This window comes from Bradyrhizobium nivariense (genome assembly GCF_029846695.2).
Taxonomy (GTDB): Bacteria; Pseudomonadota; Alphaproteobacteria; order Rhizobiales; family Xanthobacteraceae; genus Bradyrhizobium.
This window is the reverse complement of the sequence record NZ_JARWCR020000052.1, coordinates 1-54,149: the sequence shown is the minus strand read 5'-3', so window position 1 is coordinate 54,149 and position 54,149 is coordinate 1. Positions and strand designations below refer to the sequence as shown.

61 protein-coding genes and 3 pseudogenes (1 of these 64 running past the window's edge) are annotated in these 54,149 nt (G+C 63.5%); 43 read left to right on the top strand and 21 right to left on the bottom strand.

Going from position 1 to position 54,149, the window contains the following annotated elements; translation table 11 throughout:
* A protein-coding gene (locus tag QCM77_RS32115) for a LysR family transcriptional regulator (protein ID WP_279667939.1) crosses the window boundary here: on the bottom strand, positions 1-836 show its 5' portion. It extends 70 nt beyond the left edge of the window; 836 of the gene's 906 nt are visible here — the first part of the coding sequence; its start codon is at positions 834-836; its stop codon lies off the left edge, out of view.
* 110 nt (positions 837-946) lie between these two features.
* Here QCM77_RS32115 and QCM77_RS32110 point away from each other — a divergent pair, with 110 nt between their 5' ends.
* From QCM77_RS32110 to QCM77_RS32100, 3 genes are all read left to right on the top strand, one after another.
* Entirely contained in the window at positions 947-1,591 is a 645-nt protein-coding gene (locus QCM77_RS32110) for a DsbA family protein (protein WP_279667938.1), read from the top strand.
* Positions 1,592-1,663: 72 nt separating this feature from the next.
* A complete protein-coding gene (locus QCM77_RS32105; RefSeq protein WP_279667937.1) occupies positions 1,664-2,560 on the top strand; it encodes an MBL fold metallo-hydrolase in 897 nt (298 codons plus the stop codon).
* Between the two features lies 1 nt (position 2,561).
* Complete coding sequence (locus tag QCM77_RS32100; RefSeq protein WP_279667936.1) at positions 2,562-2,966, top strand: nuclear transport factor 2 family protein; 405 nt, start codon at positions 2,562-2,564, stop codon at positions 2,964-2,966.
* 78 nt (positions 2,967-3,044) lie between these two features.
* On the opposite strand, the gene QCM77_RS32095 is transcribed toward QCM77_RS32100, so the two are convergent.
* Entirely contained in the window at positions 3,045-3,200 is a 156-nt protein-coding gene (locus QCM77_RS32095) for a hypothetical protein (RefSeq protein WP_279667935.1), read from the bottom strand.
* 148 nt (positions 3,201-3,348) lie between these two features.
* Between QCM77_RS32095 and QCM77_RS32090 the strand changes: the two genes are divergently transcribed.
* Positions 3,349-4,230: an AraC family transcriptional regulator gene (locus tag QCM77_RS32090; RefSeq protein WP_279667934.1), complete on the top strand. Its 882-nt coding sequence runs from the start codon at positions 3,349-3,351 to the stop codon at positions 4,228-4,230.
* 166 nt (positions 4,231-4,396) lie between these two features.
* A pseudogene (locus QCM77_RS32085) lies at positions 4,397-5,165 on the top strand (SDR family oxidoreductase).
* Between the two features lie 187 nt (positions 5,166-5,352).
* Here QCM77_RS32085 and QCM77_RS32080 read toward each other — a convergent pair.
* On the bottom strand, positions 5,353-5,703 hold the full coding sequence (locus QCM77_RS32080) for a EutQ-related cupin domain-containing protein (protein WP_279667933.1): 351 nt from the start codon (positions 5,701-5,703) through the stop codon (positions 5,353-5,355).
* A gap of 239 nt (positions 5,704-5,942) precedes the next feature.
* Between QCM77_RS32080 and QCM77_RS32075 the strand changes: the two genes are divergently transcribed.
* Genes QCM77_RS32075 through QCM77_RS32065 form a run of 3 tightly spaced genes read left to right on the top strand, consistent with a single transcriptional unit; the run spans position 5,943 to position 7,987 of the window.
* Positions 5,943-7,202, top strand: coding sequence for a serine hydrolase domain-containing protein (locus QCM77_RS32075; RefSeq protein ID WP_279667932.1), 1,260 nt, complete (start codon positions 5,943-5,945; stop codon positions 7,200-7,202).
* Positions 7,203-7,256: 54 nt separating this feature from the next.
* Positions 7,257-7,544, top strand: coding sequence for a hypothetical protein (locus tag QCM77_RS32070; RefSeq protein WP_279667931.1), 288 nt, complete (start codon positions 7,257-7,259; stop codon positions 7,542-7,544).
* A complete protein-coding gene (locus QCM77_RS32065) occupies positions 7,541-7,987 on the top strand; it encodes a PIN domain-containing protein (protein ID WP_279667930.1) in 447 nt (148 codons plus the stop codon). Before QCM77_RS32070 ends, QCM77_RS32065 begins: the two co-directional genes overlap by 4 nt.
* Before the next feature lie 54 nt (positions 7,988-8,041).
* Here QCM77_RS32065 and QCM77_RS32060 read toward each other — a convergent pair whose 3' ends face one another.
* Positions 8,042-9,631: a carboxylesterase/lipase family protein gene (locus tag QCM77_RS32060; protein ID WP_279667929.1), complete on the bottom strand. Its 1,590-nt coding sequence runs from the start codon at positions 9,629-9,631 to the stop codon at positions 8,042-8,044.
* 178 nt (positions 9,632-9,809) lie between these two features.
* Between QCM77_RS32060 and QCM77_RS32055 the strand changes: the two genes are divergently transcribed.
* The 3 genes from QCM77_RS32055 to QCM77_RS32045 all read left to right on the top strand — a co-directional run bounded on the left by QCM77_RS32055 (position 9,810) and on the right by QCM77_RS32045 (position 11,794).
* Positions 9,810-10,643: an AraC family transcriptional regulator gene (locus QCM77_RS32055; protein ID WP_279667928.1), complete on the top strand. Its 834-nt coding sequence runs from the start codon at positions 9,810-9,812 to the stop codon at positions 10,641-10,643.
* 126 nt (positions 10,644-10,769) lie between these two features.
* Positions 10,770-11,432: an SRPBCC family protein gene (locus QCM77_RS32050; protein WP_279667927.1), complete on the top strand. Its 663-nt coding sequence runs from the start codon at positions 10,770-10,772 to the stop codon at positions 11,430-11,432.
* Positions 11,432-11,794, top strand: coding sequence for an ArsR/SmtB family transcription factor (locus QCM77_RS32045; RefSeq protein WP_279667926.1), 363 nt, complete (start codon positions 11,432-11,434; stop codon positions 11,792-11,794). Before QCM77_RS32050 ends, QCM77_RS32045 begins: the two co-directional genes overlap by 1 nt.
* Positions 11,795-11,895: 101 nt before the next feature.
* Here QCM77_RS32045 and QCM77_RS32040 read toward each other — a convergent pair whose 3' ends face one another.
* The gene (locus QCM77_RS32040) at positions 11,896-13,038 is read right to left on the bottom strand and encodes an FAD-dependent oxidoreductase (RefSeq protein WP_279667925.1); all 1,143 of its coding nucleotides are present in this window, start codon (positions 13,036-13,038) and stop codon (positions 11,896-11,898) included.
* Here QCM77_RS32040 and QCM77_RS32035 point away from each other — a divergent pair.
* The gene (locus tag QCM77_RS32035; protein WP_347882406.1) at positions 12,973-13,788 is read left to right on the top strand and encodes a TetR/AcrR family transcriptional regulator; all 816 of its coding nucleotides are present in this window, start codon (positions 12,973-12,975) and stop codon (positions 13,786-13,788) included. The two genes, QCM77_RS32040 and QCM77_RS32035, sit on opposite strands and share 66 nt — an antisense overlap.
* Positions 13,789-13,820: 32 nt before the next feature.
* On the opposite strand, the pseudogene QCM77_RS32030 reads toward QCM77_RS32035, so the two are convergent.
* Together QCM77_RS32030 and QCM77_RS32025 are read right to left on the bottom strand one after the other, a co-directional pair.
* Positions 13,821-13,904 (bottom strand): annotated as a pseudogene (locus tag QCM77_RS32030) (peptide deformylase); the annotation flags it as partial.
* A gap of 53 nt (positions 13,905-13,957) precedes the next feature.
* Entirely contained in the window at positions 13,958-14,839 is an 882-nt protein-coding gene (locus QCM77_RS32025) for a LysR family transcriptional regulator (protein ID WP_279667924.1), read from the bottom strand.
* A gap of 153 nt (positions 14,840-14,992) precedes the next feature.
* Here QCM77_RS32025 and QCM77_RS32020 point away from each other — a divergent pair, with 153 nt between their 5' ends.
* A complete protein-coding gene (locus tag QCM77_RS32020) occupies positions 14,993-15,646 on the top strand; it encodes a hydrolase (protein WP_279667923.1) in 654 nt (217 codons plus the stop codon).
* A gap of 167 nt (positions 15,647-15,813) precedes the next feature.
* On the opposite strand, the gene QCM77_RS32015 is transcribed toward QCM77_RS32020, so the two are convergent.
* Positions 15,814-16,323 carry a peptide deformylase gene (locus QCM77_RS32015; RefSeq protein WP_279667922.1) on the bottom strand — a complete coding sequence of 170 codons (510 nt, stop codon included), beginning with the start codon at positions 16,321-16,323 and terminating at the stop codon, positions 15,814-15,816.
* 77 nt (positions 16,324-16,400) lie between these two features.
* Between QCM77_RS32015 and QCM77_RS32010 the strand changes: the two genes are divergently transcribed.
* The 3 genes from QCM77_RS32010 (at position 16,401) to QCM77_RS32000 (ending at position 18,906) form a co-directional block, all read left to right on the top strand.
* Positions 16,401-16,985: a TetR/AcrR family transcriptional regulator gene (locus QCM77_RS32010; RefSeq protein ID WP_279667921.1), complete on the top strand. Its 585-nt coding sequence runs from the start codon at positions 16,401-16,403 to the stop codon at positions 16,983-16,985.
* 105 nt (positions 16,986-17,090) lie between these two features.
* A complete protein-coding gene (locus QCM77_RS32005; protein ID WP_279667920.1) occupies positions 17,091-17,681 on the top strand; it encodes a DUF308 domain-containing protein in 591 nt (196 codons plus the stop codon).
* A 208-nt stretch (positions 17,682-17,889) separates the two neighbouring features.
* Entirely contained in the window at positions 17,890-18,906 is a 1,017-nt protein-coding gene (locus tag QCM77_RS32000; RefSeq protein WP_279667919.1) for an alpha/beta hydrolase, read from the top strand.
* 328 nt (positions 18,907-19,234) lie between these two features.
* Here the strand turns inward: QCM77_RS32000 and QCM77_RS31995 are convergent, their stop codons facing one another.
* The gene (locus QCM77_RS31995) at positions 19,235-19,990 is read right to left on the bottom strand and encodes a Crp/Fnr family transcriptional regulator (RefSeq protein WP_279667918.1); all 756 of its coding nucleotides are present in this window, start codon (positions 19,988-19,990) and stop codon (positions 19,235-19,237) included.
* Positions 19,991-20,993: 1,003 nt separating this feature from the next.
* Here QCM77_RS31995 and QCM77_RS31990 point away from each other — a divergent pair.
* Positions 20,994-22,559, top strand: a complete 1,566-nt coding sequence (locus QCM77_RS31990; protein ID WP_279667917.1) for a PAS domain S-box protein — start codon at positions 20,994-20,996, stop codon at positions 22,557-22,559.
* Between the two features lie 304 nt (positions 22,560-22,863).
* Here QCM77_RS31990 and QCM77_RS31985 read toward each other — a convergent pair whose 3' ends face one another.
* Complete coding sequence (locus QCM77_RS31985; protein ID WP_279666263.1) at positions 22,864-23,322, bottom strand: cupin domain-containing protein; 459 nt, start codon at positions 23,320-23,322, stop codon at positions 22,864-22,866.
* A gap of 168 nt (positions 23,323-23,490) precedes the next feature.
* Here QCM77_RS31985 and QCM77_RS31980 point away from each other — a divergent pair, with 168 nt between their 5' ends.
* The 5 genes from QCM77_RS31980 to QCM77_RS31960 all read left to right on the top strand — a co-directional run bounded on the left by QCM77_RS31980 (position 23,491) and on the right by QCM77_RS31960 (position 29,539).
* The gene (locus tag QCM77_RS31980) at positions 23,491-23,862 is read left to right on the top strand and encodes a class I SAM-dependent methyltransferase (RefSeq protein WP_279666264.1); all 372 of its coding nucleotides are present in this window, start codon (positions 23,491-23,493) and stop codon (positions 23,860-23,862) included.
* Entirely contained in the window at positions 23,820-24,212 is a 393-nt protein-coding gene (locus QCM77_RS31975; RefSeq protein ID WP_279666265.1) for a class I SAM-dependent methyltransferase, read from the top strand. The genes QCM77_RS31980 and QCM77_RS31975 overlap by 43 nt, the downstream gene beginning before the upstream one ends.
* A 335-nt stretch (positions 24,213-24,547) precedes the next feature.
* On the top strand, positions 24,548-24,748 hold the full coding sequence (locus tag QCM77_RS31970; protein WP_279666266.1) for a hypothetical protein: 201 nt from the start codon (positions 24,548-24,550) through the stop codon (positions 24,746-24,748).
* Between the two features lie 131 nt (positions 24,749-24,879).
* Positions 24,880-28,215: a DEAD/DEAH box helicase gene (locus QCM77_RS31965; protein WP_279666267.1), complete on the top strand. Its 3,336-nt coding sequence runs from the start codon at positions 24,880-24,882 to the stop codon at positions 28,213-28,215.
* 109 nt (positions 28,216-28,324) lie between these two features.
* Complete coding sequence (locus QCM77_RS31960; protein WP_279666268.1) at positions 28,325-29,539, top strand: MFS transporter; 1,215 nt, start codon at positions 28,325-28,327, stop codon at positions 29,537-29,539.
* A 123-nt stretch (positions 29,540-29,662) separates the two neighbouring features.
* On the opposite strand, the gene QCM77_RS31955 is transcribed toward QCM77_RS31960, so the two are convergent.
* The 4 genes from QCM77_RS31955 to QCM77_RS31940 form a co-directional block, all read right to left on the bottom strand.
* Complete coding sequence (locus QCM77_RS31955; protein WP_279666269.1) at positions 29,663-30,049, bottom strand: ester cyclase; 387 nt, start codon at positions 30,047-30,049, stop codon at positions 29,663-29,665.
* Positions 30,050-30,106: 57 nt separating this feature from the next.
* A complete protein-coding gene (locus tag QCM77_RS31950) occupies positions 30,107-30,979 on the bottom strand; it encodes a bifunctional helix-turn-helix transcriptional regulator/GNAT family N-acetyltransferase (RefSeq protein WP_279666270.1) in 873 nt (290 codons plus the stop codon).
* Positions 30,980-31,031: 52 nt separating this feature from the next.
* Positions 31,032-31,445: a cupin domain-containing protein gene (locus tag QCM77_RS31945; RefSeq protein WP_279666271.1), complete on the bottom strand. Its 414-nt coding sequence runs from the start codon at positions 31,443-31,445 to the stop codon at positions 31,032-31,034.
* A gap of 78 nt (positions 31,446-31,523) precedes the next feature.
* The gene (locus QCM77_RS31940; protein WP_279666272.1) at positions 31,524-31,925 is read right to left on the bottom strand and encodes an Ohr family peroxiredoxin; all 402 of its coding nucleotides are present in this window, start codon (positions 31,923-31,925) and stop codon (positions 31,524-31,526) included.
* A 143-nt stretch (positions 31,926-32,068) separates the two neighbouring features.
* On the opposite strand from QCM77_RS31940, the gene QCM77_RS31935 reads away from it, so the two are divergent.
* Positions 32,069-32,536, top strand: a complete 468-nt coding sequence (locus QCM77_RS31935) for a MarR family winged helix-turn-helix transcriptional regulator (RefSeq protein WP_279666273.1) — start codon at positions 32,069-32,071, stop codon at positions 32,534-32,536.
* Between the two features lie 26 nt (positions 32,537-32,562).
* Here the strand turns inward: QCM77_RS31935 and QCM77_RS31930 are convergent, their stop codons facing one another.
* On the bottom strand, positions 32,563-32,916 hold the full coding sequence (locus QCM77_RS31930) for an MmcQ/YjbR family DNA-binding protein (protein ID WP_279666274.1): 354 nt from the start codon (positions 32,914-32,916) through the stop codon (positions 32,563-32,565).
* Positions 32,917-33,018: 102 nt separating this feature from the next.
* On the opposite strand from QCM77_RS31930, the gene QCM77_RS31925 reads away from it, so the two are divergent.
* From QCM77_RS31925 to QCM77_RS31885, 9 genes are all read left to right on the top strand, one after another.
* The gene (locus tag QCM77_RS31925; protein ID WP_279666275.1) at positions 33,019-33,441 is read left to right on the top strand and encodes a hypothetical protein; all 423 of its coding nucleotides are present in this window, start codon (positions 33,019-33,021) and stop codon (positions 33,439-33,441) included.
* A gap of 536 nt (positions 33,442-33,977) precedes the next feature.
* A complete protein-coding gene (locus QCM77_RS31920) occupies positions 33,978-35,642 on the top strand; it encodes an acetolactate synthase large subunit (protein ID WP_279666276.1) in 1,665 nt (554 codons plus the stop codon).
* A gap of 210 nt (positions 35,643-35,852) precedes the next feature.
* Positions 35,853-36,200, top strand: a complete 348-nt coding sequence (locus tag QCM77_RS31915; protein ID WP_279686179.1) for a Lin0512 family protein — start codon at positions 35,853-35,855, stop codon at positions 36,198-36,200.
* Positions 36,166-36,897, top strand: coding sequence for a GNAT family N-acetyltransferase (locus QCM77_RS31910; protein WP_462804358.1), 732 nt, complete (start codon positions 36,166-36,168; stop codon positions 36,895-36,897). The genes QCM77_RS31915 and QCM77_RS31910 overlap by 35 nt, the downstream gene beginning before the upstream one ends.
* Before the next feature lie 74 nt (positions 36,898-36,971).
* Positions 36,972-38,156, top strand: coding sequence for a serine hydrolase domain-containing protein (locus tag QCM77_RS31905; RefSeq protein WP_279686181.1), 1,185 nt, complete (start codon positions 36,972-36,974; stop codon positions 38,154-38,156).
* 95 nt (positions 38,157-38,251) lie between these two features.
* A complete protein-coding gene (locus QCM77_RS31900; RefSeq protein WP_279666280.1) occupies positions 38,252-38,461 on the top strand; it encodes a YgaP family membrane protein in 210 nt (69 codons plus the stop codon).
* Positions 38,458-38,979 carry an RNA polymerase sigma factor gene (locus QCM77_RS31895; RefSeq protein WP_279666281.1) on the top strand — a complete coding sequence of 174 codons (522 nt, stop codon included), beginning with the start codon at positions 38,458-38,460 and terminating at the stop codon, positions 38,977-38,979. Before QCM77_RS31900 ends, QCM77_RS31895 begins: the two co-directional genes overlap by 4 nt.
* A gap of 3 nt (positions 38,980-38,982) precedes the next feature.
* Positions 38,983-39,330 carry a carboxymuconolactone decarboxylase family protein gene (locus QCM77_RS31890; protein WP_279666282.1) on the top strand — a complete coding sequence of 116 codons (348 nt, stop codon included), beginning with the start codon at positions 38,983-38,985 and terminating at the stop codon, positions 39,328-39,330.
* Between the two features lie 31 nt (positions 39,331-39,361).
* Complete coding sequence (locus QCM77_RS31885; protein ID WP_279666283.1) at positions 39,362-40,024, top strand: DUF429 domain-containing protein; 663 nt, start codon at positions 39,362-39,364, stop codon at positions 40,022-40,024.
* Positions 40,025-40,038: 14 nt separating this feature from the next.
* Here the strand turns inward: QCM77_RS31885 and QCM77_RS31880 are convergent, their stop codons facing one another.
* Entirely contained in the window at positions 40,039-40,263 is a 225-nt protein-coding gene (locus QCM77_RS31880) for a hypothetical protein (protein WP_279666284.1), read from the bottom strand.
* Positions 40,264-40,380: 117 nt separating this feature from the next.
* On the opposite strand from QCM77_RS31880, the gene QCM77_RS31875 reads away from it, so the two are divergent.
* On the top strand, positions 40,381-41,085 hold the full coding sequence (locus tag QCM77_RS31875; protein ID WP_279666285.1) for a glutathione S-transferase family protein: 705 nt from the start codon (positions 40,381-40,383) through the stop codon (positions 41,083-41,085).
* 1 nt (position 41,086) lies between these two features.
* Here QCM77_RS31875 and QCM77_RS31870 read toward each other — a convergent pair whose 3' ends face one another.
* The 3 genes from QCM77_RS31870 to QCM77_RS31860 form a co-directional block, all read right to left on the bottom strand.
* A complete protein-coding gene (locus tag QCM77_RS31870) occupies positions 41,087-41,869 on the bottom strand; it encodes a sulfite exporter TauE/SafE family protein (protein WP_279666287.1) in 783 nt (260 codons plus the stop codon).
* Between the two features lie 3 nt (positions 41,870-41,872).
* Complete coding sequence (locus QCM77_RS31865; protein WP_279666289.1) at positions 41,873-42,505, bottom strand: TetR/AcrR family transcriptional regulator; 633 nt, start codon at positions 42,503-42,505, stop codon at positions 41,873-41,875.
* Positions 42,506-42,723: 218 nt separating this feature from the next.
* On the bottom strand, positions 42,724-43,095 hold the full coding sequence (locus QCM77_RS31860; protein ID WP_279666290.1) for a tRNA-binding protein: 372 nt from the start codon (positions 43,093-43,095) through the stop codon (positions 42,724-42,726).
* A 105-nt stretch (positions 43,096-43,200) separates the two neighbouring features.
* Between QCM77_RS31860 and QCM77_RS31855 the strand changes: the two genes are divergently transcribed.
* Entirely contained in the window at positions 43,201-43,605 is a 405-nt protein-coding gene (locus tag QCM77_RS31855) for an ArsC family reductase (protein ID WP_279686182.1), read from the top strand.
* Positions 43,606-43,608: 3 nt separating this feature from the next.
* Here the strand turns inward: QCM77_RS31855 and QCM77_RS31850 are convergent, their stop codons facing one another.
* A complete protein-coding gene (locus QCM77_RS31850; RefSeq protein ID WP_279666292.1) occupies positions 43,609-44,256 on the bottom strand; it encodes a hypothetical protein in 648 nt (215 codons plus the stop codon).
* Positions 44,257-44,595: 339 nt separating this feature from the next.
* Here QCM77_RS31850 and QCM77_RS31845 point away from each other — a divergent pair, with 339 nt between their 5' ends.
* The 7 genes and pseudogenes from QCM77_RS31845 to QCM77_RS31815 all read left to right on the top strand — a co-directional run bounded on the left by QCM77_RS31845 (position 44,596) and on the right by QCM77_RS31815 (position 51,132).
* The gene (locus QCM77_RS31845) at positions 44,596-45,351 is read left to right on the top strand and encodes an ABC transporter ATP-binding protein (protein ID WP_279666293.1); all 756 of its coding nucleotides are present in this window, start codon (positions 44,596-44,598) and stop codon (positions 45,349-45,351) included.
* Positions 45,344-46,090, top strand: coding sequence for an ABC transporter ATP-binding protein (locus tag QCM77_RS31840; RefSeq protein ID WP_279666294.1), 747 nt, complete (start codon positions 45,344-45,346; stop codon positions 46,088-46,090). The genes QCM77_RS31845 and QCM77_RS31840 overlap by 8 nt, the downstream gene beginning before the upstream one ends.
* A 90-nt stretch (positions 46,091-46,180) precedes the next feature.
* Positions 46,181-47,404, top strand: a complete 1,224-nt coding sequence (locus QCM77_RS31835; RefSeq protein WP_279666295.1) for an ABC transporter substrate-binding protein — start codon at positions 46,181-46,183, stop codon at positions 47,402-47,404.
* A 72-nt stretch (positions 47,405-47,476) separates the two neighbouring features.
* Entirely contained in the window at positions 47,477-48,346 is an 870-nt protein-coding gene (locus QCM77_RS31830) for a branched-chain amino acid ABC transporter permease (protein ID WP_279666296.1), read from the top strand.
* A gap of 1 nt (position 48,347) precedes the next feature.
* Complete coding sequence (locus tag QCM77_RS31825) at positions 48,348-49,316, top strand: branched-chain amino acid ABC transporter permease (RefSeq protein WP_279666297.1); 969 nt, start codon at positions 48,348-48,350, stop codon at positions 49,314-49,316.
* Between the two features lie 158 nt (positions 49,317-49,474).
* Positions 49,475-50,109: pseudogene (locus tag QCM77_RS31820) on the top strand (DUF47 domain-containing protein).
* Positions 50,110-50,124: 15 nt separating this feature from the next.
* Positions 50,125-51,132, top strand: a complete 1,008-nt coding sequence (locus QCM77_RS31815; RefSeq protein WP_279666299.1) for an inorganic phosphate transporter — start codon at positions 50,125-50,127, stop codon at positions 51,130-51,132.
* Here the strand turns inward: QCM77_RS31815 and sugE are convergent.
* Positions 51,125-51,439 (bottom strand): quaternary ammonium compound efflux SMR transporter SugE, encoded by a 315-nt coding sequence (gene sugE, locus QCM77_RS31810; protein ID WP_279666300.1) that lies wholly within the window; start codon positions 51,437-51,439, stop codon positions 51,125-51,127. The genes QCM77_RS31815 and sugE overlap by 8 nt on opposite strands.
* Positions 51,440-51,608: 169 nt before the next feature.
* On the opposite strand from sugE, the gene QCM77_RS31805 reads away from it, so the two are divergent.
* Positions 51,609-53,228: a peptide chain release factor 3 gene (locus QCM77_RS31805; protein ID WP_279666301.1), complete on the top strand. Its 1,620-nt coding sequence runs from the start codon at positions 51,609-51,611 to the stop codon at positions 53,226-53,228.
* Positions 53,229-53,424: 196 nt separating this feature from the next.
* The gene (locus QCM77_RS31800) at positions 53,425-54,003 is read left to right on the top strand and encodes a UCP034077 family protein (RefSeq protein WP_279666302.1); all 579 of its coding nucleotides are present in this window, start codon (positions 53,425-53,427) and stop codon (positions 54,001-54,003) included.
* Positions 54,004-54,149: the final 146 nt, after the last annotated feature.

Genomic DNA, 54,149 nt, shown 5'->3' with positions numbered 1-54,149 from the left:
GGCGGACGGAAGCGGGCCGCGGGGTAGACCGTGTGGATGCCGCCGGATGGCAGTTGCCATTGCGGCAGGATGTGAATGAGGCGCCCGGCCGCCAGATCGTCGGCCACCAGGAAATCCGGCAGCACCGAAAGGCCGCCGCCGGCGAGCACTGCCGCGAGCACTCCCGGCGTCGTGTCGATGGCGATGCTCGCCTCAAGGCGCACGGCGCGTCGATCGAGATCGCCCCGCGAGAACTGCCACAGCAGCGGGTCGCGCAGCGCCATGTTGGCGATGAACGGCAGCGCCACCAGATCGTCGGGATCGCGCGCGGCGGCGATCCGATCCGTGAATGCGGGAGCGCCGACCAGACATTGCCGGAACGCGCCGATCTTGCGCGCCTGCAGGCTGGAATCGACCAGCCAGCCGACACGGATCGCCATGTCGATCTGGCCTGAGGCGAGATCGACCGTCTCATCCCCGAGCGTCAACTCCACCCGGCAGTTGGGATAGCGTGCCGCGTACGCCGTGACGACGGCAACGACGACGGCGGTGCCGTAATCGTTGGGCGCCGTGATCCGCAAGGTGCCGGCCGGCTCGGCGGCTGCCTGGGCGAGTTCGTCGAAGGCATCCTCCGCTTCGCGCAGGATCATGACGCAGCGCGCATGAAACATGCGGCCCGCCTCGGTCGGATGAACCCGGCGCGTCGTGCGAACGAGAAGGCTGGTGCCGAGATCGCGCTCCAGCTGCGCCACCTGCTGGCTCACCACGGCCTTGGTGATGCCGAGCCGTTCCGCTGCCCGCGTGAAGGATCCGGTGTCCACCACGGCTGCGAAATAGGCCAGGCGGTTCAGGTTCATTGGCTCGGTCCGATCAGATCGATTGTCAGTTATTGACATACATTATGTTTATTTTGTTGATATTTCTCTATCAATTTGCGCGTGCCACATTGCGGTTCAGGGGGATCGCAATGTCCGCGCCCATTCACATCACCTACCTGTTCGATCCGCTCTGCGGCTGGTGCTACGGCGCCTCCAGGCTGCTCGAACAGCTCGTCGCCCGGCCGGATTTCGCTGTCGAACTTGCGCCGACAGGCCTGTTCGCCGGCGAGGGCGCCCGTCCGATGGACGACGGCTTTGCCGCTTATGCCTGGACCAACGACCAGCGGATTTCGCGCTTGAGCGGCCAGCCCTTCAGCGAAGCCTATCGCCGCGATGTGCTGGGCGATCGCACCCGCCTGTTCGATTCCGGCCCGGCAACACTGGCACTCACGGCAGTCGCGCTTATGGCGCCTGATCGGGAGTTCGCGGCTCTGAAAGCCTTTCAGGTCGCCCGCTATGTCGAAGGCCGCGACAGCACGGACATGTCCGTTCTGTCTGATGTGCTGCGCGCGATGAATTTGCCGGAGGTTGCCGCGCGCCTGGCGGCGCCCGACGCCGCATTGATCGTCGCTTATCGCGCGCGCCTCGAGGCTGCGCGTGCCGAGATGCGTCGGTTCGGCGTCAACGGCGTCCCGGCCCTGATCGTCGGGGCGGGCCACGATCGCCGCCTGATGCAGGCGAGCGCGCTGTTCGGCAGCGTGGAGGTCCTGGTCGAGGGACTGAAGGCGGCCTGAGCGCAGCGATCAACAGAGACCGGATCACCCAGCTTGAATTTCGCGATCGCAGACCAGCACCAGGAGACCAACATGCTGACAAGGAGAACCATCATGAAAACCACTCTCGCCGCGGGCGCCGCGGCAGTCTTCGCACCCGCAGGCCTCGGCCATGCCGCCGGCGGGCTCGCCTGGAAGCATTTTCCAGCCGGACAGAACGGCTTCTTCCGGGCTCCCGTTCTGGTGTCCGGGCCGAGCGAGGCCGTGCTGATCGATGGCGGCTTCACGCTACCCGATGGCCGGGCTGTCGCAGAAGCCATCAAGGCAACCGGCAAGAAGCTCACCACCATCTACATCACCCAGTCGGACCCGGATTATTATTTCAGCCTCCGCGCCATCAAGGCGGCGTTCCCGGAGGCCCGCGTGATCGCGGCGCCCGCAACTGTGGCGGCCATTAACGCCAGCGTCGAAAAGAAGCTTGCGGTCTGGGGGCCGCAGCTCAAGGAGAACGGCCCGCAGGTGCTTGCCGACGTGGTCATCCCCGAAGCGTTCGACAGCAAGACGCTCAGCGTGGACGGCGAGACCATCGAGATCGTCAGCGCGGAAGGGCTGGTCAACCGGCGCTATCTGTTCGTGCCGTCTCTGAACGCGGTGTTCGGCGGCGTGCTGATCTTCTCCGGCGTCCATGTCTGGACCGCCGACACGCCGACCAGGGAGCAGCGCGCCGCCTGGATCGCCAATCTCGAGAAGATCGCGGCGCGCAAGCCGGCGATCGTCGTGCCCGGCCATTTGTCGGTGGATGCAAAGACCGATCTGTCCGGTGCCGAACACTCCATCGCCTACCTCAAGGCGTTCGACGAAGAGCTGGCCAAGGCCAAGGACTCCGCGGCGCTCAAGGCGGCGATGGAGGCGCGCTTCCCCGGCCTCGGCATGGGCGTTGCGCTCGACATCGGCTCCAAGGTCGCCACCGGCGAGATGAAGTGGGGCTGAGATGGGGGGCAACCTCGATCTGATCCGCGCCACCTACGAGGGATCATCGTCGGAAGAGAACGGCCGCAACCTGTTGGCCGCTCTCGCCCCCGACGCCGCGTGGACCGAAGCGGAAGGGTTTCCGTACGCGGGCACCTATGTCGGACCCGACGCGATCATATCAGGCGTGTTCCGGCGTCTCGCCACCGAATGGACCGGCTACCGCGCCGATGTTCACACCTATCTCGAAGACGGCGATCGCGTCGCGGCCTTCGGTGTCTACTCCGGGACCTACAAGGCGACGGGCAAGGCCATGCGCGCCACGTTCGCGCATCTCTATCTGGTGAAGGACGGCAAGATCGCCAGCATGACGCAATATGTCGACACCGCGATGGTGCAAAAGGCGCTGCAGCCTGCTGGCCACTAACAGCCGGATGACGTCGTCGGAATGTCGAGAGAGGGGAGCCCACGACACGCGGGCTCCCCATTTTCGTTCTGACGCCTGCTAGATCTTGATGAAGTTGTGCGCGGCCAGCGCGCCGAAGGGCAAGCTTGCCAATCGTCCGCCGACGTCGAGCGATCCCAGGTCTACCGGGAAGAAGCCGGACCTCGGCCTTTGCGGCAGCGTCATCACCCGAATAGAACGGCCCGCGCCGGCCACCCGCCGCTTCCGTTGCCGCCGTCTGATCCTTGCGCAGGTGCCCATCACCCTTACAAATAGGATCGACGGGATCCATGCCAAACCGCAAGATCGGTCGGGCAAATCATGGCCGTCTGCGACTAGATGGAGCCGCCACGGAGGAGGGACGATGAAGGCGGCGCTGCAAAACTATCAGGCTCGGATGCGACGGGTGCTGGACCATATCGACCGGCATCTCGACAGCGATCTGGACCTGGAAACGGTGAGTGCTGTTGCTGCCTTCTCGAAGTTTCATTTCCACCGGCAGTTCACCGCGACCTTCGGGTTGTCAGTGCATCGCTATGTCCAGCTCGCCCGTATGAAGCGCGCTTGGCATCAGCTGGCCTACATGGACGCCCTTGGCGTCACGGAGATCGCGATGGATGCCGGTTACGATGCACCGGATGCCTTCGCCCGCGCCTTTCGGCAACGGTTCGGGCAAACGCCGTCGTCGTTCCGGAAGTCTCCCGACTGGGAGCCGTGGCTTGCGGCCTTCGGGCCTCTCGACAACGCCAGGAGCAAGCTCATGCAGAAGATTTTTACCAACGACGACGTGACGATCCGCGATGTGCCTCCGACGCCGGTGGCGATCATGGAGCATCGGGGCGACCCGGCGACGCTTCCCGCGACCATCCAGCGGTTCATCGCGTGGCGCAAGGCCGCTAACCTGCACCCCAGGACAAGTCCGACCTTCAGTGTCTGGCGTTCCGAGCGGCGTCCTGGCTCGCCTGCCGATTACAGCATGGATATTTGTGTCGGTACGGATCAGCCGATCGAGACGAACGGCGAAGAGATCAAGGCCGGCGAGATCCCTGGCGGACGCTGCGCGGTGCTACGCGTCGTCGGCAACACCGACAATCTCGAGCCCGCCGCGCTCTACCTTTATCGCGACTGGCTTCCGGCCAGCGGCGAGGAGGCACGCGACTTCCCGATCTATTGCCAGCGGCTGAGCTTCTTCCCGGAGGTGCCGGAGCATGAGACGGTCGCGGACGTTTTTCTGCCGCTGAAATAGCGCCGCTGATGGCCGCCTGTCCTTCCGATCGCAAGAAACCGGCAGGCTGCTGTTCCGCAATCAATGCCGCCGCGATCCGATCCCGCGTTTGACTCGGGAAACGGGTGGCGGCCGGCAGATGCCCGATGTCTTGTTCGGCTCCTTTTGACGTCAGGAGTGTCTCGCGGTGGAACTTGCAAACAAGACGATCATCATAACCGGCGCCAGCAGCGGTATCGGCGCTGCCGCGGCGTCGCTGTTCGCGTCCGAAGGCGCCGATGTGGTGCTCGGGGCTCGTCGCGCCCCCGAGCTGCAGACCGTTGTTGAAAGCATCAAAAGCGCCGGAGGGCGCGCGGCTTTTCTCGCGGGCGACGTTCGGGACACCGGCTATGCTGCCGGCCTTGTGGAGCACGCAGTCAAAACCTTCGGAAAGCTCGACGGCGCCTTCGACAATGCCGGCGTCGTCGGCGACATGACGCCGGTCCCCGAGATGAGCGTCGAAAATTGGACCGATGTGCTTGCGGTGAATCTCACCTCGGCGTTCCTCGGCGCAAAGGCGCAAATCCCGGCGCTGCGGAAGCAGGGCGGCGGTTCGATCGTCTTTACCTCGTCCTTCGTTGGCTTTCGTTGGCTTCAGCAACGGGGGTATGCCGGGGATGGCGGCGTACGCAGCCTCAAAGGCAGGCCTGATCGGCCTGGCTCGATCACTGGGCGCCGAGCATGCGGCCGAAGGCATTCGCGTCAACGCGCTTCTGCCTGGAGGGACCATCACCCCGGCGGCGGGCGAAGGAAATCCCGACGCACTGAATTTCATCGCCGGGCTCCACCCGATGAAGCGGATGGCCAGTCCCAGGGAGATCGCGCAAGCGACCGTATTTCTTCTGAGTGACCGGGCGTCGTTTATGACGGGCAGCCCCATGACGGTCGATGGCGGCATGTCGGTCCGCCTGACCTGACGACCAAGCCGCCTGGCTTGATCGACGGGGCCCTGCGCCGTCGATCAGACCAGGTCCTAAAGCATGATCCGGAAAAGTGCGAAGCGGTTTTCCGAAAAGATCATGCTCAAACAACAACCTAAAGCGCGATGATGATTCATCCTCGTCTCATCGCGCTTTAGCGGTGTGCCGTGCGCGAGAGCCTGCTTCACCCGCGCGCCTCCTGCCAATGCGGATAGGTGACATAGGCGGTGACGGCGCCTTGCTCGTGCGAGCGGATTGTGACCTGCTCGCCCTTGGGCATGTGGACGATATCGCCCGGACCGGCGGTGACGGTGCTCCCTTCGCTCGACACCGAAAGCTTCCCTTCGAGGACGATCATGACGTCGTCCACGGCGAGCTTCTCGTCGATGCTCTGGTTGGGCGCGTAGCGGCCGTAGCCGATGGTGATCGGCGCCCCGTGGCGCTGGTCGATCACATTGCCGGCGAACACCTCTCCATCCTGTCCGGGCGAGCGCTCGAACGTTGCGTCGGGAATGGCAAACTTGCGAACTTTCATGGGATTCCATCCGTCTTGCGGCCGGTTTGCTGCGTGGGGATGATAGACGCGCCAAGCAGGTGTTTTGTTCAGCGAGCCTTGCGGGCCGTTTGACGCAGATGGCGTCGAAGACGGGTCGAGCGCAGGAGACGGTCTGTGCCAAGCGCACGACGACGGTCACCTCGGCGCAAACACCGGATGTTCGCCACTGATCTCCATGATACGAAATCCCCGTCGTTCGCTTCCGGAGCCCAATGTTCATGTCCGCCGTCACCGCCCCGAGCCAGCCGCCCGCAACCGCCGCCGAAACCGATCCCGAAACCTTCGGCTGGATGAAAGGCTTCCCGCCGTCACCGGATCGCAGCATCGCCTTCCAGAACGGCTCGTTCCGCAGCTTCCCCGAGCTGCGCTGGGCGTGGAGCAACATCCGCCAGCTGGTGCCGACCGTGAACGTCTGGCGCGGGGCGGGGCCTGCGTCGGTGCTGCCGCGCCAAGACCATGACATCGGCGCCTCCACCTCGATCACGATGGACGGCCGGCCCATGACATTCGCGAAGATGCTCGAGGAAACCTATGCCGACGGCATCGCCGTGCTGCATCGGGGCAAGCTGATCTATGAGCGCTATTTCGGCGCGCTGAAGCCACAAAAGCCGCATATCGCGATGTCGGTGACGAAGTCGTTCACGGGTGTGCTCGCCGGCATGTTGATCGCCGAGGGCAAGATCGATCCGCAGGCGCCTGTTACGGAGTATGTGCCGGAGCTGAAGGCCAGCGCCTTCGGCGATGCGCGCGTGCACGAGGCCATGGATATGACCACGGGGCTCGCATACACCGAAGTTTACACCGACAGGAATTCCGCGGTGTGGGGCTTGCGACGTGCCAACGGCATGGCGCCGATCGAGCCGGGCTATGACGGGCCGACCAATATTTTCGATTTCCTCGTGGCGCAGAAGAAGCAGGGCGAGCACGGCAAGGCCTTTGCCTACAAGACCGTCAATTCCGACGTGCTGGCCTGGATCATCAGGCGCGCCAGCGGCATGACGCTGTCCGATCTCCTCTCCGAGCGCATCTGGACTCGCATCGGCGCGGAGGAGGACGCACATTATCACGTCGACCGCATCGGCACCGAAAGCGGCGGTGGCGGCCTGTCGACCTGCTTGCGCGATCTCGCCCGCTTCGGCGAGACCATGCGCAATCATGGCCGCTTCAACGGCCGTCAGATTGTGCCTGAAACGGTGGTCGAGGACATCGCGCGCGGCGGCGATCCCGAAAAATTCAAGCCGGCCGGCTACACCACGTTGCCCGGCGCTTCGTACCGCAATCAATGGTGGATCACGCACAATGCCCACGGCGCCTACATGGCGCGCGGCGTTCACGGCCAGGGCATCTATATCGATCCCAGGGCCGAGATGGTGATCGCGCGCTACGCATCGCACCCTGCAGCGGGCAACGCCGCCAACGATCCCGTGACGCTGCCGGCCTACATGGCGCTGGCGAAGGAGCTGATGGCGGACGGGTGAACGCGCAGGCGCCCGGCACTTGCAGAAAATTACATATGGGTGTATGTAATCGTTATGGCGCACATCAGCATCCGCGATTTGCAGAAGATTTCCGGGGAGGCCATCGGCGCGTTGCCCGGCCCGACGCCCGTCAAATCGGGTGAGCGGACTGTAGGGCTGCTCATCCCTCTCAAGGCGGTCGATCCGGACCGGCTCGCGGCGGTTCTGGCGCGGGCCGAACGGTTCGCGAAGGGGCGAGACGTGGCCGCGGACAACGCCGCGCTGGCCGAATTCGGCGACGTCGATCCGATCGATTGGTCGGTCTCGGCCGTGAAGAGGCTCACAGCCAAGTCGAAGGCATGAGAAGACCGTCGACCACGATCGTCATTGATGCAGCCATTCTGATTGCCGCCGTTCGAGGCCGAAGCTCCGGCGCGCTCCTGAAGGCTGCTGAAATCGCGATCCTGGTGACGACGGACCGCGTTGTGCAGGAAGCGCGTCGGCGTATCGCGCTTGGATTGCGGCGTCCGGAGCTGATCGAGTTGCTCGACGCCTTGGCGGAGCTGCTCACGATCGTTCCCGTAGCCGCACTGGAGCCTATGCTCGCCCGATGCGAAGAGACGCTTCGCGACGCCGTGGCGAGCCGCAATGGGTCCGAACGCGACGCGCATGTGCTGGCGCTGGCCTGGAGCGTCGAGGCTGACGTTTGGACGACAGACCGCGACTTTGCCGGAACCGGTGTCGCGACATGGTCGACGCCGAACCTCATGCGCGCGTTTGCGGATAGCGGTGCGAAACCGGCCTGAGAGGTAAAACGCAGCCGATACTGACCTTTCAGCCGCGTGGATGAACAGAACGTCTCATGCGTGAAGTTCAGCCTCGTGATGGGAGCAGGCCGTCTGCGGCATGTTGCGCCAGCGCATCGGCAAAATGCCGTCCTGCCTGAAACTGTCGAGGAAGCGGAAGCGGGCGGCCTGCGGATTGGGACGCGCTTCGATCGTTGTGTCGAGGATCTGCACGACGTCCTTCTCGTCATAAGCGGGCCAGGGTGGCAGGCCTGATCCGTTGGGGTCCCCGTGCGCCGCGAAATTCACCCAATAGGCCATCATCGCTCGCGCCAGAGCACGGTCCTCTTCGGCCGGCGGCGTTGTGCTGCCGATCACCTGTTGCGGCGTCAGGGTGCCGAACACGAACGGAATGTCCGTGACGTGCGAGGCGATCGGCGTGTAGTGCGAGGTGTAGCTGAAGTGATAGCCGTAGACGGGCGCACGTCCCTCGCGTCGATGCAGCCGCAGCCACTGCCAGCATTGCTCGCCGACCACAGTGTCGCCTGTGAGCGCGGCCGCGGACGCTGTGGCCTCCGCGTCGGTCGCGGCGGGATAGACCTTCAGGAAATCGGCCAGGCGCTCATTGCCGAACATCGCCTCGGCCGCGGCGAGAAAGGCTTGCGCCGATTGATCGGGGAGTGACTGTGCAGTGAAAGGAAATTCCTCGGCAGCATTCCAGCCCGCCAGCAGCGGGATTTGCATCTGTTCGCCGCGCAGGAATCGCCGCGCGGGTACATCAGGCACCACGTGATGATCGATACTCGGTGAGAAAGCGGTCACGACGGGGCTGGTCCTGAAACTCCACGGCGCGGCTGCATTCAACCGGTCGGCCGGCACGCTGCGCAAAGCCGCGATGGACGCGTTGCCCTGTTGCCGGGCGAACGCGAGACCACGCGCGCGGGCTTCTTCAAAGCTCTGGAGTGGGCCGTGTTTGCCATCCCAGAACGCGCCGCTCTGTCCAATGGCCTTGTGAAACAGTCCATGCGCGAGCGGCGAGGCCATCAAGATGCCGACGGCCATGGCGCCGGCGGATTCGCCGAACAGGGTGACGTTATCGGGGTCGCCGCCAAAGCCGGCGATGTTGGCCTTGACCCAGCGCAGCGCCATCAGTTGATCCTGCAGGCCGTAATTGCCGGACGGTGCTTCCGTATCGAGATCGGGATGGGCGAAGAACCCGAAGATGCCGAGGCGATAATTGAAGCTGACGACCACGACACCCCTGGCGGCCAACGCGCCGCCATCGGTCGCGGGATTGGTCGAGGAGCCGAACTGGAAGCCGCCGCCGTGAACCCACACCATCACGGGCCGCTTCTCGTCCGCGTGCTTCGCCGCGGTCCAGACATTGAGATAAAGGCAATCCTCGTCGCGCGGTCCCGGCCTCTGGTCGTTTTCGAGCGCGGATAGACACCCCGCGCCGAACCCGAGCGCATCGCGCACGCCATCCCACGGAGCTGGCGGCTGCGGTGCGCACCAACGCAAACGCCCGACCGGGGGTGCTGCGTAGGGAATGCCTTTGAATGCCAGCACGCCGCTGGCATCGCGCAGGCCGCCACGCACGAAGCCTGCTTGCGTGCGGACCACACGCTCCAGCCCGGCTGCTGTCGCGGTCGTAAAGGCATGCATGGTCGTATCTCCTGATCGCGGCGCGCCCGGTAGCCGCCTGGGGCAATCGCATATGGAAGTGCTCAGCCTTCATGGACGGATGGGCCGCGGCGAACCGCTTGCCACGGCGAGAACCTATCGACTTTCGCCTTCGCTCGATTTAGATATTCCGGCAATCAATTGCTAAAAACCGGCAAGCATGCGGCAACCCCTCCGTTTTCCATGGCCTGATCTCGACGTGGATGATGTCTCCGCGCCGGTTATCGCCGTGCGCGTTGACGTGATCGGGACCAAGGCCGAGGTGCCCGATCACAGGCATCGCAAAGGGCAACTCGTTTTCGCGCTGGGAGGCGCCGTCACCTGTCGCGTTCCCACCGGCCTGTGGATGGTGCCGCCGCACTGCGCGGTGTGGATTCCCGGGGGCATGCAGCACAGCAACCTCGCGACGGAAAATGCCCGGCTGTTTTTCGTCTACATCGAGCCTGACCTCGTGGACCTGCCGGATCGGTGCTGCACGCTTTCGATCTCCCCGCTGCTGCGTGAAGTGATCGTCGAGCTGTCCGATCAGATCGCGGATGATCAGGCGAGGGTGGACCTTCTGGCGAGCGTCCTTCTGCGCGAGCTTCCCCGCATGCCCATCCAGCAGCTCCATCTGCCGCTCTCGCCCGAGCCGCGCTTGAAGCGGATTGCTGCAGCGCTGGCAAAAGACCCTTCCGACCGCAGGACGCTGGCCGAATGGGCCAATCGCGTCGCGCTGAGCGAGAGCAACCTCGCGCGTCTCGTCGTCAAGGAGACGGGGCTGAGCTTCGGGCGCTGGCGTCAGCAATTGCATCTGATCGTCGCATTACGGGAACTGACGTCCGGCGCCAGCGTGCAGCAGGTTTCGGCTGACCTCGGCTACGAATCCGTCGCGGCCTTCATCACCATGTTCAAGAAGGCGCTCGGGAAGCCGCCGGCGAAATATCTCGCGAGTGTCGTGCAGGATGTTGGTGCTACGCAGGGAGATCGTAGGGTGGATAAGCCGAAGGCGTAATCCACCTTTTAGCTTCCGCGAGGTTCTCACGCGCGGATCAGCTTTCGTCGGTCATAAATATAAGTATTGACGTATATTAGTGAAGACCGATATTAAGCCTTGCACGAAACGACAAGGAGGAGCGCCGTGGAGATCGATGTCGCCAGGGTTTTGGGGCTTGTTACGCGTTCGGTAAAGAATTTCGAGAAGGACGGGAAAGCAGCCAGTGCGGTGACACTGACGCGGCTTTACGAGACGAGCGTCGACGATCTCTGGGACGCAGTGACCAGCCAGCAACGCATTCCGCGCTGGTTCTTGCCGGTCGAGGGAGACCTCCGGCTCGGCGGAAAGTACCAGCTCAAGGGGAATGCAGGCGGTACGATCACGGCGTGCACGCCGCCGACCCACTTTGCTGCGACGTGGGAATTCGGCGGCGCGATGAGCTGGATCGATGTCAAACTGACAGCGGAACGAAGTCAGGCGCGCCTGACGCTTGAGCACACCGCGATCATCGAGGATCATTGGAACCAGTTCGGTCCAGGGGCAGTGGGGATCGGTTGGGATCTCGCCATTGCGGGACTCGAGAGATATCTTGTGACCGGGGCATCGGTCGACCACGAGACGGCCGAGGCATGGATGGGCTCTCCCGCGGGCAAGGAATTCATGACGAGTAGTGGCGAGTATTGGCGCGCGGCGCACGTCGCGAGCGGGGTCGATGCGGCTTCGGCGAAGCAGCGCTCCGACCGCACCATCGCTTTTTATCGCGGTGAGACGCCGCCTGACATCGCCCATCCGGGCACAGGAAGCTGATGCAAATCTTCGAGGTCCTCGCTGATCCCGTGCGCCGTCGCATCCTCGAGCTGCTCGCGCCTCGGGAAATGGCGTCCGGTGAGGTCGTCGAAGTGATCGGAGCCGAGTTCGGGATCACGCAGGCGGCGGTCTCGCAGCACCTCAAGGTGCTGCGAGAGAGCGGCTTCGCCAGCGTTCGGGCGCAGGCGCAAAGACGACTCTATTCGGTCGATGTCGCGGGCCTTCGGGCGGTGGATGCATGGATTGATCAGTTCAGGAATTTCTGGGAGCCGAAGCTGGACGCGCTGGCGACGGAGATCGCGCGCGGCAAACGCGAGCGTCGTAACGCTCCCATGACCAAACGAGGCGGGAAGAGGGCTTGACGACGTCACGAACGTGGTGACGAAGGCACCTTTGCATCACGGTCATGCTCGGTTGCGATCGCGCTGCGACCGTGGCGCTCTCGATCAAAGCTGCGTGCGGCTCAGCCGCGTTCCTGCTGCCCACGCATGCCGGTGAAGAAGTCCACCAGTCCGAATGGCGCGCCCTCGCCGAGGCAGATCTCCAGGATCTGGTGCGCCCCCACCGCAGCCGATGCGCTACGGGGGAACAGCACGCCTTCGTAGGCGGTGAATGCCGCTTCGATATCGTCGGGGCGCGCTGCGATGGCCTTGCCGAGCTCGGCGCCGTCGAGCATCGCCAGGTTCGCGCCTTCGCCAGCCGGCGGCATCAGGTGGGCGGCGTCACCGAGGAGCGTCACCCCAGCCACACGGTCCCATCGGTGGTCGGTAGGGAGTGTGTTGATCATGCGCGGGACCGGCGGCGTGTTGGCGTCGGTGATCAGCGCAGTGAGTGCCGGCGCCCAGCCATGGAATTCGGCCGCAATTCGCGCGGTCGCGACTGCGATGTCGGTGAAGTCGATTGCAGCGATCCACTCGGCGGGACGGTTCAGCGCGATGTAGGCGTGAAGCACGCTGCGGGGCTCGCGGTGCGCGAAGATGCCCTTGCCCGGGGCGTTCGCGAACAGTGCGCCGCCGCCGACGGCTTCGGCCGTAGCCGGGTGCCGCGCGTCGGCGTCGTGAAGATAAGTTTCGATGAAAGTCGTGCCGATATATTTTGGTGTTGCATCTGATAGCATCGGCCGGACCTTCGACCAGGCGCCGTCCGCGCCCACGAGAGTTTCGGTGCTCATCGTGGACCCGTCCGCAAACGTCAAGCTGTGTCGGCCGCCGCCGCGTGCGGCCACATCAGCGAGTTTCTTGCCCCAGCGGATCGTGCCCGCAGGCAGGGAGTCGAGCATGATGCGGCGCAGGGCGCCCCGATGCACCTCGGGCCGTCCGCCTTTGCCGCCGTCGGGCTCGTCGAGCAGCACCTTGCCGTCCTGGTCGAGCACGCGCGATGCTTCGCCGCCCTCATGGATGAGCCTGCGGAATTCGTCGAACAGGCCGGCCGCCCCAAGCGCGAGCTGTCCGCTGTCCTCGTGGATGTCGAGCATTCCGCCCTGCGTGCGGGCCTCCGGCGAGGGCTCGGCCTCGTAGACCTCGACGGGAACGCCGTGGAGATGGAGGACGCGGGCGAGGGTGAGGCCACCGAGGCCCGCACCGATGATCGTGACTTGCGTCGTCATCTGGTCGCTTTCGGGGGTCAACTGGAACGTCGTTCCATAGTATTGGAACGGCGTTCCAGTTATCTCAAGTTGCGAGCTATGGCGACCAAAACTCAGCGGCCCGAACGGCGCACGGATGCGCTCTCGAAGGAGCGGATCATCGCAGCTGCGATCGAAATTCTCGACGCCGGCGGCGAGGGCGCTCTGACTGTCCGCGCGCTCGCGGCTCGCCTGGCAACGGGGAGCGGGGCGATCTACTGGCACGTCGCCGACAAGAACGAGCTGCTCGCGGCGGCCACCGACGAGGTCATCGCGCGTGTCATGACCGAATTGGCCGGTGGCGCGGAGCCGCGGGAGGCGATCCGCGCGATTGCGCATGGGGTGTTCGATGCGATCGATGCGCACGCCTGGGTCGGTTCCCAGCTCTTCCGCGAGCCGTGGCGGCCCGCGATGTTGCAGATCGTCGAGAGCGTGGGCGGACGGCTCCAGGCGCTCGGCGTTCCCGAAAAAGCGCAATTCGACTCCGCGTCCGCGCTCGTGCACTACATCCTCGGCGTCGCCGGACAGAACGCCGCGAACGCCCGCCTTCTTGTGCACGAGACGGATCGATCGGCCTTTCTTGCCAGCGTCGCGGCGCGGTGGGTACAGCTCGACCCCGCACAGTATCCGTTCGTGCGACGGATGGCGACACAGCTGCGCGATCACGACGATCGCGAACAATTCCTCGCCGGTGTCGATCTCATCCTGGCCGGCATCGCAACCGTTCGATAGGCGGTCGCTCGCCGAGGCAGGTGGCGCATGCGTCAGTCCCGCGACATCATCTCGAACTTCTTCACCAGCCGCTCCCGCTTCGGCCGCGACAGCCGCTGGATCCAAAATCTGCCGTCCGTCGTCGCTTTCGTGATCCAGACGATCACGATGGATCACCCCAGCGGGGAGCTCACGCAGGGTGCGGAGCCGGTTCGCAATACTCCATCAGCAGTTCGGTGAGGACCCGTATCTTCCGTGCGGGATGCTGACCCGGCGGGCGGATCACATAAGCACCGGCCGGAGGTGGCGGATAACGTGTCATGACCGGCACAAGCGCTCCGGAGGCTACATGTTCATGGGTGAGGCTGTCAGGGAGATAAGCAATGCCGAGTCCTGCAGTTGCGGCGGCGACGAGAGCCGTGCCGTTGTCGGCCTTGAAGCGCCCCTGCGGACGAACCGTGATGATCTTGTCGCCATCCATGAGTTGCCAGGTTTCGGTGCCCTGCATGAGGGCCTCACGGGCGACGAGTTCCTCCGGCGTCTCAGGCGACCCATGCGCCTTGACGTAGTCCGGGCTCGCGACAAGCTTCCCATAGATCGGTCCGACGCGTCTTGCGATCAAGTTGGAGTCCTGAAGATAGCCAACCCGTATCGCACAATCATAACCCTCAGTGATGAGATCGACGAAGCGATCACTGTAGGAGGTGTGGATCTGGAGCTGAGGGTGGCGTCGGGCCATTTCCGCGAGGATGGGAGCGAAGTGAGTCGGGCCGAACGAAACCGGCAGTGCAACCCGGAGGCGGCCGCGAAGGTCACCGGCGGGTAGGATAGCTTCCCTGGCCGCGTCGATCTCGGCGCAGACTCTGGCTGCATAGTCTCGGAAAGTGACCCCGGCTTCTGTGAGAGCGGCCCCGCGAGTCGTTCGTGCAAGAAGCTGGACGCCAAGTTCCGATTCAAGCCGGAACAACCGACGACTGACGATCGACTTGGCGACGCCGAGCCGGAGCGCAGCGGACGAAATCCCCCCGGCGTCAGCAACTTCGACGAATGTCCGTATCTCTTCGATATCCAATTCACTGTTCCCCATTTCGCGACACAGCGTACCGCAATGCGACGCTACCGCAGCGCGTCTGGGAACGCCAATGTCCGTCTTAGGCAACGTCGCTGCTGGCGTATGTCTCCGAAAAAACCAGTGCCGCTCACAACGGCAGCAAAGGATGTAACAATGAGCTTTCGTAACGGCCTTGCTTCGCTTCTTCGCCCCGAGGACTCGGTACTCGTTCTGATTGACCACCAACCTTACCAACTCGCCAACGTGAACAGCCACGAACCGCAGATGGTGATCAACAATACGACGGGCCTGGCGAAGGCCGCCAAGGCCTTCGGCGTCCCCACGATCCTGACCACCGTGATCGCTGAACGGGGCGGTCTCCTCTTCCCCCAGATCACGGATGTTTTCCCTGGCCAGAAAGTGATCGACCGGACGCTCATCAACACCTGGCAGGACCGGAAGGTGGTGGACGCAGTCAAGGCAACGGGCCGCAAGCAGCTGATCATCGCGGGCCTTTGGACCGAGGTCTGCGTTGCGATGCCGACGATTCAGGCGCTCGGCGAAGGCTGGGATGTCACGGTGATCACCGATGCCTCTGGCGCCGTTTCGGTCGAGGCCCACGAGGTCGCAATCAAGCGCATGATCGCGGCGGGCGCGAACATGATGACCTGGATGGCGCTGGCGGCCGAATGGCAGCGCGACTGGGCCAGGACCGACCAAGCTGTCGCGCTGACGGAGGTGATCACGCAGCATGCCGGCGGCAGCGGCATCGCGTTCCTCTGGGAGCAGCAGCTGCTCAACACGCCTGTACCCGGCAACGCAGGATGATCTGAGCGGGGGTGCAGAGGTTTCAAGCGACGCGTTGCGAAGAGCAGATTGCTTCTGGAACCCCATCACCCCCTTTCAACGAGAAGGCCGTCCATGCCTGGATGGACGCGGTCGGCACGATCAACGGCACGAGCCGCGCTGCTTTCGCCACGCGGAGCAAGCGCGTCTCAGGAGTGCGTAGGTGGTCGCGACAACTTCTCGAACCGCTTCACCAGCCGCTCCCGCTTCAGCCGCGACAGCCGCTGGATCCAGAACATGCCGTCGAGCTGGTCGATCTCGTGCTGATGGCAGACGGCGCGCAAGGCTTCCGACTCTTCGGTCTGCATGTTGCCGTCGAGATCCCAATAGTTGATCCGCACGCGGGCGTGGCGCTGGACCTCGTCGTTGACCCCGGGCATCGAGACGCTGCCTTCGCGGTGCATGATCATCTCGGGCGAGGCCCATGTGATCTCCGGGTTGACGTAGGTGCGCGCGCCGTCCTTGGCGTCGAGCTCGAGCACGACGACGCGCAAGGGCACGTCGATATGCGGCGCCGTGATGCCGATGCCGGGTGCGGCGCGCATGGTCTCGAGCAGGTCGCTAGCAAGCTCGCGCAGCGTTGCGTCGAATGCGGTGACGGGGCGGGCCGGCATCGCGAGGCGGCGGTCGGGATAGCGGACGATCGGGCGGATGGTCATGCAGGCTCCTACCACTCACGGATGGTTGAAGCATCCCGTTCTTGACGTCCTACCAACTGGAAGGTAGCTAGTCGGCCATGACCAACGTTTCCTCGACTGCCGACGACATCCTGGCCTGCGCGCGCAGCTTGATCATCGCGGGCGGCTACAACGGCTTCAGCTACGCCGACGTGGCCGAGGTGGTCGGCATCCGCAAGCCGAGCATCCACCACCATTTCGCCAGCAAGGTCGATCTGGTTCGCACCCTCGTGTCGCGCTACCGGGCCGAAGCCGAGGCGGGACTGTCGGCGCTCGAGCGCAATGTCCCTGATCCGCGCGAACAACTCGAAAACTATGTCGCGTACTGGGAGGCGTGCATCAATGATGCGACGGCGCCATTCTGCGTGTGCGCGCTGCTTGCCAGCGAGCTCCCGATCTTGCCGGAGGAAGTCGCGCTCGAAGTCCGTGCGCACTTCCGCGCCTTGGCTTCCTGGCTGACGTCGGTCATGGAGCGCGGCAAGCGGAAGGGGCGGCTCAAATTCTCCGGCACAGCCCGGGTCGAGGCTGAAGGATTCATGGCGACCATTCACGGCGCGATGCTGTCGGCGCGTGCCTATGGCGATCCAAAAATGTTCGGTGTGATCACCACGCCACTGCTGGATCGGCTATCCAACAAGCACTGAAACACATCGGCGAGACAACAACGACACCCCGAAGGCAAGCTGGGGGTTGAGACCTTCTCGCTGCGCGCGAGAAACTACCAACTAGTAGGTAAAGGAACGAAGGCTATGGCGCATCATCAATTGGATCTCGTTCGTGCCGATCGCGAACGATGGCTGAAGGTTTACTATTTTATCCGGGCGGGGTTCTCCGTCGCCTGGGTCGTTGCCGCGTTCGCCGTAGGGCCGTCATCTCCGGTGATCGCGGGAGCCTTGCTCGTCCTCTATCCGGCATGGGACGCCGCGGCCAACTTCGTGGACGCGTTTCGCAGCGGCGGGCTCGCTCAAAACCGCACGCAGGCTCTGAACGTTGTGGTCAGCCTGGCGACCACCGTCGCGGTGCTTGTTGCTTTGCAGATGAGCATGAACCGGGTGCTCGGAATCTTCGGGGCCTGGGCGATTCTATCAGGGTTGCTCCAGCTGGGGACGGCAATCCAGCGCTGGAGGAGTTTCGGCGCGCAATGGGCCATGGTGCTCAGCGGGGCCCAGTCAGCGCTGGCAGGCGGCTTCTTCATCGTTCAGGCCACGATGCCCGCGGTTCCCTCGATCGCGAATGTCGCGGGCTATGCTGCGGTCGGCGCGCTCTATTTCCTGGTCTCGGCGGTCTGGCTCACCATCGGCACATGGCGGCAGCGCGCCAAGCGGGCTCAGTTGGGCTGATGCGATGGCGTTGGCGGGATCGTGACATGACGCCGGTGTTTTGCCCGACGAGTCAAATCGCGGCTTGCCATCGCAAGTTTACTGGTGAGTCACGGGCATCGTAAGTCATTGATCCCGCAGGTGCCGGCTACTGTGATGGGGTTGTTTTCGCGTTTGTTGTTGGCAACAATGCCGCCAACAACAAGCATCGACAGCGGAGGAAAACTTCATGCGCACAATCGCAATCGCCCTGGCGGCGACCATCGCAGCGGCAACGCCGGCCGCGGCTGACTATCTCGTCAAGGAAGTCGGCAGCTTTCACGTCGGCGGCCACACCGAAACGCTGAGCGGGCTTCCTTCCAAGGAGATCGTGTTCTCTCCAGGTGCTCCGCCGATCAAGGTCGATCCGAACGGCGAGTTCGAGGTCGAGCAGATGTACGTTCAGTTCGTCAAGCTTGCGCAGCCGAAGTCGAAACTGCCGCTGCTGCTCTGGCATGGCGGCGGGCTCTCCGGTGTGACATGGGAGACCAAGCCCGATGGCAAGCCTGGCTGGCAGCAGTTCTTCTTGAACGCGGGTTATGACGTCTACGTCTCGGATGCGGTCGAACGCGGTCGCGCCTCCTGGGCGCGCTATCCGGAGATATTCAAGAGCGAGCCGTTCTTCCGGCCCAAGAAGGAAGCGTGGGAGCTGTTCCGGATCGGGCCGAGCTACGAGGTCGGTGGCAAGCGCGAGGCGTTCGAGGGCGAGCAATTCCCGATCGAGGCGTTCGACCAGTTCGCCAAGCAGGGCATTCCGCGCTGGGCCACCAACGACGCCGCCACGCAGAAGGCCTATGACGCCCTGGTGCAGAAGGTGTGCCCGTGCATCATCCTGGTCCACAGCCAGGGCGGCAATTTCGGCTTCACTGCCGCGTTGAACGCGCCCGACAAGGTGAAGGCGCTGGTCGCCATCGAACCTTCGGGTGCACCGGATCCCGCCAAGGCTGATGCCGCGAAACTCAAGGGCGTGCCGCATCTGATCGTGTGGGGCGATTTCATCGACAAGGTGCCGGTGTGGTCGAAACTCGTGGTCAACCCGACCAGATGGGGACAGGCAGTGGCCGCCGCCGGCGGCAAGGTCGATACGTTCGAGCTGCCGAAGATAGGCATCAAGGGCAACACCCACATGATGATGATGGACCGCAACTCCGACGACATCGCCAGACTGGTCGGCGACTGGATCGACAAGCAGGGATTGGCGAACTAAAGCATGATCCGGAAAGTGCGAAGCGGTTTTCCGAAAAGATCATGCTCAAACAACAACCTAAAGCGCGATGATGATTCATCCTCATCTCATCGCGCTTTAGGGCTTGTACTCATAACTTCAGCTTACCAACGCAAAGCGGAAGTCTCCCGCATTGAACGTGTTCGGCGGCTTGTGACCCTCAACGGACATTAGGCGGGAAATCCCGGTCAAGCGCATAGGGCCGCTCGCCAGCCTGATCAGGGCGGAAGGACTAGCTATTCCTCTCCGGCGAAGCGGCTTTGATTTCAGCACCGTCTCCGCCGGCTTGATTGGGCCGCGCGGAAACGGCTCACATGGCATCGCCCGATTCGCCTATTGCATCATCATCCGGCACAGCCAAAACGCGAGATCGGGCCGTATCCGTCGCGAAGATCTCCTCGACCACGAGACGCAGGGTATCGTGGCATTCGCACGCCGCTGCCGCGAGCCGCAATCGATCGATCTCGATCTGGCCTCGTCGATCAGATCTGATCGCTCCGGACGCGCGCAGATTGCGCATCAGGAGCGTCACCGTCGTTCGTCGCACACCGAGTATTTGTGACAGCGCCTCCTGAGTGAGCGGGAGGACGTCATGGTCGCTGCGGTCGCGAAAATGGAGCAGCCAGCGTGCCATGCGGGCTTGGACCGGATGCAGCGCATTGCAGGCCGTGCCGAGTTGAAACTGAATCAGCATCGCCCTCATGTGCATCTGGATCGCGCGCCGGATCGCGGGACTCCGATTGAACGCGGCGTGAAACCGCGATGCGGGGATCCGCGAGGCGGTACCCGCCGCACGAACGATGGCGGTAATGGCCGAAGGTGATGGCCCTAGTACGGAAAGGACGCCTACTGCTCCCTCGCGGCCGACTGCGGCGGTGGCGACCGTCTGCCCGTTCGCCATGTCGATCATCAGCGAGATGGCGCCGCTGTGAGGGAAGAACACATGCTGGATCTGGTCGCCCGCTTGCGAGAGGACCGCGTCCTGATCGAGCCTGACCGTCTCTAAGCCGGGCACCAGCAGACCAAAATCTGCTGGTGCCAGCGCTGCCAGAAGGCGGTTACCCATTCCGTCGCCACGAATCAACGCAGGCAACCCGGACTCAGGCAAGTCGCGCTTTCTGGATTCCGAGCGGCGGCGGATTGATCGCGGCGCCCTGGGACGCCGAAGACGCAGGTGATACACTCGGCTTCGAGAATGCGCGCGATTGCATCGACTGCTCGCATCTTCATGTGAGACCCCGCTCAGTGCTGTTGGTTTGACAGCACGTTCAATCTGCGAGGCGCCCAGGTCAATGAACTTGATTTTATTTTCCGCGCTATGGCAGCGCGCGTAATTATTCTGGATATTCAGCTGATTAGCCAAACAGGACGGTGGAAGCGGTATATCGAGAGCGTCGCGTCGTCAGGCTTGCTCTGACGTCTTGCGACTAGTCCCGCGGAGCCCCTGGTCACCTCAGCCGCGACTTGGCGCTCTGAGCGCCGAGTTCGGCATGAGCTTGCTCTCAGACACAGGGAGCCGATGGGCGCAGCCAACCAATCTCGGGAGCGTAACCCTACGTCCAGTCCCTTGATCCAGCCGATCATTTGATTTGCGCCCTCTTCCTGGTTCGCTCAGGCTTTACGCCAAGCGCAAGGGCGGCAGCTTATCGCTTGCGGGACCGGCGCCGATAGAGCGGGCGCGGCCTGCGTCGCGTCCTACTTTGATTGGGAGAGAGAACATGTTCAAGTGAAGGCCCAGCACGGCAAGGTGCGACAACGAGCGAGAGTCTCGTGATGTCTCTTGTTGGCGAAAAGCTGATGTTGCTCTGCAAAAAAGCCTCGTCTCGCACACAGGCGTTAATGGAACCAGAGCTCAGGTCGCTTGTTTGCTCGTCCGGCTGGGCCGACTCGTCGCCTCAACATGGCACTCGAGAAGCCCTCGTATACGCAAGTATAGTCTTCACAAGACATATTCCTGACCCATGATGGGTCACTGTGAGGCCGGGTTCGACCCACGGCACTGGCGATGATCGCTGCCTATCTGCCGCTCCGGGTCGAGGCACAGCCAGCTACCCGGCCCGAGAAAAGAAATGAGTGCATTTGATCCAGCTCTTCGGCAAGGCTTGAATATGCAACATCCGCTCGAGGCGCCGTCGGTCGTGCTCAATTTGAATGAGCACAAGGGCTCCGAGGAAGCTCTTCGCGAAAGCGAGGAGCGCTTCCGCACCTTGGTGCAATTCTCTTTCGATGTGTATTGGGAAACCGACTCGCAGCATCGCTTCATCCGCCAGGAGTTCTCTGAGAGGCTTCAGGAGCCGCCGGTCTCCGAGATCGGCCGGACACGGTGGGAGGTACCTTATTCGGAGCCCGATGAAGAGGGCTGGCGCAAGCACCGGGAGATTCTCGATGCCCACCTCCCGTTTCGCGATTTCGAACTCGCGCGACCGACGCCCGACGGCGACAAGCGCTACGTGTCCGTCTCCGGCCTGCCCGTCTTTGACCAGTCGGGGCGCTTCATGGGCTACCGCGGCGTCGGGCGCCACATCACGGAGCGCAAGCGGGCCGAACAGGCGGTACGGGAGAGCGAGGCCCGTTTTCGCACGTTCGTGGACCACGCGACGGACTCGTTCACGCTGCACAATTCAGACGGTCGCGTTCTCGACGCGAACCGAACTGCTTGCGAAACCCTGGGCTACAGCCGGGACGAACTGGTTGGGGGGATCCCGTTCTTGTTCGATCTGGAGATGGATGAAGCGACTTGGCGGGTCAAGCGCGAGCTGCTCAAGGCTGGCGGCATCGTCACGCTCGAGAGGCGCTATCGCCGGAAGAACGGCAGTATGTTTCCCGTTGAAATCCGCATGCGCGAATTCTGCGAAGGCGGTGAGCGACAGATCATTTGTCTGAGCCGCGACATCACCGAACGTAAGCGAGCCGCCGAAACTTTCCGCGAAATGCAGGCGGAACTAACACATGCCAATCGCGCGGCGGCAATGGGACAAGTCACGGCTTCGGTTACACACGAACTAAGCCAACCCATGACCGCGATCCTCTGCAACGCAGAGGCAGGACTCAGCTGGTTAGAGTCTCAATCTCCGAATCTCGAGAAGGCGCGGCAGACGCTCGCATCCATTCTCGCCGACGCAAACCGAGGCGGCGAGATCATCGGTTGGATTCGATCCCTGATCAAGAACACTCCGGCGCCGAAAGAGCGCGTCGATCTCAATGCCGCCATCCTGGTCGTGATCACCATAGCCCGGAGCGAACTGCTCAAACACGGTGTCTCGCTTCAGACAGACCTCGCTACCGATTTGCCGCTCGTCGAGGGATATCGCGTCCAACTGCAACAAGTTGTTCTCAACCTCATCCTCAACGCCATCGAGGCAATGAGCCTCGACGAGGGGGGGCGAGAGTTACGGATCAGTACGACCGCAGATGCCTCAAATGGCGTTGTTGTCGCCGTGCGAGACAACGGTCCCGGACTTGGCGCGGCAACGGTCGACCGCTTGTTCGAGCCCTTCTATACCACAAAGCCGGCGGGGACCGGCATGGGCCTGTCTATCTGCCGTTCAATCATCGAAGCCCACGGAGGACGACTTTGGGCCGGTGCGAATGAACCACAGGGCGCCGTGTTTCAGTTCAATCTGCCTTCGGAATAGCTGTGATCCACGTCGCTTCGTGACGGTGCACTGCGCAGACGGGAGCCCACAACCACAGATGTATTCTCGGCCAGGCGCGTAATGGTCTCCTTCGGCCGCAGCAACCGCAATATGATCGCCGAGTTCGCTCGCCTCTTCAGAGCCATGTTGGCGCTCAGCCGACATCTGATCGGGATTTGGTGAGGTCAGCTTGTGGCCCATAGGCGACTAGTAAAGTCCAACTTGCCATGTCCGGTCTCGAAGACCGAACGGACACTGCCTAGGTTCGCGCGGGCTGATCGGATTTATGAGTCCACGCCCTAGTCTAGTCCGGATAGGGCGTGCCGTCCTTGTGCACGAACCGGCCATCGGAATTGGCGCTCATCATGTCGATGTCGGAGCAGGTGGTGAGATCGTCGGGCGAGCGCGAGCCGACTTCGAGATAGACCGCCGTCGCAACCGACCGGTTGATCATGTGATGGCCGTTGCCGCTGGCCTTCGGAAAGGCGGCGCAGTCGCCGGCGCGCAGCACGGTTTCGCCGTCGTCTTCGATCAGCGTCACCTCGCCCGCGAGCACATAGACGAACTCGTCCTCATGCGAATGCCAGTGCCGCTGGCTCGACCAGTTGCCCGGCGGCAGCCGCATCAGATTGACGCCGAAATCGGAGAGGCCCCCGGCATTGCCGAGCCGCTGCCGGATGCGATCTGCGCAAGGAGCGCTGAAGGACGCGGGATAGCCGGAGCCCTTGCGGGCGGGCACGGCAGCGAGGTCGATCTTTGGCATGAGCTGTTCCCCGGAATTTTGCAGCGACACTTATGCGGCGCGGCCCGTCTGCACCAGAGGGCGCCAGCCGTGAAATCGCGTGCTGCCGGCGCTGTCGCGATAGCGCGAGAATCGAACTATCATCGCCCCACAGTCGTACGCCGATCGCAGGGGGCATCGCCAGCCGACATGGACAGGGACATCTACGACCCGGCATTCGTGAAGGAGGTGTTCGATCGTTGTTCGGATCGTTACATCACCTTCAGCCTGAATTGCTCAATGGGCTTCACGGAGCGCTGGCGGCGGCAATGCGTTGCGGCGATGCCGGTGCCAGGGCCTGCCGGCGCGCGCGGTTATGATTTGATGGCGGGGACCGGCGAGGTCTGGCCGCATTTGTTGAAGCGCTTTGGCGATATCGGCGCGATCACGGCGGTGGATATTTCATCAGGGATGCATCGTCGTGCCATGGAGCGGCTTCACGCGCATCGCGCTCATCGGATCGCGTTCATCGAGGACAAGTGCTGGCGAGCGACCTGCTGCCGGAGAGTGCGGACTTCGTGATCTCCACCTTTGGCCTGAAGACGTTCAATCCCGGGCAGCATGAGCAACTCGCCGCCCTGATCGCGCGTATGCTGAAGCCCGGCGGCGTGTTCTCCATGATCGAGGCATCCGACCCGAAGGGATGGTGGCTGCGGCCGTTGTACCTGTTCCATCTCAAGGTGGTCCTGCCGCTGGTCGAACGGATCTTGCTGCGAGGCGCGCAAGACTTTGCGATGATCGGCACCTACAGCACGAATTTCGGCAGCGCCGCCGGGATCGCAGGCCTTCTGCGCGACCAGGGCCTCGAGGTAGAATTCTCAAGATACTTTTTCGGCTGCGCCACCGGCGTGGCGGGTCGGAAGGTCGGATAGGCGGGCGTCCAAACCTGCGCCCCGGATCGTTGCATCCGCGAAGGCCTTGATGCGGAAGCGGAAGGCGTAAAACCGCCATCAACGACGATTGTCGTCGACGCGGCCATTTGCCATGGTTGGAGCATGATGCGATCGAGTTGGCTGATGATGACATCATGCCGGTGTTTTGCCCGACGAGTCAAATCGCGGTTTCGTAGCGCAAGAGACCGGCATCGCAAGGAACCGGCATCGTAAGTCATTGATCCCGCAGGCGCCTGCTACTGTGCATGGGGTTGTTTTCGCGTTTGTTGTTGGCAACAATGGCGCCAACAACAAGCATCGACAGCGAAAACTTCATGCGCACAATCGCAATCGCCCTGGCGGCGACCATCGCAGCGGCAACGCCGGTCGCGGCTGCGGGTGGCAAGGTCGATACGTTCGAGCTGCCCAAGATGGGGATCAAGGGCAACACCCACATGATGATGATGGACCGCAATTCGGACGATGTCGCGAATCTGATCAACGAATGGATCGAGAAGCAGGGGTTGGCGAACTAAGCGGAGCCTGGGCGCGGCCAGCCTGTCGGACGGCTCAAACCTCTTTGCGATGCCTGTGCCATTCGCAAGCCCGATTTCGCGGCTACAATAATTCAGCCGAAACGACTATGCTGCATGGACAAAGCCGGATCGTGGAATCGCTGCACGTGCTCTCGGACATTCTCAAACGCAAGGAAATCTACAGCTACTTCAGCCGAGCGGCGATGGAGAAGGCGGTTGCCTATCAGGCGCAGGGGCGCGTCTCGGGAGTGCAGGTCAGCGACGACCTGACCCATGTCAGCGCTCAGGTGCGCGGCAGCCAAGCGAGGAATTATCGCGTCGACATCCAGTTGGAGTTCGGCCCCGACGAGCTCACCGACCTCGACGGTGATTGCAGCTGTCCGATGTCCTTCAACTGCAAGCATGTCGCAGCGACCCTGCTCGAGGCGTTGAGCGGCAAGGCGCCGCCGGCGCACGCGACGGAACCGCACGCGCCGATGGCCAAGCCCGGCAACGCCTCGCGCGCCACAGCTCCACCAGTCATTCCTCTTGAGGTGAACAACTGGATCGACAATGTTGGCCGCGCGGTGCGGAGTGTCGACTATTCCGCGGATGATAGCCAACGCCTGCTGTATTGCCTGCACCAATCGGAGGGAGCCATGCCATATTTGGCCCTGTCCTTGCGGTCGGTTCGGGTGCTCAAGGGCGGACGCTTCGCCGACAATTACGCCACCCCGAGTCTGTTCGATTTCAAAGCGGACCGGGCGCCGAAATATTACCGTGATGTCGACGTCGACATTCTGACGCGAGCCCGCGCTCGCGTTCGCGATTACTATACTCAAGGTCCGTATCCGGAGGATTTGCTCCAGCAAATGGTTGCAACCGGCCGGACGTTTTGGCTGGACCATAAGCGAGCGCCGCTGACCTGGGGCGACGTGCGAGAAGGCCGGATCGAATGGCGTGAAGCGGGTAAACGCGGCATTGCCCCACACCTTACTGTGCCTGGAGCGATCGCGCTCAATGCCGAACCACCGGTCTTTGTCGACGAAACGGGCGGGTTGATCGGACCTGTGCAATTGGGCCTGTCGCCGCGGCTTGCCAGCCAGTTCCTGTCGGCGCCCGCCATTCCCCGTGCGCAAGTCGAGGAAGTGTCTCGCCGCCTGAGCCAGAAGCTCCCCGAGCTTCACCATGGTCTCCTGCCTGTGCCCGCGCCCGCCGCGATCCGGATCGATGAGGACCCGCGTCCGATTCTGCGGCTCAAGCTCGGTCATGTGAACCGGTACTATTACTACTCCGACAAAGACCGGGAGCAGGGCCGCGTCGGGGTCGTCAGCGTCGGCTTTCGCTACGGTCGGTTCGAGATCGATCCGACCCAGCGACCGAGCCGCCTGGAATTGTTCGAGGCGGGCCAAGTCTATGCAATCACGCGGCGCCAGGCGAAGGAGAAAGAGGCGCGAAAGCGGCTGGCAGCGTTTGATTTCGTTGAGGCGAGGTCGGCGTTCCCGACGCTCGACTATCATCATGCGCTGGATCTCACGCTGCGCGACCAGCGCGGTTGGTTCGATTTTCTCGCCCTGAATGCCGGCCTGTTACGGTCGGAAGGCTTCGAGATCCTGATTGACGAGGATTTTCCGTTCCGGCTTGCGGAGTCCTCGGGCGATTTCGACGCGGCACTGGAGTCGAGCGGCATCGATTGGTTCGAGCTGGCGCTCGGCATCGAGATCGACGGCGAACGCCGCGATCTGGCACCGCATTTGGCCGCACTGGTATCGGCCCCCGGGTTCACGCCGGATGTTGTGAAGCAACTCGCGGAGCAGGGCGATCGGTTCTATCTGCCCCTTGCTGACGGCCGGTATCTTGCGCTGGCCGCCGATCGGTTCCTGCCGCTGGTGCTGGCACTGCACAGTCTCCGCCTGACCGGCCTCTTCACGACTGGTTCGGAAAAGATCCGACTGTCGCGCGCGGACGTCCTTCCGCTGCTCGGACTGGAGAATGAAGAGTTTGCCTTTCAGGGAGCGGACAGTCTCCGCCGACTCGCGGGCCTGCTGCATGCGAGGGGATTGACGGCTCCAGACCTGCCACCGACCTTTCGTGCTTTGCTTCGGCCTTATCAGGCCCAGGGCGTGGCATGGCTCGATCTGCTCCGCGAGAGCGGATTGGGCGGCGTCCTGGCCGATGACATGGGATTGGGCAAAACCGTCCAGATCCTGGCTTTGATCGCGCTGGAGAAGGAGTGTGGTCGCCTTGGCGACCCTGTGCTGGTCGTCGCGCCGACCAGCTTGATGACCAACTGGTCCGCCGAAGCGCAAAAGTTTGCGCCGGATATAAAGGTCCTCGTCCTGCATGGGCCCGACCGCAAGGAGAAGTTCGCCGCGATTGCCGAACACGATCTCGTCCTGACCACCTATCCGCTGATCGCAAGGGACCGGGAGGTGCTTCTGGCGCGGGAATGGCACATCGTCGTGCTGGACGAGGCGCAGATGGTCAAGAATCCCGATGCCGCGACCACGCGCTGGCTGCGCGTGACGAAGGCGCGGCACCGCTTCTGTCTCACGGGAACGCCGATGGAGAACCATCTCGGCGAGCTGTGGTCGATCATGAGCTTTGCCAACCCGGGCTATCTCGGCGACAAGGCTGCCTTCTCGCGCCAGTGGCGTACACCGATCGAGAAGCGGGCCGACAAGGTGAAGGCCACGGTGCTGGCGCAGCGGATCAGGCCGTTCCTGTTGCGCCGGACCAAGGCCGAAGTGGCCACGGAATTGCCTGCCAAGAGCGAGATCGTCGAGACCATCGTGCTGGAGGGACCGCAACGCGACCTCTACGATTCGATACGGCTGTCGATGTCACGCAAGGTTCGCGAGGCCATCGCAAAGCGCGGCCTCGCCAAGAGCCACATCGTGGTGCTCGAAGCTCTCCTCAGAATGCGACAGGCATGTTGCGATCCGGCGCTGCTGAAACTCTCTGACGGCGTCGAACGGCCATCGGCCAAGCTCGATCGCCTCATCGATATCGTGCGGGAATTGTCGAGCGAGGGGCGAAAGATCATCGTGTTCTCGCAATTCACCTCCATGCTCGATCTCATCAAGGGGCGTTTCGACGAGGATGGCTTGCGCTACAGCATGCTCACCGGCGCAACCAGGGACCGCAAGACGGCGATCGAAGCGTTTCAGAACGGTTTGGCGCAGGTCTTCCTGGTCAGCCTGAAGGCGGGCGGAGTGGGTCTCAACCTGACCGCGGCCGATACCGTCGTCATCTTCGATCCCTGGTGGAACCCGGCCGTCGAGGAACAGGCCATCGACCGTGCCTATCGGATCGGGCAGGACAAGGCCGTCTTCGTCTACCGGCTGGTGGCCGCTGGCACGATCGAGGAGAAGATGGACGAGCTCAAGGCCAGAAAGCGTGCTCTCGCCGACGGCCTGTTCGACCGCGACGGCGGCGTTGCGTCGGGGCTCACGGAGGATGACGTCAAGGCCTTGTTCGAGGCGTAGCAAGGTCGACGGACCGGCAGCCAAAAAATGATCCGATGCATTGTCCGAGCTGTCGGCAGGCCCAGTTCCCATTCGTCTTCCACCCAGACAGACCTGACGGGAGACCAAAATGAACTCTTCCTCCTATCGCTGGGTGATCGTCGCCGCGGGCGGCTTGCTCGGCTGCGTCGCCATCGGCGGCATGTTTTCGCTGCCGGTGTTCCTGCAGCCGATCGCAAAGGATACCGGCTGGTCCGTGACCGGCATCTCCAGCGCGATGACGATCGGCTTTCTGGCGATGGCCTGCACCAGCATGGCCTGGGGCACGCTGACGGACCGGTTCGGACCGCGGCCGGTGGTGCTGACGGGATCGGCGGTGCTGACTGTGAGCCTGTTCGCGGCAAGCCACGCCACCTCGCTGCTGGCGTTTCAGTTCGTCTTTGGCCTTCTGGTCGGGGCCTCCTGTGCCGCGATCTTCGCGCCGATGATGGCGACCGTGACCGGCTGGTTCGACACCCATCGCAGCCTCGCGGTGTCGCTGGTGTCGGCCGGCATGGGCATGGCGCCGATGACGATGGCGCCGCTCGCGGCCTGGCTCGTCTCCGGCCATGACTGGCGCACCTCGATGCAGATCGTGGCGCTGGTGGTCGGCGCCATCATGATCCCGGTCTCGTTGCTGGTGCGACGCCCGCCGGCGCTCGCGCACGCCGTGGCCGCGCCTGCGGGCGAGGCGCACGGGGAAATGTCGCTGGCCGAGGCGCTGCGCTCGCCGCAGTTCCTGATCCTGCTCGCGACCAACTTCTTCTGCTGCGCCACCCATTCCGGCCCGATCATTCACACCGTCTCCTATGCCGTGAGCTGCGGCATCCCGCTGATCGCGGCGGTGACGATCTACAGCATCGAGGGCTTTGCCGGCATGGGCGGGCGCATCGCCTTCGGCCTGATGGGTGACCGTTTCGGTGCCAAGCGCGTGCTCGTCTCGGGGCTGCTGCTGCAGGCGTTCGGCGCACTCGCCTATGTCTTCGCGCACCAGCTCGCGACGTTCTACGCGGTCGGCGCCATCTTCGGCTTCATCTATGCCGGCACCATGCCGCTCTACGCGGTGCTGGTGCGCGAAAACTTTCCGCTCAAGATGATGGGCACGGTGATCGGCGGCACCGCGATGGCCGGCAGCCTCGGCATGGCGACGGGCCCGCTCGCCGGCGGCCTGATCTACGATGCGTTCTCGGGCTACGCCTGGCTCTACATCGCCTCCTGGGCGATGGGCCTCGGCGCCTTCCTGATGGCGATGAATTTCAGGCCGTTCGCGAAGCCGCGAGCGGAGGTGGCGCCGGCGGCGGCGTAAGCAGGTTCATCGCGGCGCAGCGCTAAAGCATGATCCGGAAAAGTGCGAAGCGGTTTTCCGAAAAGATCATGCTCAAACAACAACCTAAAGCGCGATGATGATTCATCCTCATCTCATCGCGCTTTAGAGCTGCGCCTCGATCGCGGGCTTGTCGACGATGGACCACACGTGCCGTATTTTTCCGTCGCGAAATTGATAGAACACATTTTCGCAGAAGGACACGCGCTTGCCGTTCACATCCAGCCCCAGAAACTTTCCAGCCGGCGTGCAATCGAACTTCAGCCGGGAGGCAATTTGGGGCGGGTCGCAGACCAGCAGCTCGATGTTGAAATGCAGGTCCGCAATCTCGCGAAAATCCTGCTCCAGCATGGCACGATAACCGGACAGTCCGAATGGTCGCGCATTGTGGGCGACGTCATCGTGAACGAACTGTCCGAGGGCGGGCCAATCCTGCCGGTTCAGGCAGGCGATGTAGTTGCGGTAGATGTCGGCGAGGTCGGACCTGGTCATGGCGTTGCTCCTGCGGCTCCGGCCATAACGCGGCAGCAGGGCAATCGGCGCTCGCGCTCACAGACGTTTTTCGAAGAACAGGTCCGGGTAGGGGTCGTCATTGAAGCGCGGGATCTCGCTCCAGCCGCTTCGTCGGTAGAGCTGGCCGGCCTCCGCCAGCGCGCTGTTGGTGTCGAGCCGCAGCAGCCTGATGCCGAGCCCGCGCGCGGCATCCTCGGTCACGTCCATCAGGCGCCGGCCGAGCCGCAATCCGCGCGCCGCCGGTGCGACCCACAGCCGCTTGATCTCGGCATAGCCGTGATCCGTGCCCTTCAGTCCGACGCAGCCGATCGGCAGCGTGTCCGACATCGCGACGATGAAGGTGCCGCGTGGCCGGCGCATGTCCTTGGCATCAGGATCGCGCGACAGCGAGACGTCAAAACCTCGCTTGAAGCGGCGGCCGAGCTCGGCATAATACTCGCCGAGGCAATAACGCGCCTCTTCGCCGCGCGGATCCATCTCCTCCAGCGTGACGCGCTCGCGCGTCAAAGCGGAAGCAATCAAATCCATCGCCGCCAGCAGCGCCTCGCGTTGCGAATGTTGGGCGAGGAAGCCCTCGGCCTGCGTGTTCGACAGCGTCTCGTAGGCCGCGAACTCGCGCCGGCCGGCACGCGTCAACGTCGCAACGCGGCGGCGCGCGTCGTCCTCATGCGCATTGGTCTCGACCAGCCCTTCGTCCTCGAGGCTGCGGAGCAGCCGACTCATCAGCCCGGAATCGAGACCGAGATAGTCGCGGATCTCGGCCACGTCCGAACGTCCGTGCCCGATCGCGTTGAGCACGCGCGCCGCCCCCAGCGGCCGCCCGCGTCCCAGGAATGACGTGTCGAGCGCGCCGACGGCGGAAGTGACGGCACGGTTGAAGCGGCGGACGCGGGAAACGGGGTCGAGCATGATGTCTGACTTTAGTCAGATATATTATTCACGTCAATCCGTGCGGGCGCGCTCACTTCACCAGCGTCAGCAGCGGCTTGTCCTTGGCGACGATATAGGTCGCAAGCTCGCTCGCGGTGTCCCGGCCGACGTTCCTGGCCGCATGCACCGTTCCGGCCGGAATGAACAGCACGTCGCCGGCCTTCAACGTCGCCGGCGGCTTGCCCTCGACGTCATATTCGATGGCGCCCGCGAGCACGTAGATGATCTCTTCGCCCGGATGGGTGTGCCGACCGAATGCCACGCCGGGGGCGAGGTCGACGCGCACCTGCACGGCCTCACGCCCGGGTGCGCTGAGATCGTGGCGCTGGAGGTCGGTGCGCGTGACGCCGGTCGGCTGCGCCGCGGCCGGCAGCGTGAGAAGATTTGCGGCGAGCACGGCTGCGCTGGCGAGGACACGCACGGCTGCCAAAAGTCGATGACCCATGGTCGGCTCCTGATGTTTGCGGGATTGATTGCACCGCGCGGGCCCGGCCGATGCTCGGCCGGTCCGCGTCGCGGCGTTTCAGACCAGGGTGGTGGTCACCTCGATGTTGCCGTGCACCGCCTTGGAGTAAGGGCAGATGCCATGCGCGGCCTCGATCAGCTCCTGGGCGACGGCGCGATCGATGCCGGGAACGCTGACGTCGAGACGGGCGCGCAGGAAGAAGGCGCCACCCGCGTTGTTGAGGTCGATCGCGGTGTCGACCGACGGCTCGTTCGGCAGCTTGACCTCGCGCTGGGCCGCGGCGAGCCCGAGCGCGCCGAGATAGCAGGCCGACCAGGCGGCGGCGAACAGGTTTTCGGCGGCCGGGTGCGGCTGGGCCAGCTTGATGTCGAGCGAACCGTCGCTGGAGCGCGCTGCGCCGTCGGCGCCGGAGGTGACGTGGGTCTTGCCGGTAAAGAGGAGCTTGGCGGCGGAGGTCATGATCGTATCCTTCGGGAGTTATATCGCGTCCGATCAAATCGGATGCGTTCCGAAATAAACCCGCCGCCCGTTGCAGTCAAGCTCTTCCGATTTAATCGGATGCGATTTATATCGGTTGCGGATCACGAGATGCGGAGGTTCCAATGGCCCGTCCCCCCAAAGCCACCGGCCAAGCGCGAAAACTGTCCAATTTCCTGTGCTTTGCGGTCTATTCGGCCAATCTCGCCTTCGGCCGCGCCTACAAGCCGCTGCTGGACAAGGTCGGCCTGACCTACACCCAGTACATCGCCATGGTGGCGCTCTCAGATGGGGACGAGCAGACCGTCGGCGCGCTCGGCGAGAAGCTGTTCCTCGAATCCAACACGCTCACGCCGATCCTGAAGAAGCTCGAGCAGATGGGTTACATCCGCCGCCACCGCGATCCCGCCGACGAACGGCAGGTGCTGCTGACCCTGACGCCGGCGGGGCGCAAGCTGATCGAGCAGGATCTCGGTGACTCCGTGATCGAGGCGACCGGCCTCGGCGACGAATTCCCGGTGGTGCAGAAGACGGTCAGCAGGCTGCGCGACAATCTGCTGCGCAACACCAGGCCCGCAGAGGAGAAGTCCTGAAGCGCGTCGCGCGGTCGCCCTGCGCTTCAGTCCAGGCCCAGCGCCCTGCGGGACTTCCGCGTGAGCCTCGCCACGATCAGCGCGTGCGCCTGCGCCAGATAGGTGGTGAGCTCGGCGTCTGACAGAGCGTTGTTGCTGGCAAGCTGCACCCATTTGGCGCGCGCCAGATACGGCGCCCGCCGCGCCAAGCCGTGCTCGATCAGCATGGCATAGGCCATGTTCGAGACCTTGAACATGTAGCCGCCGGAGCGCGCGGCAAAGCCGCCGCCGAGCGCGAACATCTTGCCGCCGACCTTGAACACGGAGGTGCCCTCCCACTGCACCACCTTGGTGACGGCGGGCAGGCGCAGGCAGCGGGTTTCGAAGGTTTTGGGAGTCATCGCTAGAGCGATAGCACGGCGCACGCGGCTTGCAACGGGGCACGAACCCGCAGCCCGGGTGAGCGAAGCGATACCCGGGAAAGCTCGTGGCGGGAATCCCGGATGTCGCTTCGCTCATCCGGGCTACAAGACCTTGCGTTGCCCGAGAGGCAAAACAACCATCCATTGGTCGATGCCGGCCATCAAAAATATTCCACTTTACCGAAATTCGGAAACGGCGTATGTGTCGCCGCAACCCGGCCCAAGGAAGAGGGGCGTATCGCGATCGTCACGAACGCGGGCCGGGCGGCGGTGGACGCTGATAACATCGGCGCGAATGGTTTCGCAGGGCGGGCAACCGTGAGCGGAGTCACCGCGCACACGACCGGTGTGATCGGCGTACGGCAAAATCGTGTGGTCCTGACGCCCCGGGGTCTGTGCGTCAAGTCTTGCGGTGATGTGGCGGCCCGACCGGGCGCGCGCATCAGTCATCTGCACGGCGACGGGGGCAATAGTGCATCGCTCCCCGGGGAGAGCACGACATAAGCCGTAAAACCACTGCGCAGGGAAGGCCGGGCTGTCCTGGCTTCACCTGTATGCCGCTGTGCAAATTTCTGACTGCAACTTCGCACAGTGGACCGCGGGTGCCAGCCGGCGCCCGGCCTTCCCTGCGCCCTTTCATTTCAGAGGGCAAGGCGACGAAGCAAAGCTCGGGCGAACACGCCGCGAGGATGCGATCCCATGTCAGTTATTCAACAACAGTCTCGTGCCCCGGACGCAGCGCAGCGCCCCTTGGCGGTGCGCTGCAGAGCCGGGGCCCATGCAACAGCGATCCGTGTGGCATCTTGGGTCCCGGCTCTGCGCAGCAACGCCACAAGCGCGTTTACGCGCGTCTTCGACGCGCTATGGAGGCATTGCAGCGCGTCCGGGACACGAGAGTGAGGAGCGCCGTTACTCCACACTCGCTATGACAGGGATGATGCAGTTGCGCGCCTCTTTGTGAGTTGTGCCCGCGCCGCGGACCGTTACCATGCGCCGGCTGCCGTGGAACACGGGAGCCGACATTGTGACCGGGAGGCGACATGAGTGCGCAGGAACGCAAAGCAAAGGGATCGGACCTGTTTGTCGCGGCACTGGAGAACGAAGGTGTCGGCCGCATCTTCGGCGTGCCCGGCGAGGAGAATCTCGACGTGGTCGAATCGCTCCGCACCTCCAGGATCGAACTGATCCTGACCCGCCACGAGCAGGCCGCCGCCTTCATGGCCGCGACGCACGGGCGGCTGACCGGCAAGCCCGGAGTTTGTCTTTCGACGCTCGGCCCGGGCGCGCTCAATCTGTCGACGGGCGCGGCGTATGCGCATCTTGGCGCGATGCCGATGATCTTGATCACCGGCCAGAAGCCGATCATGAGCAGCCGGCAGGCACGTTTCCAGATCGTCGACGTGGTTGCCACCATGAAGCCGTTGACGAAACTGTCGCGGCAGATCATCAGCGCCTCCAGCATCCCGACCGTGGTCCGCGACGCGTTTCGCGTGGCGATGGAGGAGCGGCCGGGGCCGGTACATCTCGAACTGCCCGAGGACATCGCGGGCGATGAAGTGCCTGATGTCCCGGTGATCCCGGTTCATCCGATCGAGATCCCGGTCGCCCATCGCGCGGCGCTCGACCGCGCCGCCGAGATGATTTTGGCCGCGAAGCATCCGCTGGTGATGATGGGCGCTGCGACCAGCCGGCCGCGCGCGACCCACGGCATCGCGAGCTTCGTGCGGCGGACCGGCATTCCGTTCTTCACCACGCAGATGGGGAAGGGCACGGTGCCCGGCGGCACCAATCTCTACATGGGCACCGCCGCGCTGTCCGAGCGCGACTACGTCCACGACGCGATCGACGCCGCCGATCTGATCGTCGCGATCGGCCACGACCCGATCGAGAAGCCGCCCTTCATCATGGGCCCGTCGGGCCCGAAGGTGATTCACGTCAGCTACACGCCGGCCAGCGTCGAGCTGGTCTATTTCCCCGATGCGGAAGTCGTCGGCGATGTCGGCCCGAGCCTGGAACTGCTCGCAGACCGGCTCGAAGGCAAGCTGCCGCGAGCTGCCGCGCTGCTGCCGCTGCGCGAAAAGATCCTCAGCCGGATCGCCGACCGCGCCACCGAAGCGCGCTGGCCGCCGACGCCGCAACGCATCGTGCACGACATCCGGCAGGTCATTCCGGAGAACGGCATCGTCGCGCTCGACAACGGCATGTACAAGATCTGGTTCGCCCGCAACTACCGCACCCGCGTCGCCAACACGTTGCTGCTCGACAACGCGCTGGCGACGATGGGCGCCGGCCTGCCGTCGGCGATGATGGCCGCGATGCTCTATCCGGACCGCCGCGTGCTCGCGGTCGCCGGCGATGGCGGCTTCATGATGAACAGCCAGGAGATGGAGACCGCCGTCCGCCTCAAGCTCAATCTGGTCGTGCTGGTGCTCGAGGACAACGCCTACGGCATGATCCGCTGGAAGCAGGCCGTCGATCACTTCGCCGATTTCGGCATGACCTTTGGCAATCCGGACTTTGTCCTGTACGCGCAGGCCTATGGAGCGAAGGGACATCGGATCGACAGCATCGACAGTTTTGCTCCGACGCTGGATGCCGCCTTCAAGGAGGGCGGCGTGCATCTGGTCGTGATTCCGATCGATTATTCGGAGAATGTGCGTGTGCTCGTTGACGAACTGCGGGCGCGGGGGAAGCAACAGGGATAGTTTGATGCAGAGCTGTTCCCGCATCGTCATTGCGAGCGCAGCGAAGCATTCCAGAATCTTTCCGCGGAGGGACTCTGGATTGCTTCGCTGCGCTCGCAATGACGGAATTCACCACAAAGACCACGCACCAACACTATAACCCGTACTTGTGCCGCGATCACCGACCACCGACATTCACAACAATCATCCAACCAACCACAGGAATAAGAAATGACTCGCGTTCGCTGTATCACCGAGATGGGCATGGGCGTCGACGTCCACGGCAAGGACGCCACCAAGGCTGCAAAGCGCGCGGTGTCGGATGCGATCCGGCATTCGAGCCTGGGCTTCTTCCGGATGATCGGCAAGACCGCGAACGACATGTTCGTCGATGTCACGATCGCGGTGCCAAATCCGGAAAGCGTGGACAAGGAAGCCGTCGCCAAGGAGCTTCCTTACGGCACGGTGACCGTCAACGCGGTCAAGGGTGGGCTGGAGATTCCCTCGGCCCCGGAACAGGGCAACGACCCCATCCTCATCGCCAATGCCGCCGTTATCGTCAGCTTCGACAAGGACTAGGCCGGTGTCCGACAGCAATTTGGCGCTGCTGGATCGTCCGATCTGGAGCGCGTTGACGACGAGCCAGAAGCATCTGGCGGAAGGCGGTGCGCGGGCGCTGCGCTATCCCGTGGACATGACGCCGTTTGCCGACATGGCCGACATGTCGGCGACAAGTTTTGACGCGCTCGGCGATCTCATGTCGGGGTCCCAAGTTGCCGCGCTATTCACGCCGGAGGCGGTCGACGTTCCCGCCGGCTTCAAGGTCGTGCTCGCCGAGACCGGCGAGCAGATGATCGGGTCGCCTGCCGACTGTCCGCTTCGCGATGCCGAGATCGTCACGTTGGGTGCCGCCGACGTTCCCGCGATGATGGCGCTGACGGAGCTGACGAAGCCCGGCCCGTTCGCCGCGCGGACCCGCGAGCTCGGCACCTTCCTCGGCATCCGCGCCGATGGCGAATTGGTCGCGATGGCCGGCGAGCGGATGAAGCCCGGCAATTTTACCGAGATGACGGCCGTCTGCGTGCATCCCGAACATCGCGGTCGCGGCTATGCGCAGGCGCTGCTTGCGGCGATCGCGCGCCAGATCGAGGCGCGTGATGAAATTCCGTTCCTGCACGTGTTTTCGAGCAACGCATCGGCGATTGCGCTGTACCAGCGGCAGGGGATGGCAATCCGCCGCCGCCTGCACGTCACGGCGCTGATAAAGCAGGAGTGAGCTGCGCCGTTCGGACGGGCTTCATATCCGGCGAATTCCCGCTATATCCATCCCAACCATAATCGGGGAAACACATGGACGCCAGAACACCTGATTTTTCCGCCGTGCGGACGGCGATACAGTGTTACGTCGATCAGGAGATCATTCCGGGCGCATCCTGGGCGGTGCTGCGCGGCCGCGAGGTCGTCGATCAGCAATGCGTCGGCTTCGCCGATCGTGAGGCGAAGACGGCGCTCCAGCCCGACCACATTTTTCGCGCGTTTTCCAATACCAAGATCTTCGTCACCTGCGCGGTCTTGCTGCTGGTCGAGGAAGGCCGCATCGGGCTCGACGACGTTGTCGAGAAATTCCTGCCGCAACTCGGCGATCGCAAGGTGCTGAAGCCGGGCGCTTTGAGCCTTGCCGACGTCGAGCCGGCGAAGAGCCCGATCACGATCCGGCAGCTTCTGACCCATACGGCCGGCCTCAGCTACGGCATCTTCGATGCCGGCTCGGTGCTGTTCAAAGGCTATAACGAGGCGGGCGTTCTCAATCCCTTGACGCCGCTGACCGGCATGATCGACCAGCTTGCCGATCTGCCGCTATCCTATCATCCCGGCTCGTCCTGGGAATATTCGGTTGCGACCGACGTGCTCGGGCGTGTCGTGGAGGTCGTCTCCGGCAAGCCGCTCGACACCGTCCTCAAGGAGCGCATCTTCGACCCGCTCGGCATGACCGACACCGGCTTCCACGTGCCGGACGCGCAGCAGGGCCGGCTGGTCGCGCTGTACAATGGCGCCGACGTGCTGGACCCGATGAAGCCCGGCCTCACGCGGGCCGACCATCTGCCTTATCCGCAGGCTTATCGGCGGGCGCTGCCGCGGCTGTCGGGCGGCGGCGGTCTGGTCTCGACCTTGCCCGACATGCTCGCTCTGGTACGCGCGCTGCTGCCCGGCTCGGATGCGCTGCTGAAGCCGGACACGCTGCGGCAGATGATGACGAACCAGTTGCCCGCCGGCCAGACCATCCGCTTCGCCAATCTCGGGCCGATCCCCGGCAAGGGTTTTGGCCTCGGCGGCGCCGTCACCTTCGCGCCGACGCCGTTCGATCCGGCAAATTCGACCGGCGAATTCCAGTGGGGTGGCCTCGCCGGCACCCATTGGTGGATCTGCCCGCAAGCCAACACGGCCGGCGTCCTGATGGCCCAGCGCTACATGGGCTTCTGGAATCCGTTCTTCTTCGAGTTCAAGCGTCTGGCCTATCAGGCCGTCGGAGGCTGATCGCGAAAAAATTGCACGTCCCCGCGAATCCTTTTGGGTCATCGCGCCCTCTTGATGATCGAGGCATTTTGCTTCGGCTCATCTCGGAGGATGCGATGGCATTTTACAGGAAGAACATCGGCGGCCTGCATCCGGTCGTGCGGATTGCGTCAGGCGTCGCGGTGGCGGTCGCCTCATTCGTCTATCTCACCGGCGCCGCGGCGTGGCTGGTAGCGCTCGGCGGCGCCGGCTTCGCGCTGACCGGCCTGGTCGGCTACTGTCCGATGTGCGCGATGGCCGGCATCGGAAAGGGAGGCGCGTCGTGAGCGCCGCCGTAATCTCGCCAAACCTGTTCGAGGCCGCGCGCCTCGGCGATCCCCAGGCGATCGCGTCTCTGCTGGAGACGGCGCAGCCGGACATCCGCCGCTATGCCCGCGCCACCTGCCGCAGTTCGGCGGATGCCGAGGATGCGACGCAGGAAGCGCTGTGGATCCTGTTTCGCCATGTCGGCACGATCCGCTCGTGGCTCGCGTTTTCGGCCTGGCTGTTCAGCGTGGTCCGCCGCGAATGCCTGCGGCTCGCCCGCAAGGCAGGCTTCGCCCCGGCGATCGACGGCGGGGAGGCGGAGGCGCTGCTGCTGTCGCGCCCCGAAGCCGATTTGCGGCTCGACGTTGCGGCGGCCTTCGAGGCGCTGCCGCCGCACTACCGCGATGTCGCGCTGATGCGCGACGTCAAGGAAATGACCATCGACGAAATCGCCGTCGCACTCGGTGCGACCCGGCAGACCGTGAAGGCACGCCTGCATCGCGCCCGCGCCCTGATGCGCGAATATCTGACGAGATGAGCCATGACCGATTATCAAAGCCCTGACGATCTGAAATCGATCCCGGCCTTCGTGGCGCTCGCGCCGGTCGAGGCCAACGCGTTCCTTGCGTTCAACCACGCGGTCGAGCGCAAGGACGGGGTGATCCCGCCAAAATACCGCGAGCTGATCTCGCTCGCGGTCGCGCTCACCACGCAATGCGCCTATTGCCTCGACGTGCACACGGCGCAGGCGGCGAAGGCCGGCGCAACGCGCGAGGAAGTCGCGGAAACCGCGTTGGTTGCGGCGGCGGTTCGCGCCGGCGGCACGCTCGGCCATGCGCTGTTGGCGCAGCGCCTGTTCGAGCGACATCGGGGCGAGACCACGGGATGAACGAGCATGGGCCGGTGGCTGGATCGTACGCGTGAACAACTATCTCGGCCTCGACGGATTTCGCTTCGGCTGGGTCGCAGCCTGGATCGACGAGCGCGGCGATCACGGCTTCGATTATTCGCCGGGTCTCGCGCGGCTGCTCGCGATGCCGCATGCACGCGCGATGATCGACATGCCGATCGGCTTGAACACAAGCGGGTATCGCATCTGCGATTTGCGCGCACGCGAGCTGGTCGGTCCCGCCGTGTTTCTCGGTGCGCGCCGCGACCTCTGGAAATTCGCCGACATGGCCGCGGCCAATCGCCACTATTGGGAGCGCGAAGGCAAGGGCAGGGGCGTATCGGCGCAGCTCTGGAATATCAGGGACAAGATCAGGGACGTCGACGAGATCATGACGCCGGCGCGGCAGGCCATGATCGGCGAAGCGCATCCGGAATTGATTTTCTGGAATCTCGCAGGGCGGGTCCGGCTTGTGAAGAAATCATCCGCGGAAGGCCGTGAGCAGCGCGTCGCGCTCCTCGCGCAACGCGGCTTCACGCGCCTGACGAAATGGTTGACCCGACGTCACGGCACCGGCATCGGCCGCGACGATCTTATCGACGCCTGTGCGTGCGCCGTCGCTGCACGCGACAGCACGCAACGTGTCGGCGGGGAGGAGGACCCGCGCGGACTGCGGATGGAGATCAACTATTGAGGCGGGCGGCCGGCTCACCAGTCGGGAAAAAGCGGCAATTTATTTGAAGCGTGCAGGAACTGTCGATGGTCGGCCCGCGTTCCCCGAGCGAACGATTCAGAGAAGCTCGTGCGATGAATGATACCAGTCAATTCGCGACCGCGCTGCTCGCGCTTATTTTCATCGGAGCGCTGCTCGTCACCGGGCAGCTCTTCATCGAGCAGCGCGCACAGCGCGATATGACTTACGCCACCAGCCATTTGCTACGGCCATTGTGACCTGATCCCGGTGCGGGAAGATGATCTGACCGCTCGACCTTGCGTTGTTCGGCCGCTCGCCTAGATTAGGCGGCATCCCATGAACGAAGCCGGGGTCCGATGTCCGATCTGTCCGCCTTTCCCATCACCAAACGCTGGCCGGCCAAGCACCCGGAGTTGCTTCAGCTCTATTCGCTGCCGACGCCGAACGGCGTCAAGGTCTCGATCATGCTGGAAGAGATCGGGCTTCCTTACGAAGTCCATCTGGTCGATTTCGGCAAGGACGACCAGAAGACGGCGGAATTCCTCTCGCTCAATCCGAACGGCAAGATCCCGGCGATCCTCGATCCCAACGGCCCCGGCGGCGGGCCGCTGCCGCTGTTCGAGTCCGGGGCGATCCTGCAATATCTCGCGGAGAAGACCGGCAAGCTGCTGCCGCAGGATGCGGCGCGCCGTTACCAGACCATCCAGTGGCTGCATTTCCAGATGGGCGGCATCGGGCCAATGTTCGGCCAGGTCGGCTTTTTCCACAAATTCGCCGGCAAGGATTTTGAGGACAAGCGGCCGCTCGAGCGCTACGTGGGCGAGGCCAAGCGCCTGCTCGGGGTGATGGAAATGCATCTTGCCGGCCGACAATGGTTCATGGATGACGACTACACCATCGCCGACATCTCCATGCTCGGCTGGGTGCGCAACCTTGTCGGTTTCTACGGCGCCGGCGATCTCGTCGAGTTCAGCCGGTTCAAATCGGTGGGCGCCTGGCTCGAACGCGGCCTCGCGCGTCCGGCCGTGCAGAGCGGCCTGAACATTCCGAAGCGGCCGTAAGCTAGGTCAACGCCTTATGCGACATATAGATCGCCATCAGCGAGATGAGCCCTATCATGACCGCGCGCAGCACCGATTTGCTGACGCCATTGGCCGCGCGTGCACCGAGATCGGTGCCGACCCAGAGGCCGGCAAGAATGCCGATAATGGCCGGCCAGCCCACCATGAGGCCGTTGCTCCAGTAGATCCAGGCCGCCGGAATATTGGTCGGGATGACCGAGAAGACGAGGCTGACGAGCTGCGCCTGATGCTGAGGCACGCGCAGGCCTGCGGCGAGGCCGACGGTGATCGCGAGCCCGCCGCCGATGCCCATGAAGCCGGAGGAGAATCCGGCAAGTGTGCCGATGCAGAGCAGGGGCAGCGACGGCAGCTTGCCTCGGTCGCCGGTCTCGCTGCTCTTATCCTCGCGGTCGCGGCGCAGGATCAGGATAGCGATCAGCGCGACGAGATAGACGACATAGGTCCATTGCAGGACCGAGTCGGAGGCGGCGGCCGCAGCGTAACCGCCGCCGGCGCCGCCGAGAAGAAATCCGATGCCGATCCAGACGATCCACGGCAAGGGGCTGCGATTGCCGCTCTGCCAGTAGCGGCGAACGCCGGCAAGTCCCGTCGGAGGCACCTGCGTGATCAGCGATGTGCCCTGGGCGACGTGCTGCTCCGCTCCGAGCAGCAGCACGCAGAAGATGACGAGGCCGCCACCCGGGCTCGTGCCCATGAAGCCCGATGTCAGCCCGCCGATAAGACCGACGCCGGCGCCGGCCAGAAGCTCGTGAATCCAGGACATCGATTACGTCCTGGTTCGTCGCTTGACATCAGGCCTGGCCGTGCGAAATCCGTCGATCACGCCGGCCACAGCCGCCATGCAGGCCTCGACGTCGAAATCCTCGCCCCAGCATTTTTGCAGGACAAAGCCCTGGAATATCGCGATCAGCACGCGCGCGATCGCTTCCGCGCCGAGGTCGCGCTTGATGAGGCCGTCGTGCTGGCCGCGCTCGACCAGCGCCACGATCAGAGCGCGCGGCATGTCGATGCCTTCGACGACGCTGGTGCGGACGCGGCGGTTGCGCAGGGCCTCGGCCCAGCCATGGATGCCGACACGGCGGCGCGCTTCGCCGGCGGGGTCGATGAGCCATTGCGCGTAGACGCGAACCAATGCGTGAAGTCCTTCGATCGGATCGCCCGATCCTTGCGCGATCGAGTTGAGTACGGCTTCGCGGCGATGCCGGTCGTCGGCCAGCGCCTCGATCAGATCGTCCTTGCTCTGGAAGTAGAGGTAGACCGCCCCGTGGCTCAGCCCCGACCGTTTGACGATGTCGGCCATCCCGGTCTGGTGAAAACCGTCCTCGGCGAAGCAGGCGAGGGCGGCTTCGAGGATCTGCTGCCGCCGGCCTTCGCGTTGCTTGTCGCTGATCTTGGGCATCCGGGTCGTCCATAAATAACTGACAGGTCGATCGTTTTAGCCGCCCGCAAGGATAAGCCTCAACAGTGCCGATCAAGATAAAAAACGATCAGTCAGTCATTTTTATTATCGAAGGCGATCCGCGTCAAGCCCGGACGGCCCGGAGCCGGGAAACAGGAGGGTTAAATCGGTTAGGGGGCGCCGGCGGTGGCCAGGGCCCGGCCCTCGATCGCGCGCTGTTAGAACAGCCGTCCGCCGTTCGGCACGGGCTTGCTCGGCTGCACCAGCACGACCTTGCCGTCGGCATCGGGGAAACCGAGGGTCAGCACCTCCGAGACGACCGGGCCGATCTGGCGCGGCGGGAAATTGACGACCGCCGCGACCTGTTGCCCCACCAGCGTTTCAAGCGGATGGTTTTCGGTGATCTGCGCCGAGCTCTTGCGCACGCCGATCGCGGGACCGAAATCGATCCACAGCCGCCAGGCCGGCTTGCGCGCCTCCGGGAACGGTTTTGCATCGACGATGGTGCCGACACGGATATCGACCGCGAGGAAGCTGTTGAAGTCGATGGTCGGCGATGAGGTCGCGGCTGGATCGTGGGTGACGTGCATGGAGTGTCCGTTCGGAGAGCTGGCGTCGTTCGCAATATTGTCGCGCGAACCGGAGTTGCGTACAACGCCTTGGGATCACGATACGACGCATGCGCGAGGAACGTCTTGCCCAACATCATCTACGGCATCAAGAACTGCGACACCATGAAGAAGGCGCGGGCCTGGCTCGATACCCATGGCGTCGCCTACGCATTTCACGACTACAAGACGGCGGGGGTGGAGAAGGACAAGCTCAAGCAGTGGAGCGACAAGGTCGGCTGGGAGACGCTGCTCAATCGCGCCGGGACGACCTTCAAGAAGCTCCCCGATGCCGACAAGGAAGGCTTGAGCGAGAAGAAGGCGCTGGCATTGATGCTAGCGCAACCATCGATGATCAAACGGCCGGTGCTGGAAGTTGGCGGCAAGCTGCTGGTCGGCTTCAAGCCGGACATCTATGCCAAGGAAGCCACGACCAAGGAAGCCGGCGCCAAGGAAGCCGGCGCCAAGGAAGCCGGCGCCAAGTCGCGCTGACTGCTAGTTCAGCTCGATGACCTCGGTGGTGACGCCGGGGCCCGGCTGGTCCCCGAACTCGACCAGTTCAGCGGGCGCGATACGGCCCGGGGGGCGATGAAACAGGTCGCGGTCGATCACCGCGCGCAATCTCGGGCGCGGCAGCGTGTCATTTCCGCGCATCAGATTCTTGATCTCGAAGCCGCCGTCCTCGCAGAAGGTCTTGAGCGATGCGACGATGTGACAGATCTTGCCGTCGGTCTGGAACGGCAGCAGCAAGCGCTCATAGGCGACGATGTGCCCGTAGATGTCGTCGACGTCGGCAACGCTGTAGACCGGCAGCCCGCGCGCCACGCATTCATGATAGACAGGCATCACCAAAGGCACCAGGCGCGGCCCGATATAGTCGTCGAGCAGAACGCCCTTGCCCGTGTGTCCATAGGCGCGCGAGATGCGCGTACCCTCGCTCTGGATGGTCAAACGCGGCGTCGGCGTCGAAATGTCGACCGTATAATAGATGAGATCGGACAGCTCTTCCTCGAGCCGCGCGGGTTGATACTCCCAGATCGGCGGGGCCATCTGCTCGCGCGCATAAAGTCGCAGCCACGTGTTCAGGAGATCACGCTGCTTGATGGACTTGACCACAGAAGGAGCGGCGCTTGCAAAATTCAAAACAATAATCCCGGCGATAAAACCCGCACATGTTCCTCGCTGCGGGAAAATTTTCTATGAAGGCTGGCGCGCGGGACGAAAGACCGTTAACGACGGCTTGACAACCGGTGCCTTGCGAACCGGGAGGCCGGGCAGGCGACATCGAAACACGTCCGACTAAGGGAGCATAAGTCTCCCGGCCGGAGGCCTGATCTGCTCAGCTTTCCGCCTTGCCTAACCCCCGTCACCTCCGGCATATTCCGCGCCCGGAGGCTGCATTCCGGGAAGGCTTCAAGGTCCCCGGAAAGCCGAAGTAAACTAAGGACAGCCACGCGTATTGCGCGGCAGGGGGAAAACTGTTTGGCCGATGAGTTCATTCTCGAAACGGAAGGCTTGACCAAGGAGTTCGCGGGCTTCTTCGCCGTCCGCGACGTTGCGCTCAAGGTTCGCCGTGGCAGCATTCACGCGTTGATCGGCCCCAACGGCGCCGGCAAGACGACGTGCTTCAATCTCTTGACCAAGTTCCTCAAACCGTCTGCCGGCAAAATCCTGTACAAGGGGCAGGACATCACCGCGATGGCGCCCGCCGACGTGGCGCGCATGGGGCTGGTTCGTTCGTTCCAGATCTCGGCGGTATTTCCGCATCTCACCGCGCTGGAAAACGTCCGCGTCGCGCTTCAGCGCCAGCACGGCAGTTCCTTCGATTTCTGGCGCTCCAAGTCCGTGCTCAACCAATTCAACGATCGCGCGCGCGAGCTGTTGAACGATGTCGGCCTCAGCGAGTTTGCCAATACGCCCGCGGTCGAGATGCCCTACGGGCGCAAACGCGCGCTTGAGATCGCAACCACGCTCGCGCTCGACCCCGAGATGATGCTGCTGGACGAGCCGATGGCCGGCATGGGCCACGAGGACATCGACAAGATCGCGGCGCTGATCAAGCGTATCTCCGCGAAATATACCATCCTGATGGTCGAGCATAATCTGAGCGTCGTGGCCAATCTCTCCGACATCATCACCGTGTTGACGCGCGGGCAGGTGCTCGCGCAAGGCCATTACAGCGAACTCACCAAGGACGAACGCGTCAAGGAAGCCTATCTGGGAGCTGGTCATGGCTGAGACTGCGATTGCCGAGGCCCCGGCAAAGGCCGCAAGCGGCGGCAACATCCTTCAGGTCCGCAACCTGGAGGCCTGGTACGGCGAGTCCCACATCCTGCACGGGATCAATTTCGACGTGAACGCCGGCGAGGTCGTTACCCTGCTCGGGCGCAACGGCGCCGGCAAGACCACCACGCTGAAGTCGATCATGGGCATCATCGGCAAGCGTACCGGCTCGGTGAAGTTCAACAACCAGGACATCATCCGCACGAGCTCGGACAAGATCGCGCGGATGGGCATCGCGTTCTGTCCGGAAGAGCGGGGAATTTTCTCCAGTCTCGATGTGCGGGAGAACCTGCTGCTGCCGCCGGTGGTGCGTCCCGGCGGTTTGCCGCTCGAACAGATCTTCGATCTGTTTCCGAACCTGAAGGAACGGCTCAACAGCCAGGGAACCAAGCTCTCCGGCGGCGAGCAGCAGATGCTCGCGATCGCGCGCATCCTGCGCACCGGCGCGAACTTCCTGATGCTGGACGAGCCGACCGAGGGTCTCGCGCCCGTCATCATCCAGCAGATCGGCCACACCATTGCGCGGCTCAAGAAGGAGGGCTTTACGATCCTCCTGGTCGAGCAGAACTTCCGGTTCGCATCCACCGTCGCCGACCGCTATTACGTGGTCGAGCACGGCAAGATCATTGACGGATTTTCCAATGCGGAGCTTGCCGCCAACATGGACAAGCTCCACACCTATCTCGGCGTCTAAAGCATGATCCGGAAAAGTGTCCCGCGGTTTTCCGAAAAGATCATGCTCAAACAAAAGAACTGCCAACAAAAAGATTCATAGGGAAGTAGCATGATGACAAAGTCGATCGCGTCGTTTCTGCTCGGCACGGCGTTGGCCGTGACCACCGCTGGTGCAGCCTTCGCGCAGGACAAGACCGTCAAGATCGGTGCGCTGTCCGATCAGTCCGGGCTCTATGCCGACCTCGGCGGACCGGGCTCGACGCTCGCCGCGCAGATGGCCATTGAAGATTCCGGCCTGGCAGCGAAGGGCTGGAAGATCGACATCATCTCGGGCGATCACCAGAACAAGCCCGACATCGGCACCGCGATCGCGCGGCAATGGTTCGACGTCGACAAGGTCGACATCATCGTCGACGTGCCGAATTCCGGCGTGGCGCTCGCCGTCAACAACATCGTCAAGGAGAAGAACGGCGTCTACATCAATTCGGGTGCGGCGACTTCGGACCTCACCAACGCGCAGTGTTCGCCCAACACGGTGCACTGGACCTACGACACCTACATGCTGGCCCACACCACCGGCCAGGCGCTGGTGAAGGCCGGTGGCGACACCTGGTTCTTCCTGACCGCGGACTACGCCTTCGGCGCGGCGCTGGAGCGCGACACCACTTCGGTCATCACCGCCAATGGCGGCAAGGTGATCGGCGGCGTCAAGCACCCGCTGAACACGCCGGACTTCTCGTCCTTCCTGCTCCAGGCGCAGGCCTCCAAGGCCAAGGTCATCGGCCTTGCCAATGCCGGCGGCGACACCACCAACACGATCAAGCAGGCGGCCGAGTTCGGCATCGTCAAGGGCGGCCAGAAGCTCGCGGCGCTGCTGTTGTTCCTCACCGACGTCAAGGCGATCGGGCTCGAGACCGCGCAGGGCCTCAACTTCACCGAGACCTTCTACTGGGACATGAACGACCAGACCCGGGCGTTCTCCAAGCGCTTCGCCGAGAAGATGAAGAACAATGCGCCGCCGACCATGGTGCAGGCCGGCGTCTACGCGGGCGTGCGTCACTATTTCAAGGCGCTGGAAGCGCTCGGCGGCAACCCGCATGACGGCGCCAAGGTCGTCGAGAAGATGAAGTCGATGCCGACGGAAGACGATCTGTTCGGCAAGGGCGAGATTCAGCCCAACGGCCGCACCATCCACAATGCCTATCTGTTCGAGGTGAAGAAGCCCTCCGAGTCCAAGGGACCGTGGGACTTCTACAAGCTGGTCGGCACGGTGTCGGGCGACCAGGCCTTCACGCCGCTGTCCGAGAGCAAGTGCGCGCTCTTGAAGAAGTAAGATAACCGCCCGCAGGCCATCAGGCCCGCGGGCGACTTTCAGGGAACGCCGAAGGGACCGGGTGCGGGATCGATGCAGGCTCTTTACGCTCAGCTACTGGTGGGATTGATCAACGGCTCGTTCTACGCGCTGCTCAGTCTCGGGCTCGCCGTGATCTTCGGCATGCTCAACATCATCAATTTCGCCCATGGCGCGCTCTACATGATGGGCGCGTTCGTCGCCTATTTCCTGCTCAACAATGATTATCTCAGCATTGGCTATTGGCCGGCGTTGATTGTCGCGCCGATTGTCGTCGGCATTTTCGGCATGATCCTGGAACGGACCATGCTGCAATGGCTGACCGGGCTGGATCATCTCTACGGTCTGCTCCTGACCTTCGGCATTGCGCTGATCGTGCAGGGCGTGTTCCAGAACTACTTCGGCTCCTCTGGCATGCCTTACGCCATTCCGGACCAGCTCAAGGGCGGCATGAATCTCGGCTTCATGTTCCTGCCCATCTATCGCGGCTGGGTCGTCATCTTCTCCCTGGTGGTCTGCATCGCGACCTGGTTCCTGATCGAGAAGACGCGGCTCGGCGCCTATTTGCGCGCCGCCACCGAAAACCCGACGCTGGTGCGCGCCTTCGGCGTCAACGTGCCGCGCATGATCACGCTGACCTACGGCCTCGGTGTCGGCCTTGCCGCGCTCGCCGGCGTGCTGTCGGCGCCGATCAACCAGGTGCGGCCGCTGATGGGGGCCGACCTCATCATCGTGGTGTTCGCGGTGGTCGTGATCGGCGGCATGGGATCGATCATGGGCTCCATCATCACCGGCTTCGCGCTCGGTGTGATCGAGGGCATGACCAAGTATTTCTACCCCGAGGCCTCCAACACCGTCGTGTTCGTGCTGATGGTGCTGGTGCTTTTGGTGAAGCCAACGGGATTGACGGGAAGGGCGGCCTGATATGACAGCCTTGACGGACGACACGCTGCCGGTAGCCCCGCGCGCGATCCGCGACGAGATGATCGTGTTCGTGGTGATGGCGCTGCTGCTGGCTTCGGTGCCATTCACCGGCATCTATCCGTTCTTCGTGATGCAGGCGCTGTGCTTCGCGCTGCTGGCCTGCGCCTTCAATCTTCTGATCGGCTATGGCGGCTTGCTGTCGTTCGGCCACGCGATGTTCCTGGGGACGGCCGGCTATTGCTCTGCGCACGCGTTGAAGGTGTGGGGGCTGCCGCCGGAGCTTGGCATCCTCGTCGGTGTCGCCGGGGCCTTGGTCCTCTCGATCGTGACCGGTTACATCTCGATCCGCCGCCAGGGCATCTATTTCTCGATGATCACGCTGGCGCTGTCTCAGCTGCTCTACTTTCTCTATTTGCAGACCCCATTCACCCACGGCGAGGATGGCATTCAGGGCATTCCGCAGGGGCACTTGTTCGGCGTCTTCGATATGACCAAGCCGACCGTGCTCTACTATGTCGTGCTCGTCGGCTTCCTCGCCGGCTTCCTGCTGATCTACCGCATCATCAATTCGCCGTTCGGCGAGGTGCTGAAGGCGATCCGCGAGAACGAGCCGCGCGCGATCTCGCTGGGCTACCGCACCGATCAGTACAAGTTCCTGGCTTTCGTCCTGTCCGGCACGCTGGCGGGCTTTGCCGGATCGCTGAAGGTATTCGTGGCGCAGAACGCCTCGCTCACCGACGTGCACTGGTCGATGTCGGGCGAGGTGGTGCTGATGACGCTGGTCGGCGGTCTCGGCACCGTCTTCGGCCCTGTGGTCGGCGCCTTCGCGATCATCGCCATGCAGCAATATCTGGCGGGGTTCGGCCAATGGGTGACGGTGATCCAGGGCTCGATCTTCGTGATCTGCGTGCTCACCTTCCGCCGTGGCGTCATCGGCGAAATCGCGCATTACCTCCGACGCTCGCTCTAAGGTGTTGATTTAAAGCCAATTTACTCATGGTGTGAAAGCGGTGGATGACCCGGCTCCGCGGGCGTGAGGTGGCACGCGCGTGGATCGAAAATGGTCTATGACAGTTTTATGACGGCCCGCTTGGGCCAGGCCATTTTCCAACCGGTAGTCTCTCTCCCATGATGCGATTGTTTCGCGCTTTCCTGCCCAAGGAAGAACGGTTCTTCGACCTGTTCGACCGCCACGCCAAGACCGTGATCCAGGGCTCGATCGCGCTCCAGAGCATGCTCAACGGGGGCGAGGAGACGCCCAGCGCGTCAACCAGTTCGAGAACGATGCCGACAACATCACCCGTGAGGTGCTGACGGCGGTGCGCCGCACCTTCATCACCCCGTTCGACCGTGGCGACATCAAGAACCTGATCACCTCGATGGACGACGCCATCGACCAGATGCAGCAGACCGCCAAGGCCGTGATGCTGTTCGAGGTCCGCACCTTCGAGCCGCCGATGCGGGAGATCGGCGGGCTTCTGATCGAATGCGCCAATCTGGTCGGTCGTGCGCTGCCGCTGATGCAGAAGATCGGTCAGAACGTGGCCATGCTGACCGCGATCACCGAAGAGCTGGGCAAGCTGGAAGGCCGGGTCGACGATCTCCATGATATCGGGCTGAGGGAACTGTTCCTCAAGCATCGCGACGGCAACGCGATGGATTTCATCGTCGGCGCGGAGATCTACGACCACCTCGAGAAAGTCGCCGACCGCTTCGACGACGTCGCGAACGAGATCAACAGCATCGTCATCGAGCAAGTTTAGGGCAGGGGCCGCGCCGTGGATGTTGCGTTGGGTCTTCCCGTCCTGGTCGGACTGATCGCCGTCGCGCTGCTGTTCGACTTCCTGAACGGCCTGCACGACGCCGCCAATTCGATCGCGACCATCGTCTCGACCCGCGTGCTGCGGCCGCAATTCGCGGTGCTCTGGGCCGCCTTCTTCAATTTCGTCGCCTTCATGGTGTTCGGGCTGCACGTCGCCCAGACCATCGGCACCGGCATCATCGATCCCTCGATCGTGGATGCTCAGGTGATCTTCGCGGCTCTCGTCGGCGCCATCGTCTGGAACCTCGTGACCTGGGCGCTCGGCATCCCATCGTCCTCGTCTCACGCATTGATCGGCGGCTTATTTGGTGCCGGCGTGGCCAAAGCCGGCCTGTCGGCGGCGGTCTGGAGTGGATTGTCCAAGACGGTGATCGCAATCGTGCTGTCTCCGCTGGTCGGCTTCCTGCTCGCGATGGTACTGGTTGCGATCGTCTCCTGGGCTTCGGTGCGCTCCACGCCCTTTGCCGTCGATCGCGCCTTCCGCATCCTGCAATTTGCCTCCGCCTCGCTCTATTCGCTCGGACATGGCGGCAACGACGCGCAGAAGACCATGGGCATCATCGCCGTGCTGCTCTATTCGCAGGGCCATCTCGGCAGCGAATTCTCCGTCCCGTTCTGGGTGGTGCTCTCCTGCCAGGCTGCCATGGCAATGGGCACGCTGATGGGCGGCTGGCGCATCGTCCGCACCATGGGCCTGCGCATCACCAAGCTGACCCCGATGCAGGGTTTTTGCGCCGAGACCGGCGGTGCCGCGACATTGTTCATGGCGACCTTCCTCGGAGTTCCCGTCTCGACGACCCATACCATCACCGGCGCGATCGTCGGCGTTGGCGCCGCCCGCCGCCTCTCGGCGGTGAGATGGAACGTCGCCAGCTCGATCGTCTATGCCTGGGTGATCACGATGCCGGCCTCGGCGATCGTTGCCGCGCTCACCTGGTGGGCGGTCAAGATTTTCGTCAAGTAACGAGCTTCAGCCCGACAATTCCGGCGACGATCAGTCCGATGCTGGCGAGGCGGAACGCGGTGGCCGGCTCGCCGAACAGGATGATGCCGAGCGTCGCGGTGCCGACCGCGCCAATCCCGGTCCAGACCGCGTAAGCGGTTCCAATCGGAAGCGATTTGAGGGCGAGCCCGAGCAGGACGATGCTGCCGGCCATGGCGCCCAGCGTGAGGACCGATGGAACGAGCTTGGTGAACCCCTCGGTATATTTGAGGCCGATCGCCCAGGAGATCTCCAGCAGACCGGCGACGAACAGGATGCTCCAGGCCATGACGACCCTCCATTCAAGGCAGGGTCGTCCCCGCGACTGGCGTGCTGATGGGCAGGAAGGCCGTCCTTCCCATGCCCGATCCCGAGCCCGATATGGGGCTGGCCGGAAGCCTCCACAATCATCAAATGAGGCTTGATCAGGCTCATTTTCCCTGCCAAACGCTGCCGCAATGTCCGACATCGCCACCCCAGCCGAATCGACGGCCCGTTCCCCGCTTGCCGCTGAAGTGTCGCGGCGGCGCACCTTTGCGATCATCTCGCATCCGGACGCCGGCAAGACCACGCTGACCGAAAAGCTGCTGCTGTTCGGCGGCGCCATCAATCTGGCCGGTCAGGTCAAGGCCAAGGGCGAGCGGCGCAATACCCGCTCGGACTGGATGAAGATCGAGCGCGAGCGCGGCATCTCGGTCGTGACCTCGGTCATGACCTTCGAGTTCGAGGGCCTCGTGTTCAACCTCTTGGACACGCCGGGCCACGAGGACTTTTCGGAAGACACCTATCGCACGCTCACGGCGGTCGATTCCGCCGTGATGGTGATCGACGCCGCCAAGGGCATCGAGGCGCGCACCCGGAAGCTGTTCGAGGTGTGTCGTCTTCGAGACATCCCGATCATCACGTTCATCAACAAGATGGACCGCGAGAGCCGCGACGTCTTTGAGCTCCTCGACGAGATCGAGAAGACGCTGGCGCTCGATACCACGCCAATGACCTGGCCTGTCGGCCGCGGCCGCGAATTCCTCGGCACCTACGACGTCGTCAATGGCGGCGTGCGCCTGCTCGAAGGCGGCGGTGCCAAGACCGGCGCGGCGCAGCAGATCGAGATCGCCGAGCTCGCCAAGCTCAACGCCAATCTCGATGTGTCAGCGGTCAAGGACGAGCTTGAGCTCGTCACCGAGGCTTCAAAACCGTTCGAGCTCGAAGCGTTTCGCGAAGGCCATTTGACGCCGGTCTATTTCGGCAGCGCGCTGCGCAATTTCGGCGTCGGCGACCTGCTGCAAGGCCTCGGCAGGTTCGCGCCCGAGCCGCGCGCGCAGGAGAGCGACCAGCGCAGGGTCGAAGCCACCGATCCGCGCATGAGCGCTTTCGTGTTCAAGATCCAGGCCAACATGGATCCCAACCATCGCGACCGCATCGCCTTCGCCCGTCTGTGTTCCGGCAAACTGAGCCGCGGCATGAAGGCGAAGCTCGTGCGCACCGGCAAGAGCATGCCGCTGTCGAGCCCGCAATTCTTCTTCGCGCAGGACCGTTCGGTGGCGGACGAGGCCTTCGCCGGCGACGTCGTCGGCATTCCCAACCACGGCACGCTGCGGATCGGCGATACGCTGACCGAGGGCGAGGATTTCAACTTCGTCGGCGTGCCGAGCTTTGCGCCGGAAATCGTCCGCCGGGTGCGTCTCACCGACGCGATGAAGGCGAAGAAGCTGAAGGAAGCGCTTCAGCAGATGTCAGAAGAGGGCGTGGTGCAGGTGTTCCGCCCGCGCGACGGCGCGCCCGCGTTGGTCGGCGTCGTCGGCGCGCTCCAGCTCGACGTGCTCAAGGCGCGGCTGGAGGCGGAATATTCATTGCCGGTCGAATTCGAGGTCAGCGAGTTCCAGCTCGCGCGCTGGGTCTCCTCGGACGACCGCAAGAAGCTCGATACCTTCATCGCCGCCAACACCTCGAGCATCGCCGACGATGTCGACGGCGACCCCGTGTATCTGGCGAGGAACGAGTTCTATCTCGGCTACACCAGGGAACGTGCCGAGGGCATCGCGTTCACCAACGTCAAGGACGTCAAGAAGAAGGGCTAGGGCGAGTTTCTTCCCCCTTTGCTGTCATGCCCCGCGAAGGCGGGGCATCCAGTACGCCGCGGCCTCTCGGGTCGATCACGATCGCCTCTGGAATACTGGGTCGTCCGGTCAAGCCGGACGACGACACCGTGTGTACGCGCGAGCATGTGAACGCCTGCGGGCTTGACGGATTCTCTCACGGTGCCACGTTTTGGTCATGTGGCGCGGCATCCTTGTCCTAATCCTGCTCGCGATATCGACGGTCGCGGCCGACGCACGGCCTCGACATATCAACCCAATTCCGTTTTCGCATGAGCCGTGCAGCGTGCTCGACGGCGGGCCCTGTACGCCGTCCTATTGCAGCGTGCTCGAGCACGGCCCCTGCATTCCCGAGATCGACTATCCCTACGGGCAGAACCTCCAGCTCACGATCGTGAGCGAGCCGGCGGAGGCGGATCGCGCCAAATACCAGAAGCCCGATCACGATCTCGACACGATCGGCGACCTCTTCGCCGAGCTGCGCACCTGCTGGTCGCCGCCATCGGACAATGCGCGCGCGGGCATGCAGATGGCCGTGCGTTTCAGCTTCAACAAATCGGGCGGTCTGATCGGCCCGCCGCGCCTGACCTATGCGACCGCGGGCGTCCCGGCTGATATCCGCTCGACTTATCTCAACGCCATCAACGCATCGTTGAACGCCTGCCTGCCGCTGAAATTCACCGGAGGTCTCGGGGGCGCTTTGGCCGGGCGGCCGATTGCGATCCGGTACGTCGACAATCGGACCTTGGGAAAATAACCGCCGTGACATCTCCATCCCCTCATCCTGAGAGCTTGTGACGCATTTGGCGTTCTGCGGAGTTTTGGAGCGATGTGGCAAGTGCTCGTCGTGGCAAACGGCAGTTTGAGGCTCGAGTTTGTCGATGAACTCCCGCTTATGCGCTG

Bases quoted from the DNA above. Each gene is read 5' to 3' on its own strand.
- QCM77_RS32110 (WP_279667938.1), top strand. From the start codon at position 947: ATGTCCGCGCCCATTCACATCACCTACCTGTTCGATCCGCTCTGCGGC.
- QCM77_RS32105 (WP_279667937.1), top strand. From the start codon at position 1,664: ATGCTGACAAGGAGAACCATCATGAAAACCACTCTCGCCGCGGGCGCC.
- QCM77_RS32100 (WP_279667936.1), top strand. From the start codon at position 2,562: ATGGGGGGCAACCTCGATCTGATCCGCGCCACCTACGAGGGATCATCG.
- QCM77_RS32090 (WP_279667934.1), top strand. From the start codon at position 3,349: ATGAAGGCGGCGCTGCAAAACTATCAGGCTCGGATGCGACGGGTGCTG.
- QCM77_RS32080 (WP_279667933.1), bottom strand. From the start codon at position 5,703: ATGAAAGTTCGCAAGTTTGCCATTCCCGACGCAACGTTCGAGCGCTCG.
- QCM77_RS32075 (WP_279667932.1), top strand. From the start codon at position 5,943: ATGTCCGCCGTCACCGCCCCGAGCCAGCCGCCCGCAACCGCCGCCGAA.
- QCM77_RS32070 (WP_279667931.1), top strand. From the start codon at position 7,257: ATGGCGCACATCAGCATCCGCGATTTGCAGAAGATTTCCGGGGAGGCC.
- QCM77_RS32065 (WP_279667930.1), top strand. From the start codon at position 7,541: ATGAGAAGACCGTCGACCACGATCGTCATTGATGCAGCCATTCTGATT.
- QCM77_RS32060 (WP_279667929.1), bottom strand. From the start codon at position 9,631: ATGCATGCCTTTACGACCGCGACAGCAGCCGGGCTGGAGCGTGTGGTC.
- QCM77_RS32055 (WP_279667928.1), top strand. From the start codon at position 9,810: ATGCGGCAACCCCTCCGTTTTCCATGGCCTGATCTCGACGTGGATGAT.
- QCM77_RS32045 (WP_279667926.1), top strand. From the start codon at position 11,432: ATGCAAATCTTCGAGGTCCTCGCTGATCCCGTGCGCCGTCGCATCCTC.
- QCM77_RS32035 (WP_347882406.1), top strand. From the start codon at position 12,973: ATGGAGGACGCGGGCGAGGGTGAGGCCACCGAGGCCCGCACCGATGAT.
- QCM77_RS32040 (WP_279667925.1), bottom strand. From the start codon at position 13,038: ATGACGACGCAAGTCACGATCATCGGTGCGGGCCTCGGTGGCCTCACC.
- QCM77_RS32020 (WP_279667923.1), top strand. From the start codon at position 14,993: ATGAGCTTTCGTAACGGCCTTGCTTCGCTTCTTCGCCCCGAGGACTCG.
- QCM77_RS32015 (WP_279667922.1), bottom strand. From the start codon at position 16,323: ATGACCATCCGCCCGATCGTCCGCTATCCCGACCGCCGCCTCGCGATG.
- QCM77_RS32010 (WP_279667921.1), top strand. From the start codon at position 16,401: ATGACCAACGTTTCCTCGACTGCCGACGACATCCTGGCCTGCGCGCGC.
- QCM77_RS32005 (WP_279667920.1), top strand. From the start codon at position 17,091: ATGGCGCATCATCAATTGGATCTCGTTCGTGCCGATCGCGAACGATGG.
- QCM77_RS32000 (WP_279667919.1), top strand. From the start codon at position 17,890: ATGCGCACAATCGCAATCGCCCTGGCGGCGACCATCGCAGCGGCAACG.
- QCM77_RS31995 (WP_279667918.1), bottom strand. From the start codon at position 19,990: ATGGGTAACCGCCTTCTGGCAGCGCTGGCACCAGCAGATTTTGGTCTG.
- QCM77_RS31990 (WP_279667917.1), top strand. From the start codon at position 20,994: ATGAGTGCATTTGATCCAGCTCTTCGGCAAGGCTTGAATATGCAACAT.
- QCM77_RS31985 (WP_279666263.1), bottom strand. From the start codon at position 23,322: ATGCCAAAGATCGACCTCGCTGCCGTGCCCGCCCGCAAGGGCTCCGGC.
- QCM77_RS31980 (WP_279666264.1), top strand. From the start codon at position 23,491: ATGGACAGGGACATCTACGACCCGGCATTCGTGAAGGAGGTGTTCGAT.
- QCM77_RS31970 (WP_279666266.1), top strand. From the start codon at position 24,548: ATGCGCACAATCGCAATCGCCCTGGCGGCGACCATCGCAGCGGCAACG.
- QCM77_RS31960 (WP_279666268.1), top strand. From the start codon at position 28,325: ATGAACTCTTCCTCCTATCGCTGGGTGATCGTCGCCGCGGGCGGCTTG.
- QCM77_RS31955 (WP_279666269.1), bottom strand. From the start codon at position 30,049: ATGACCAGGTCCGACCTCGCCGACATCTACCGCAACTACATCGCCTGC.
- QCM77_RS31950 (WP_279666270.1), bottom strand. From the start codon at position 30,979: ATGCTCGACCCCGTTTCCCGCGTCCGCCGCTTCAACCGTGCCGTCACT.
- QCM77_RS31945 (WP_279666271.1), bottom strand. From the start codon at position 31,445: ATGGGTCATCGACTTTTGGCAGCCGTGCGTGTCCTCGCCAGCGCAGCC.
- QCM77_RS31940 (WP_279666272.1), bottom strand. From the start codon at position 31,925: ATGACCTCCGCCGCCAAGCTCCTCTTTACCGGCAAGACCCACGTCACC.
- QCM77_RS31935 (WP_279666273.1), top strand. From the start codon at position 32,069: ATGGCCCGTCCCCCCAAAGCCACCGGCCAAGCGCGAAAACTGTCCAAT.
- QCM77_RS31930 (WP_279666274.1), bottom strand. From the start codon at position 32,916: ATGACTCCCAAAACCTTCGAAACCCGCTGCCTGCGCCTGCCCGCCGTC.
- QCM77_RS31925 (WP_279666275.1), top strand. From the start codon at position 33,019: ATGTCGCTTCGCTCATCCGGGCTACAAGACCTTGCGTTGCCCGAGAGG.
- QCM77_RS31920 (WP_279666276.1), top strand. From the start codon at position 33,978: ATGAGTGCGCAGGAACGCAAAGCAAAGGGATCGGACCTGTTTGTCGCG.
- QCM77_RS31915 (WP_279686179.1), top strand. From the start codon at position 35,853: ATGACTCGCGTTCGCTGTATCACCGAGATGGGCATGGGCGTCGACGTC.
- QCM77_RS31910 (WP_462804358.1), top strand. From the start codon at position 36,166: ATGCCGCCGTTATCGTCAGCTTCGACAAGGACTAGGCCGGTGTCCGAC.
- QCM77_RS31905 (WP_279686181.1), top strand. From the start codon at position 36,972: ATGGACGCCAGAACACCTGATTTTTCCGCCGTGCGGACGGCGATACAG.
- QCM77_RS31900 (WP_279666280.1), top strand. From the start codon at position 38,252: ATGGCATTTTACAGGAAGAACATCGGCGGCCTGCATCCGGTCGTGCGG.
- QCM77_RS31890 (WP_279666282.1), top strand. From the start codon at position 38,983: ATGACCGATTATCAAAGCCCTGACGATCTGAAATCGATCCCGGCCTTC.
- QCM77_RS31880 (WP_279666284.1), bottom strand. From the start codon at position 40,263: ATGGCTGGTGGCGTAAGTCATATCGCGCTGTGCGCGCTGCTCGATGAA.
- QCM77_RS31875 (WP_279666285.1), top strand. From the start codon at position 40,381: ATGTCCGATCTGTCCGCCTTTCCCATCACCAAACGCTGGCCGGCCAAG.
- QCM77_RS31870 (WP_279666287.1), bottom strand. From the start codon at position 41,869: ATGTCCTGGATTCACGAGCTTCTGGCCGGCGCCGGCGTCGGTCTTATC.
- QCM77_RS31865 (WP_279666289.1), bottom strand. From the start codon at position 42,505: ATGCCCAAGATCAGCGACAAGCAACGCGAAGGCCGGCGGCAGCAGATC.
- QCM77_RS31860 (WP_279666290.1), bottom strand. From the start codon at position 43,095: ATGCACGTCACCCACGATCCAGCCGCGACCTCATCGCCGACCATCGAC.
- QCM77_RS31840 (WP_279666294.1), top strand. From the start codon at position 45,344: ATGGCTGAGACTGCGATTGCCGAGGCCCCGGCAAAGGCCGCAAGCGGC.
- QCM77_RS31835 (WP_279666295.1), top strand. From the start codon at position 46,181: ATGATGACAAAGTCGATCGCGTCGTTTCTGCTCGGCACGGCGTTGGCC.
- QCM77_RS31830 (WP_279666296.1), top strand. From the start codon at position 47,477: ATGCAGGCTCTTTACGCTCAGCTACTGGTGGGATTGATCAACGGCTCG.
- QCM77_RS31825 (WP_279666297.1), top strand. From the start codon at position 48,348: ATGACAGCCTTGACGGACGACACGCTGCCGGTAGCCCCGCGCGCGATC.
- sugE (WP_279666300.1), bottom strand. From the start codon at position 51,439: ATGGCCTGGAGCATCCTGTTCGTCGCCGGTCTGCTGGAGATCTCCTGG.
- QCM77_RS31805 (WP_279666301.1), top strand. From the start codon at position 51,609: ATGTCCGACATCGCCACCCCAGCCGAATCGACGGCCCGTTCCCCGCTT.
- QCM77_RS31800 (WP_279666302.1), top strand. From the start codon at position 53,425: ATGTGGCGCGGCATCCTTGTCCTAATCCTGCTCGCGATATCGACGGTC.